The sequence below is a fragment of the Mycobacterium colombiense genome (assembly GCF_003284935.1).
Lineage (GTDB): Bacteria > Actinomycetota > Actinomycetes > Mycobacteriales > Mycobacteriaceae > Mycobacterium > Mycobacterium arosiense_A.
Genome location: NZ_QMEV01000027.1, coordinates 1 through 54,555 on the forward strand (window position 1 = coordinate 1; position 54,555 = coordinate 54,555).

Here is a 54,555-nt window from a genome sequence, read left to right on the forward strand (position 1 = left end):
CGCGACGGTGGCAGTGAGCCTTGCATGCAACACTCCTACGGGAAAGGTGTTGCATCCATCCCTTGGACTCAAGCGGCGTGTCGTCGCAGACGTTTACGTGTCGCGCAAACCGCGGCGGTTAGATCTTCTCGGCGTAGGCCGACCACTCCAGTTGCGAGGCCTTGAGTTTGCGGCCGGTGGGCTCGACGTAGCGCTGCACGAGCTCGTCGGGACCGGCCTGTTCCACCAGCCGCCAGCCGTACTCGCCCAGGAACGCGGCCACCTCGTCGGGCTCCAGCCCGAAATGCCACAGCTGGCGCCGCTCGCGCACGGTGCGGTACAGCGTGCGGGTGCCGTAGCGATTGGTGCCGTCGATGAAATCCCTACGCACGTAGGTGAACACCAATCGGCTGCCGGGCGCGGTCGCGCGCAAGCCGTCCAGGGTGCGCCGCACGGTCGCCTCGGTGAGGTACTGCGTGACGCCCTCGCAGATGAAGAACACCCGGTAGTCGGTGCGATAACCGTGCTCGGCCAGCGAGGTGAGCAGGTCGTCATGCTCGAGGTTCAACGCCACCAACCGGACCGACAGCGGCAATTCGCCGAGTACGCGGCGGACCGTCTTGAACTTGCGCGCGACGTTCACCGGCAGATCGACCTCGAACACCGGGATGCGGACCCGCCGCGTCAACAGGTAGGCGCGGGTGTCGAGGCCCGCCCCGAGGATGACGACGGCGTCGATGTCGTCGAGCGACTCCTTGAGCTTGTCGGCGATAAAACGCTTGCGGCAGGCCAGGTTTGCCCATAAACCCGGACCGGTGAACTCCGAGCCGCGGATCAGCAGCCGACGCACCGGTGCGAAGCGGGTGGCGCCGACGAGCCACCGCAGCGGGGCGGGCAGGAAGAGCTCGGCGAAGTCGTCGTCGACCAGGCGGCGTCCTGGCGCCTCGTTCTGCTCGACGGCGGCCAGCACCATCGGGCCAAATGCCGTCTGCGCAACCGGGTTTCGTGCCATGGCGACTACTTGTTCAGGAAACCCGCGTCGACGGGCAGGGTCACGCCGGTGATGTAGCGAGCCTGGTCGGACACCAGCCACGCCACCGCGTTGGCGATGTCCTCGACGTCGAGCACCTCGACCGGCATGGCGTTGCCCATCGCCCCCGGCGTGTCGGTCGCGGCCGCCATCTTGGCCAGCCATTCGCGGGTGAACTCGTTGTTGATCATCGGCGTCTCGACCCCGGAGGGATGGATCGAATTGACCCGAATCATCTGTCCGGCAAGAAGATTCGCGTAGACCCGCATCAGCCCGACCACCCCGTGCTTGGCGGCGGCATAGCCGACGGAGCCGGCGTCCGGGCTGCCGACCCCGGCCAGCCCCGCGCTCGAACTGATCAACACGATCGACCCGCCGGTGCCCTGCTTGACCATCGTGGGTATCGCGACCTTGATGGTGTGGTAGACGCCGGTCAGGTTGACGTTGATGACGTCGTGCCAACCGTCGTCACCGGATTGCATGGGGGCGATCCCGGCGTTGGCCACCACGATGTCCAGCCGGCCGAATTCGTCCAGGCCGGCCTGCAGCGCCGCCGACAGCGATTCGCGGACGCGGACGTCGCCCTGCCGCGCCACGATGCGTGCGCCGGTGTCTTCCACCAGCTTCACGGTGGCCGCCAGGTCCTCCGGCGTGGCCAGCGCGTAGGGGACGCTGGCGATCTGGTCGCACAGGTCGACGGCGATGATGTCCGCGCCGTCGGCGGCCAGCCGCACCGCGTGCGCGCGGCCCTGCCCGCGCGCCGCGCCGGTGATGAAGGCGACCTTGCCCTTCAGGGGCCCTTCCGACGACCGGGCCATCAGGGCCGCAACTGCCCTTTGGCCGCATCGCCCGCCAGGACCGGCTGCAGCATCTTGATGTCGGGCGCCCCGTCCAGGTGCTCGCCGGCCGCGGTGAACATCTTGGTGACCGCCGGTGCGGTGCTGTGCGCCTTGAGCGCCTCGGCGTCGGCCCACTGCTCGACGAACACGAACGTCTCACCCGACTGGTGCAACGAATACACCTGGCAGCCCGGCTCGTCGTGCACCTCTTCGACGGCCCGCGTGAGGATGTCGCGAACGGTGTCGACCGACTCGGGTTTGACAGTCAAGGTGGCGACGACGACAACGGGCATTGATGGCCTCCTGGGCGCTGCGGGGGTGGGTGACGAGCACGACTTTTTGCAACCGGATGTCACCCTACTCACGCGATTTGGGGGCCGATCCGGGCCATGCCCGACAAGCCGGGCGGTTACCAGTGTGGCGGGTGGTGTAGATGATGCCGTTGCGACTACGCTTGCCGGCATGCCCAGTAAGACCGCCGCCCGCTCCGGAAGCCGAACGAGCAGGTCAAAGGCCACATCGCGCCCCAGCGGGTCGCGGGGAGCGCGCCCGGCGGCGCCCCGCAAGAAGGCCGGTAAGCCCGCCAGGCGGCGTCAGCAGGCGCCGCTGGTTTCCGCCGGGCTGACCTGCGGTCGCGCCATGCGCGCCGTCTGGATGATGGCCGCGCGGGGGACCGGCGGCGCGGCCCGGTCGATCGGGCGGGCCCACGACATCGACCCCGGGCATCGCCGCGACGGCATCGCGCTGCTGCTGCTGGGCTTTTCCGTGGTGGTCGCGGCGAGCTCGTGGTTCCACGCCGCCGGGCCGGTCGGGACGTGGATCGACATGGCGTTGCGGACCTTCATCGGCGCGGGCGTGCTGGCGCTGCCGGTCGCCACCGCGGCGGTGGCGGTGACGCTGATGCGCACCGAACCGAACCCCGATGTGCGGCCCCGGCTGATCCTGGGCGCCAGCCTGATCACCCTCTCGGTGCTCGGGCTGCGCCACCTGTGGTCCGGGTCGCCGGGCGACCCCGACGCCCGCCGCCGCGCGGCCGGTTTCATCGGCTTCGCCATCGGCGGCCCGCTCTCGGACGGGCTCACGCCGTGGATCGCGGCGCCGCTGCTGTTCATCGGCTTCATGTTCGGCCTGCTGCTGCTGACCGGCACCACCATCCGCGAGGTGCCGGTGGTGATGCGCAACCTGTTCCACACCCGGTTCGTCGACGAGGACTACGACGACGAGCCCTACGACTATGCCGACGAGTTCGACGACGACGGGGCCGACCGCGACGGCCACCACGACGAGGCGCCGCCCATCCCGGACGAGCCGCCCGCGCCGGCGTGGTCCCCGGACGACGACGCCCAGGCCGCGCTGCAGGACGACATCCCGACGATGCCCGAGCCCGCCATCCAGCCCTCTGCGCGGGGCCGCAAGCGCGGCCGGTCCGCGGACAAGCACGACACCGTGGAACTGGACCGGGTCGTCGAGGGCCCCTACACGCTGCCGTCGCTGAACCTGCTGGTTGCGGGGGACCCGCCGAAGAAGCGCAGCGCCGCCAACAACGTCATGGCCGACGCCATCACCGAGGTGCTCACCCAGTTCAAGGTGGACGCCGCCGTCACCGGCTGCACCCGCGGGCCGACCGTCACCCGCTACGAGGTCGAGCTGGGGCCGGGCGTGAAGGTCGAGAAGATCACTGCGCTGCAGAAGAACATCGCGTACGCGGTGGCCACCGAGAGCGTGCGCATGCTGGCGCCGATCCCGGGCAAGTCGGCCGTGGGCATCGAGGTGCCCAACACCGACCGGGAAATGGTGCGGCTGGCCGACGTCCTCACCGCCCCGTCGACCCGGCGCGACCACCACCCGCTGGTGATCGGGCTCGGCAAGGACATCGAGGGCGACTTCATCTCGGCCAACCTGGCCAAGATGCCGCACCTGCTGGTGGCCGGCTCCACGGGATCCGGTAAGTCCAGCTTCGTCAACTCGATGCTGATCTCGCTGCTGGCGCGCGCCACCCCCGAAGAGGTCAGGATGATCCTGATCGACCCGAAGATGGTGGAACTCACCCCGTACGAAGGCATTCCGCACCTGATCACCCCGATCATCACCCAGCCCAAGAAGGCGGCGGCCGCGCTGGCGTGGCTGGTCGAGGAGATGGAGCAGCGCTACCAGGACATGCAGGCCTCCCGGGTGCGCCACATCGACGACTTCAACGAGAAGGTGCGCTCGGGCGCGATCACCGCGCCGCTGGGCAGCCAGCGCGAGTACCGGCCCTACCCGTATGTGGTGGCGATCGTCGACGAGCTGGCCGACCTGATGATGACCGCGCCCCGCGACGTCGAGGACGCCATCGTGCGGATCACCCAGAAGGCCCGCGCCGCCGGCATTCACCTGGTGCTGGCCACCCAGCGGCCGTCGGTGGACGTGGTCACCGGCCTGATCAAGACGAACGTCCCGTCCCGGCTGGCGTTCGCGACGTCGTCGCTCACCGACAGCCGCGTCATCCTCGACCAGGCCGGCGCGGAGAAGCTGATCGGCATGGGCGACGGCCTGTTCCTGCCGATGGGCGCGGGCAAGCCGATCCGGCTGCAGGGCGCGTACATCACCGACGAGGAGATCCACGCCGTCGTCACGGCCTGCAAGGACCAGGCCGAGCCCGAGTACACCGAGGGCGTCACCGCCGCCAAGCCCACCGGCGAACGCACCGACGTCGACCCCGACATCGGTGACGACATGGACGTGTTCCTGCAGGCCGTCGAGCTGGTGGTGTCCAGCCAGTTCGGCTCCACGTCGATGCTGCAGCGCAAGCTGCGCGTCGGCTTCGCCAAGGCCGGCCGGCTGATGGACCTGATGGAGACCCGCGGCATCGTCGGGCCCTCGGAGGGTTCCAAGGCGCGCGAGGTGCTGATCAAGCCCGACGAGCTGGCCGGAACGCTGGCGCTGATCCGCGGCGGCAGCGACGCCGACGGCGGCGACCCCGACGTCGACTAGTCCGCTTAAAGCACCAGCAGCATCCGCGAGTTGCCGAGAATGTTCGGCTTGACGTAGCTGAGGTCCAGGAACTCGGCGACGCCGATGTCGTAGGAGCGGCACATCTCCTCGAACACCTCGGCGGTCACCGGCGTGCCCTCGATCTCGGTGAAGCCATGCCGGGCGAAGAACTCGGTCTCGAACGTCAACACGAACAGCCGCTTCAGCGCGAGCTCGCGGGCGACCTCGAGCAGCCGGTCGACGATCGCGTGGCCGATCCCGTGGCCGGTCATCTCCGGATCGACCGCGACGGTGCGGACCTCGCCGAGGTCGGACCACAACACGTGCAGCGCCCCGCACCCGACCACCCGGCCTGGAAAATCCGGGTGTTCGGCCACCCAGAACTCCTGCACGGCCTCGTACAGCGTCACGAGATTCTTCTCGAGCAGGATCTTCCCGGCGTAGGTGTCGACCAGGCGCTTGATGGCCGGAACATCGGAGGTTCGCGCGCGCCGAACCAGCGGCCGATATCGCTGCGGACTTCTGCTCACGGCTAACAGTATCGACATCTCGGACGGCGGTGCTGGTCAACCGCTATTCTGTTGCCGTGTCGGGGCAGCCGCAGACGGGTCCGCTAACTGGACCGCCGGGCCGCGCAAACATCGCCAACCTGGCCAATACCCTGACCCTGTTGCGGCTGGTGCTGGTGCCGGTCTTCCTGCTGGGCCTGTTTGCCGGTGACGGCCGCGAAACCGGTTTCCGCGTCGTCGCTTTCGTCATTTTCGCGGTCGCCTGCATCACCGATCGGCTGGACGGGCTGCTGGCCCGCAACTACGGCATGGCGACCGAATTCGGCGCCTTCGTCGATCCGATCGCCGACAAGACGCTGGTGGGGTCGGCGCTGATCGGGCTCTCGATGCTGGGGGAGCTGCCGTGGTGGGTGACGGTGCTGATCCTGACGCGCGAATTCGGGGTGACCGTGCTGCGGCTGGCCGTCATCCGCCGCGGCGTCATCCCGGCCAGCTGGGGCGGCAAACTGAAGACCGTGGTGCAGGTGCTGGCCATCGGATTGTTCGTGCTGCCCTGGACGGGATCGCCGGGGCCGTTCCGGGTGGTCGCGGCGGTGGTGATGGGCGCGGCGATCGTCCTGACGGTGATCACCGGCATCGACTACGTCGTGTCGACCGTCCGGGAAGTGCGCCGCACACCCGGCTGATTCTCCGGCGCCGACCGGGAACCAGATCACCGCTCTCGGCGTTCACCTAGTGAGCGCCCGCCGCGGCAGTACGTGCCGCGCAGGGACGACGGACGAAGGAGGGCGGGATGGCGCCATTGGTGCGCGAGGTCATCGGCGACGTGTTGCGCGAGGCCCGCACGACACAGGGCCGCACGCTGCGCGAGGTCTCCGATTCGGCGCGGGTGAGCCTCGGCTACCTGTCCGAGGTGGAGCGCGGCCGCAAGGAGCCCTCGAGCGAGCTGCTGAACGCCATCTGTGACGCACTGGACGTCCCGTTGTCGTCGGTTCTGATCCACGCCGGCGAGCGGATGGCCAGCGAGGAGCGCACGGCCGTCGGCGCGCCCACGGACGGGGCGGGCGGCACCAGCATCAAGGTCGTCATCCCCCCGGTGGCGTCGCTGGCGCTGGCCTGAGCGCCGGGGCCCGATCCCGCGTAAGGGGTGGGGCGATCGGCGCCGACCCATTAAATTGAGCGACAGGCGCAGAGCCGTTCAGGCCCATCCGGGGACCCTCCGGATCCCAAGAAGCGAAGGTGGAGCTAACTCATGGCCAATCCGTTCGTCAAGGCGTGGAAGTACCTCACGGCGCTGTTCAACGCCAAGATCGACGAGCACGCCGACCCGAAAGTGCAGATCCAGCAGGCCATCGAGGAAGCGCAGCGCACGCATCAGGCGCTGACCCAGCAGGCCGCGCAGGTCATCGGCAACCAGCGGCAGCTGGAGATGCGGCTCAACCGTCAGCTGGCGGACGTGGAGAAGCTGCAGGTCAACGTGCGTCAGGCGTTGACGCTGGCCGACCAGGCCACCGCGGCCGGCGACACCGCCAAGGCGACCGAATACAACAACGCCGCCGAGGCGTTCGCCGCCCAGCTGGTGACCGCCGAGCAGAGCGTCGAAGACCTCAAGACGCTGCACGACCAGGCGCTGGGGGCCGCCGCGCAGGCCAAGAAGGCCGTCGAGCAGAACGCCATGATGCTGCAGCAGAAGATCGCCGAGCGCACCAAGCTGCTCAGCCAGCTCGAGCAGGCCAAGATGCAGGAACAGGTGAGCGCCTCACTGCAGTCCATGAGCGATCTCGCCGCCCCCGGCAACGTCCCCAGCCTCGACGAGGTGCGCGACAAGATCGAGCGCCGCTACGCCAACGCGATCGGGGCGGCCGAGCTCGCCCAGGGTTCGGTGCAGGGCCGGATGCTCGAGGTCGAGCAGGCCGGCGTGCAGATGGCCGGTCATTCCCGGCTGGAACAGATTCGCGCCTCGATGCGCGGTGAGGCCCTGCCGACCGGCGGGACGCCGGCCGCGGGGACCACCCCGGCGACGCCCGCACCCGCGGAGAGCGCCGGCGGCTCGGTCACCGAGAAGCCACTTGGCCAGTAGTCGGAGCGTCATGGCGGTGAAGGCGTCGCAGCCCGGTCCGTGGCGCGCGCTGCTGCACCGGGGACTGGCCACCGCGGCCGACCTTTCCGACGTGGTGGCCCGCAAGCTCAGCGCCGCCGCCGACCCGCGCGCACGCCAGCTGCGCCGCCGCCGGCGCGCCTTGCGCTGGGGCCTGATCTTCAGCGCCGGATGTGTGTTCTGGGCGGCGGTGACGATGCTGCTCGCGGCCTGGGGCTGGTTTGCGCTGCTGCTCGAAATCACCGGCGGCGTCGCGGTTTTCATGGCCATCCCGGCGACGCTGTTGCTGCTTCGCTACCGCTGGCTGCGGTCCGAGCCGCTGCCGGTGCCCCTGACCACCACCGCGCGCCGGCTACCGCCACCGGGTTCGGCGGCGCGCCCGGCGATGTACGCGCTGGGCGCCTCGGAGCGCGGATTTTCGTCTCTGGTGGCGGTGATCGAGCGGGGCGCGATGTTGCCGACCGCCGAGATTCGCGACCTGACCGCCGCCGCCACCAGGACCTCGGCCGCCATGGCGTCCACCGCCGCGCAGGTGGTGTCGATGGAGCGGGCGGCACAGGCCAGCGCGGAATCCCGGACGCATCTGGTGCCCACCATCAACGCGTTCACCGCGCAGCTGTCCGCCGGCGTTCGTCAATACAACGAAATGGTCACCGCGGCAGCGCAATTGGTGTCGTCGGCGAACGGGGACGGGTCGGCCGCGTCGCAGCATTACCGCGCGGAGCTGGCCGGGGCGACGGACCGGCTCCTCGGTTGGGCGCAGGCCTTCGATGAACTCGGCGGACTGCGCGGGACCGGCTAGTCGGCCAAACGCGGTGTCAGAACGTCGCTTTCAGCGACGGGACCACCAGTGCCGCCAGGCCACGCGCGGTGGCCTTGAGCATGTCGAAAAAGTCAAAGTAGTCCCGCCACAGCGTGATTCGCCCGTTGTGGACCTCGAACACGCCGCACACCCAGAACTGCAGACGCAGCGGGCCGAAGATCAGCGCATCGGTGCGTTCGGTGAGCACCGCGCCGCCGTCGGCCGCGATGCGGTGGATCTTCACCTCGAAGGCCGCGCGGCCTTCCATTTGGCGAAACAGCTTGATGGCCCTGGCCCTGCCGTGGATGGTGGGCAGGCCGACGTTTTCGTAGACGAGGTCGTCGGCCAGCGCGGCGTCCGCGGCGTCGTAATCCGCCTCCTGCAGCGCATTCAGAAAGCCTTCGACCGTGCGGGTGTTCGCAACGGTGGTCCCAGTCAGCTCGGTCATCTTGTCAGCGTAGGCGCGTGGCCGCGTCGCGCTGTGGCAGGGTAAGCACGATGCGCGTCGCCGTGGTCGCCGGGCCGGATCCCGGGCATTCGTTCCCGGCGATCGCGCTGTGCCAACGCTTCGCCGAAGCCGGCGACGAGCCCACGATCTTCACCGGAGCCGAATGGCTCGACGCCGCCCGCGGCGCCGGCATCGCCGCCGTCGCGCTGGACGGGCTGGCCGCCACCGACGACGACGTCGACGCCGGGGCCAGGATCCACCGGCGCGCCGCGCGGATGGCCGTGCTCAACGTGCCCGCGCTGCGCGAACTCGCGCCCGATTTGGTGGTGTCCGACGTCATCACCGCCGGCGGCGGCATGGCCGCCGAACTGCTGGGCATCCCGTGGATCGAACTCAACCCGCACCCGCTGTACCTGCCGTCCAAAGGGCTCCCGCCGATCGGCAGTGGCCTGGCGCCGGGCACCGGCATCCGGGGCCGGCTACGCGACGCCGCGATGCGCGCGCTGACGGCGCGATCCTGGCGGGCCGGGCTGCGCCAACGCGGGATGGCGCGCGCGGAGATCGGCCTGCCCGTCCGCGATCCCGGGCCGCTGCGGCGGCTGATCGCGACGCTGCCCGCGCTGGAGGTTCCCCGCCCGGACTGGCCGGCAGAGGCCGTCCTGGTCGGGCCGTTGCACTTCGAGCCGACCGACCGGGTCCTCGAGGTCCCGGCCGGCTCCGGGCCGGTGGTGGTCATCGCGCCGTCGACCGCGCTGATCGGAACCGAAGGCCTGGCCGAGGTCGCGTTGGGGTGCCTGACGCCGGGGGAGACCATGCCGGCGGGCTCGCGCCTGCTGGTGTCACGGCTGGACGGACCGGAACTGACGGTGCCGCCCTGGGCGGCGGTCGGCCTGGGACGCCAGGACGCGCTGCTCGCGCACGCCGACCTGGTGATCTGCGGCGGCGGCCACGGCATGGTGGCCAAGACGCTGCTGGCCGGCGTGCCGCTGGTGGTGGTGCCCGGCGGCGGCGACCAGTGGGAGATCGCCAACCGGGTGCTGCGCCAGGGCAGCGCGCGGCTGATCCGGCCGCTGACCGCCGACGCGTTGGTGGCCGCGGTCAACGAGGTGCTGTCGTCGCCGCGCTACCGGGCGGCGGCCCAGACCGCGGCCGCCGGCATCGCCGACGTCGCCGATCCGGTCCGGGTGTGCCGCGACGCCCTTGCGGTGGCCGGATGATCGGCGGCGCGCCGCCCGGGACGCCTTATGCTTCGGCGGGAGGCACGGGAGGCATTCGATGAGGATCGTCACGACAATCGCCGCCGGCGCCCTGCTGGCCGGCTCGCTGGCCGGTGCGGCCGTCGCGCACGCCGACAGTCCCGAGGAACAGCAGGCATGCCAGTTGATGGACGACCCTGCCGCCGCCCAACAGGGACTGGCCCCGGCCGAATACACCTTCATGCAGCTGCGGGCCACCATGTCGGCCCAACGCGCGCGCGACATCATGTCGATCGCGGTCCACGAGGACTGCCCGAACCACATCATCGATCTGCCGGCCAGCTGGAGGTAGGTGCCTGCGCGCTCAGGTGTCCGTTCCAGGCGGGCTGGGTATGTTGGCTGGCGTGCGGCTAACGGAGTTTCACGAGCGGGTGGTGCTGCGCTTCGGCACCACCTACGGGTCCTCGGTGCTGGTGGATCACGTGCTGAGCGGCTTCGGCGGACGCACGGCCGCCCAGGCCATCGAGGCGGGCATCGAGCCCCGCGACGTGTGGCGGGCGTTGTGCGTCGACTTCGACGTACCGCGGGAGCAGTGGTGACCGCCGCCCGTCATTCGTAGGCCGGGTAGCCGTTCTGCCGCAGCACGGTGGCCAGGTGCACGGCGTTGCGCGCCGCATTCCCGGTGGCCGACGCGACCGCCTCCGGCACGTCGTCGAGGTCGGTGTAGTCCGTGCCCTGCATGGCCTCGCCGTTCCAGTAGGTGCAGCCCTGCGCGGCGATCGAGAACCCGATGTCGTTGAGCGCCTGGAAGAGATCGGCCACGATCTTGTGCGCCCCGTCCTCGTTGCCCACGACCGCGGCCAGCGCCACCTTGCCCACCATCGCCGGCCGTCCCGCGTCGTCGGTGTCGGACAGCTCGGCGTCGAGGCGCTCCAGGACGCGCTGGGCGACGCTGGACATGTGGCCGACCCAGGTCGGCGTCGAGACGATGACGATGTCCGCCGATTTGACCTTGTCCAGCAGCGCCGGCCACTCGTCGCCCGGGCCCATGTCGGCCTCGACGCCCGGCAGCAGGTTCAGGTCGACGCAGCGCACCTTTTCACCCTCGACGCCCGCGCCGCGCAGCTGATCGAGCACTTGGTCGGCGAGCAGCTCGCTGCTGGACGGCGCCGGGCTCTTCTTCAACGAGCAGATCAACGCGATGGCGCGCAGGGACGGTGTTGCGGCTGAGGACATGGTGGCCAGATACCCCGGCGGGACAGCGGCAAACGACCTCCGCGCCCGATCGGCCCTATCGCGGCACCCGGTGCAGCACGCAGTCACCGCACAGCGAGCCCCCGGGCAGCCGATAGAACAGGCAGCAGCTGCGGCGCCGGAAACCCAGCTGCGGGCCGGTGATGACGCCGGAACCGGCCAGCACGCCGGTGTCCAGCAGCGACTCGGTCATACCGACGGTCGCGGTGCGCAGGTCGGGCCGGGCCGCCATCAGGGCCCGCGCGGCGCCCACCAGCGCCGAGGCGATGTTGCCCGCGAGCAGGGCGGGCGCCAGGTTGACCCGCAGGCCGGCGGCGAGCGGTTGCAGGTGCTCGTCGACCACGGCCCGGTACAGCGCGTCGGGCGAATCGACGGCCGTGCCGTCGGGTCTGGGCAGTCGGAGCCGGGCATCGTCGTCGGCGCGGTGCAGGTCATCGAGGTCGGGGACGACGCCGTGGCCGATCGCGCAGGCGAGCACCGGTGACCACAGCCGGGCGGCGTGGGCGAGGTGAACCAGCGACGCGCCGATCCGCAGGTCCGTGGTGTGGTAGCGGCGGGCGGTGGCCTCGACCAGGTCGGCGCAACCGTCGGCGTAGGACCGGGCGACCGGATGCCATCCCGCCGCGTCCCCGCCCACGGTCAGAGCGAAAAAGCCTCCGTATGAAGCCGTTTCGGCCAGCTGGGCGGAGATGTCCATGGGTTCGCGACCGCCTCCCGGGCAGATCGGCCCCGAGAAGGCCCGTCGGCGCCTTTCGGGAGCCGATGTTGCCACACGTGCCGGGGGCACAACGGCGTGTCGAACTTGAATCGAACACCTGTTCGGCTAGTGTGGTGAGCGTTCGGCCAGTCAACTTGTCGGTGGCCTTCTCTAGTGTCACCGCCAACCGACCGATACCGGTCAGACGAACACCGACTATAGGAGAGGCACCATGGCGCAAGCCCCCGATCGCGAGAAGGCTCTCGAACTGGCGATGGCCCAGATCGAAAAGAGCTACGGCAAAGGCTCGGTGATGCGTCTCGGCGACGAGACGCGTCAGCCGATTTCGATCATCCCCACCGGATCCATCGCACTGGACGTGGCCCTGGGCATCGGCGGGCTGCCCCGCGGCCGGGTCGTGGAGATCTACGGCCCGGAATCCTCGGGTAAGACCACCGTCGCCCTGCACGCGGTGGCCAACGCCCAGGCCGCCGGCGGCGTCGCCGCCTTCATCGACGCCGAGCACGCCCTGGACCCGGAGTACGCCAAGAAGCTCGGCGTGGACACCGATTCCCTGCTGGTCAGCCAGCCCGACACGGGGGAGCAGGCCCTCGAGATCGCCGACATGCTGATCCGCTCCGGCGCGCTGGACATCCTGGTCATCGACTCGGTGGCCGCGCTGGTGCCACGCGCCGAGCTCGAAGGCGAGATGGGTGACAGCCACGTCGGGCTGCAGGCCCGGCTGATGAGCCAGGCGCTGCGGAAAATGACTGGCGCGCTGAACAATTCGGGCACCACCGCGATCTTCATCAACCAGCTGCGCGAGAAGATCGGGGTGATGTTCGGCAGCCCCGAAACCACCACGGGTGGAAAGGCTTTGAAGTTCTACGCGTCGGTGCGCATGGACGTACGCCGGATCGAGACGCTCAAGGACGGCACCAACGCGGTCGGTAACCGCACCCGGGTCAAGATCGTCAAGAACAAGGTGGCGCCACCCTTCAAGCAGGCCGAGTTCGACATCCTCTACGGCCAGGGCATCAGCCGGGAAGGCTCGCTGATCGACATGGGTGTGGAGCAGGGCTTCATCCGCAAGTCCGGTTCCTGGTTCACCTATGAGGGCGAGCAGCTCGGCCAGGGCAAGGAGAACGCCCGCACCTTCTTGAAGGAAAACGACGAAGTCGCCAACGAGATCGAGAAGATGATCAAGGAAAAGCTCGGCATTGGCGCGGTCGTGACCGATGACGACGTCCTGCCCGCCCCCGTCGACTTCTGAGCCCTCCCGCGAGGAGCAGGCGCGGGCGCTGTGCCTGCGCCTGCTCACCGCGAGAGCGCGCACCCGCGCGGAGCTGCGCGGCCGGCTGGCCCAACGCGGCTATCCCGACGACGTCAGCGAGCGGGTCCTCGACCGGTTGGCCTCCGTCGGCCTGATCGACGACGCCGACTTCGCCCAGCAGTGGGTGCAGTCCCGCCGCATCCACGCCGGGAAAAGCAAGCGCGCCCTGGCCGCCGAACTGCACACCAAGGGTGTCGACAACGACGTGATCACCTCGGTGCTCGCCGGGATCGACGCCGGCGCCGAGCGGGACCGGGCGGAGCAGTTGGTCCGGTCCAAGCTGCGCCGGGAAACGCTCAACGACGACGATGCGCGGGTGACCCGCAGGCTGGTGGGGATGCTGGCGCGCCGTGGCTACAGCCAGAACATGGCGTGCGAGGTCGTCTTCGCCGAGCTGGCGGCCGAACGGGAGCGGCGCCGGGTCTAAGCCCTGACGTGCGGTTTCTCGCGCGCCGACCGGCCGCCGTACCATGGCCCCGTGACTTCGATGGTGGCGAGCGACGCCGGGGCCGCGGACGCGGCCGCCGCTGCCGCGCCCACGCGCACCTACCAAGTCCGCACCTATGGCTGCCAGATGAACGTCCACGACTCGGAACGCTTGGCGGGACTGCTGGAAGCGGCCGGATACCGGCGGGCGGCCGAGGGTGCCGACGCCGACGTGGTCGTGTTCAACACCTGCGCGGTCCGGGAGAACGCCGACAACAAGCTGTACGGCAACCTCAGCCACCTGGCGCCGCGCAAGCGTGGCAATCCCGAGATGCAGATCGCCGTCGGTGGCTGCCTGGCCCAAAAGGACCGCGACGCGTTGCTGCGCAAGGCGCCCTGGGTCGACGTCATCTTCGGCACCCACAACATCGGATCGCTGCCCACCCTGCTGGAGCGGGCCAGGCACAACAAGGTCGCCCAGGTCGAAATCGCCGAGGCGCTGCAGGAGTTCCCGTCGTCACTGCCCAGCGCACGCGAATCCGCCTATGCCGCTTGGGTTTCCGTTTCGGTCGGGTGCAACAACAGTTGCACGTTCTGCATCGTCCCGTCACTGCGGGGCAAAGAGGTCGACCGCAGCCCGGACGACGTCCTGGCCGAGGTGAGGTCGCTGGTGGCCGACGGCGTGCTCGAGGTCACGCTGCTGGGCCAAAACGTCAACGCCTACGGGGTGTCCTTCGCCGACCCGGAGCTGCCCCGCGACCGTGGCGCGTTCGCCCGTCTGCTGCGGGCCTGCGGCGACATCGACGGGCTGGAGCGGGTGCGGTTCACCTCGCCGCATCCCGCCGAATTCACCGACGACGTCATCGAGGCCATGGCTCAGACGCCCAACGTCTGCCCCGCCCTGCACATGCCGCTGCAGTCCGGATCCGACCGGGTGCTGCGCGCGATGCGGCGCTCGTACCGCGCCGAGCGCTACCTCGGCATCATCGACCGGGTCCGGGCCGCCATGCCGCACGCCGCCATCACCACCGACCTGATCGTCGGGTTCCCCGGCGAGACCGAAGCGGACTTCGCCGCCACGCTGGACGTGGTGCGTGCGGCCCGGTTCTCGGCCGCGTTCACCTTCCAGTACTCCAAGCGGCCCGGCACCCCGGCGGCTGAACTCGACGGGCAGATCCCGAAAGCCGTTGTGCAGGAACGCTATGAGCGGCTGATCGAGCTGCAGGAGGCGATCTCGCTGGAGGGCAACCAGGCGTTGATCGGCCAGACCGTCGAATTGCTGGTCGCCACCGGTGAAGGCCGCAAGGACAGCCGCACCGCCCGCATGAGCGGGCGGGCCCGCGACGGCCGGCTGGTGCACTTCGCCGTCGACACACCAGGCGAGGTCAGGCCCGGTGACATCGTCACCACGGTGATCACCGGGGCCGCACCCCACCACCTCATCGCCGACGCGGGCGTCGTCGCGCATCGCCGCACCCGGGCGGGCGATGCCCACGCCACCGGGCAGCGCCCGCGCGGCACCGGCCTCGGCATGCCCGCAGTCGGGCCGCCCGCCGGCCCGGCCGAACCCCTTGGATGTGCACGATGAACAACGAGATGAACCACGACGACGCACAGCTCGGCGCCCTGCGCACCGAGATCGAGGCTGCCGAACGCCGGGTGGCCCGCGGAATCGACCCCGGCCCGCGGGCCTTCTTCGTGTCGATCCTGGTGTTCGTGCTGCTGGCGTCGTTCGTCTTGCCGCACACCGGCGACGTGCGCGGCTGGGACGTGCTGTTCGGTAGCCACCACGCCGGCGCGGCCGCCGTCGCCTTGCCGTCGCGGGTGTTCGCCTGGCTGGCGCTGGTATTCGGTGTGGGCTTCTCGATGCTGGCGTTGGTGACGCGGCGCTGGGCGCTGGCCTGGGTCGCGTTGGCGGGCACGGCCATCGCGGGCGCCGCGGGCATGCTGGCGATCTGGTCGCGTCAGACGGTCTCCGCGGGCCACCCGGGGCCGGGCTGGGGCCTGATCGTCGCCTGGCTGACCGTGCTCGTGCTGACCTACCACTGGGCCCGGGTGGTCTGGTCGCGCACCATCGTGCAACTGGCCGCCGAGGAACAGCGGCGCCGCGTCGCGGCGCAGCAGTCGACCTCGCTGCTCGACGGTCTGGACAAGCCCGCCGCGATCGAGAACGGCGACGACCCCGGAACGCCCAAGGGCGCCTGACCGCCTCTAGGGCTTGCGGGTCAGGGCCTCGACGGCCGCCTGCGCCCACTGCCGCCACTGCTCGGCGTTGGCTCGAGCCTCGTCGGCTTCCTTGGTCCGGCCCGCCGCCGCGGCCTTATGGGCCTGCTGTTCGTATTGCTCGGCGCGGGCCTGGAACTGCTCGGCGCGGGCCTGGGCCTGCGGGTCGGACCAACCCGGGTCGCCGGCGTCGCGCACCTTCTTCTCGACGGCGCGCAGCCGGCGCTCCAGCTCGGCGGACCGCTCGCGCGGGACCTTGCCGATCGCATCCCACTTCTCGGTGATCGCGCGCAGCGCCGCCCGGGCGGCGTCGTGGTTGCTGGTGTCCAGCTTCTCCGCCTCGGCCAGCAGCGCCTCTTTGGCGGTCGCGTTGGCGCGGAACTCCGCGTCCTTTTCCGCGGTCACGGCGTTGCGGGCGGCGAAGAACACGTCCTGGGCGGCCTTGAACCGCCGCCACAGGGCGTCGTCGACCTCCCGGGTCGCCCGCCCGGCCGCCTTCCACTCGGTCAGCAGCTTGCGGAATTCCGCGCTGGTCGCGGTCCAATCGGTCGAATCGGACAGCTCCTCGGCCCGCTCGCACAGGCGTTCCTTGGCCTGGCGGATCACCGAGCGTTCCCGGTCGAGCTCGGCGAAATGCGATCCCCGCCGCCGATTGAAGGCTTCCCGGGCCGCGGAGTAGCGCTTCCACAAGGCGTCGTCGACCTTGCGGTCGACGCCGCTGATCGTCTTCCACTCGTCGAGGATCGCGCGGAACCGGTCGCCGGCGGCCTTCCACTGCGTCGAGTTGGCGGCCAGCTCCTCGGCCTCGGCGGCCAGCGCCTCCTTGCGGGCGGTCTGGGTGGCCCGATGCTCCTCGCGCCGGGAGCGCTCCGCGGCGACCGTCGCCTCGGCGTGCTCGGCGATGGTGGTCAACCGGCCCGCCAGGGCATCGATGTCGCCCAGCACGGCCGCCGTCGGCAGCGTCTCGGCCAGCTCGGCCGCGTGCGCCTTGATCTTGCGGGCGTCGCCGCTTCCGGAGGCCAGGCGCTCCTCCATCAGGGTGACCTCGGTGGCCAGGTCGTCGAAGCGCCGGCCGAAGTGGGCGAAGGCCGCCTCACGGTCGCCGGCCTGCCAGGAGCCGATGATGCGCTCGCCGGCGGAGCTGACCAGCCACACGGTGCCGTCGTCGTCCACCCGCCCGAACTGATGCGGATTGCTCGGCGGCGGCATCACCAGCGGATGCGCGGTGGTGGGTCGCGGTGTCGGCCGGGGGCCGGGACGCGGTCCCGGGCGCGGCACTGGCCGAGCTGATTCGTCGCGAGGCTCGTCAGACGTCATGCGCTCGTCACTACCTTTCGCAACCTTCCGCGCGGTCCGTGTCCCGCGCACCTGCCGCGCGTAGCGGCACCGTCTCCTGCAGCTGCCGAAGGCCCGAGGTGGGGTTCCCTCCCAACAGCCGCTTAACGATATTCAAGCAGCTTGCTCTGCCCCACGCCGCCACCTTGGCATTCCTGACCGGGCCGGCACCAGCGGTGTGCCGACGCCCCGTGGATGCTCGGGTGGCGGCGGTCGATCGGGCGAACGGCCGCCCAGGCCGCGCGCCTAGCCGCGGCGAGGGGCGCGGCCGACGGCTCGCCCGGGCGCGCGCGGCGATGGTGTGACACTCATCCCATCCGGCGCGCGGCCCCGGTCCCGAAAAACGCTGGCAGCGAAGGGCCTTAGCCGTCACTCACAGAGGCCTGTGTACTTCTCTTAGAGTTATCCCACGCAATGCATAGATTGCTGAAGTAATAGTTGAACGGTTACCTACGGGGCAGTGAGCAACGTGCGGAACGTCATAAATTTGTAGTTGAACTGAACGCAAATTGTGCGTGTATTTGCCTGCGCCCCGGGGAAAGCTGGGTCGAACGGTCTAGGGGCGAAGGGGTCGAGAATGTCGAAGGTCGATGTCGCGGCGTTGCTTGCTTTGTGCGCGGCGCTGGCATCCGCGGTCGGCGACGTGATCCGTCAGCGCTCCGCGCACGAGATCACCGACAAGCCGGTCGGGCACCTGGAACTGTTCCGCATGTCGCTCAAGGACAGCCGGTGGTGGCTGGGCGGCCTGGCCGCGATCACCAATTACAGTCTGCAGGCCGCCGCCCTGGCCTGGGGCTCGGTGGTGCTGGTGACCGCGCTGCAGGTGGCCGCGCTGCTGTTCGCGCTGCCCATCTACGCGCGGCTGGCCCATCACCGGGTGAAGCCCCGCGAGTGGATGTGGGCCCTCATCCTGGCCGCCGGGCTTGCGGTGGTCATCATCGTCGGCGACCCGGCATCCGGCCAGCAGCGCGGGCTGATGCGCACCTGGATCATCGTCGCCCTGGTCATGGTCCCGCTGCTGGTGGCCTGCGTGGTGGCGGCGCGGCGCTGGTCCGGAAGCCCGTTCGCGGCCGTGCTGCTCGCGGTGGTGGCCGGCTCCTCGTTGGCGCTGTTCGCGGTGCTGACCAAGGGCATCGTCGAGATGTCCGAGCGCGGCCCGATGGCCGTGCTGACCTCGCCGGAGTTCGTGCCGTGGCTGCTGGTGGCGCTGACCGGGATGATCTTCCAGCAATCGGCCTTCCGCGCCGGGACGCTCACCGCGTCACTGCCGACGATGACGGTCGCCAAGCCGGTGGTCGCCGGGGTGCTCGGTGTGCTGGTGCTGGACGAGACGCTGGGCGCCCACGGACCCATGGCGTTCGTGCTGGTGGGCGCGGTCGCGGTGGTCATCGGCGCCACGATCGCCCTGGCCCGCGGCGAGGCCGCCAGCATCGATCAGTCCGATTCCCGCGGGGACGGTGCCTCGCGAAAAGTGCCGCCCCGCGAGGCCAACGCCGAAGACGACTTCGGCCCCTTCAGTGATCGTCTGGTGGTGGCCGACACCTCCGGGTGGTGACCTCCGGCGCCTGGGCGTGCCGAACTAGTGCGGGGTCGTCGGCGCCGCCACGTTAGTTTGGTGGCGTGCTGAGCGCGATCGCGATCGTCCCGTCGGCGCCGGTCCTGGTCCCCGAGCTGGCCGGAGCGGCCGCGGCCGAGGTGGCCGACCTGGTCGCCGCGACGCTCGCCGCGGCGGCGCTGCTGCCCGACCGCTGGGTGGCGATCGGGACGGCCCCCAACGACGACGAATTCGGTCCCGACACCGTGGGCACGTTCGCCGGTTTCGGCGTCGACGTGCCCGTGCAACTGTCTCCGCGACCCGACGGCGCCGCGGCGCCCGTGCCCCTGCCGGTGTGCGCGCTGCTGGCCGCCTGGGTGCGTGGGCAGGCGCAGCCGCAGGCCAGCGCGCAGGTCCGGGTCTACCGCGCCGACCAGGACGGCGCCACCGCGCGGCGCCTCGGCGAGCACCTGCGCGCCGAGATCGACCGGTCGCCCGAGCCGGTCGGGGTGCTGGTGGTGGCCGACGGCGCGAACACGCTGACCCCGGCGGCCCCCGGCGGATACGACCCCGCCAACGCCGCGGCGCAAGAGGCGCTGGACGACGCGCTGGGCAGCGGCGACGTCGCCGCGCTGGGCCGGCTGCCGGACCAGATCGTGGGACGGGCCGCATTTCAGGTGCTGGCCGGGCTGGCCGGGCCGGGCCCCCGATCGGCCAAGGAGCTGTACCGCGGAGCGCCCTACGGGGTGGGCTACTTCGCCGGCGTCTGGCAGGTGTGACGGCCGCCGTGCGCCCCCTGGCGATCATCGGCCCCACGGGCACCGGCAAGTCGCAGCTGGCGCTCGACTTCGCCGACCGGGTCGATCGGCTCGGTGTCCGGGCCGAGATCGTCAACGCCGACGCCATGCAGCTCTATCGCGGCATGGACATCGGCACCGCGAAGCTGCCCGTCGAGCAACGCCGCGGCATCCCACATCACCAGCTCGACGTCCTCGACGTCACCGAGACCGCGACCGTCGCCCGCTACCAGAACGCCGCCGCGGCCGACGTCGAAGCCATCGCGGCCCGCGGTGCGGTGCCCGTCATCGTGGGCGGCTCGATGCTCTACATCCAGTCGCTGCTCGACGACTGGTCGTTTCCCGCCACCGACCCCGCGGTGCGCGCCCGCTGGGAGCGGCGGCTGGCCGAGGTCGGGGTGGGCGAGTTGCACGCCGAGCTGGCCCGACGCGATCCCGCCGCGGCGGCGTCGATCCTGCCCACCGATGCCCGGCGCACCGTGCGCGCCCTGGAGGTGGTCGAGCTGACCGGTCAGCCGTTCGCCGCGTCGGCGCCCCAGATCGGCGCGCCGCGCTGGGACACCGCCATCGTCGGGCTGGACTGCGAGACAACGATTCTCGACGACCGGCTGGCGCGGCGCACCGACGCGATGTTCGATCAGGGTCTGGTCGGCGAGGTGATCGGGCTGCTGGAGCGGGGCTTGCGCGACGGGGTGACCGCCTCGCGCGCGCTGGGCTACGCGCAGGTGCTCGCCGCCCTGGATGCGGGCGGGGGCGACGAGCAAATGCGCGCCGCGCGCGAGCAGACCTTCGTCGGCACCCGGCGCTACGTCCGCCGCCAGCGGTCCTGGTTCCGGCGGGACCACCGGGTGCGGTGGCTCGATGTCGGCGCGGCGACGCCGGAGCAGCGCGCCGACGTCCTCGACGCCGCCGTGCGGGCCTGGCGCCACGTATCCTGAGCAGGTGAAATTCACCAAGGGTCACGGCACCCAGAACGACTTCGTCGTGCTGCCGGACCCGCAGGCCCAGCTGAGCCTGACCGGACCGCGGGTTGCCGCGCTCTGCGACCGGCGCCGTGGGCTGGGCGCCGACGGGGTGTTGCGGGTCACCACGGCCGGTGCGGCGGTGTCGGCCGGCGTGCTCGACCGGGTGCCCGACGGTGTGGATCCCGGCGACTGGTACATGGACTACCGCAACGCCGACGGGTCCGTCGCCCAGATGTGCGGCAACGGCGTGCGGGTCTTCGCGCACTACCTGCGCGCCAGCGGCATGGAATCCCGCGACGAGTTCGTGGTCGGATCGCTGGCCGGGCCGCGGCCGGTCGTCGTGCACCGCGCGGATGCGACCACCGCCGACGTCAGCGTCGACATGGGCAAGGCCAACACGCTGGGCGGCGGCGAGGCGGTCGTGGGCGGGCGGAGGTTCTCCGGCCTGGCGGTCGACGTCGGCAATCCCCACCTGGCCTGTGTGGACCCGGATCTGACGCCCGAGGCGCTGGCGGTACTGGACGTGGCCGCGCCGGTGAGCTTCGACGCGACCCAGTTCCCCGACGGGGTGAACGTCGAGATCGTCACCGCACCCGCCGACGGGGCGGTGCACATGCGGGTGCACGAGCGGGGAGTCGGCGAGACGCGCTCCTGCGGCACCGGAACCGTTGCGGCCGCCGTCGCCGCGCTCGCCGGTGCCGGTGCGGCCACCGGCGCCCTGACCGTGCGCGTGCCCGGCGGCGAGGTCGTCGTCACCATCACCGACGCCACCAGCTTCCTGCGCGGACCGTCCGTGCTGGTGGCCCAAGGAGAACTCAGCGAGGAATGGTGGCGACAGCAGCAGCGTTAAATCGAGTGCACAAAACCCTTTTCGCGTGCATCATCGTGTATTGCCTATGACACATCCCGAATTTCGCGATCACTCTCCGGCCGCGCCGGAGCCCAGCACCGGCGAACTCGCCCTCGAAGATCGGTCGGCGCTGCGCCGCGTCGCCGGCCTGTCGACCGAACTCACCGACATCTCCGAGGTCGAGTACCGCCAGCTTCGGCTCGAGCGGGTCGTTCTGGTGGGCGTCTGGACCGACGGCAGCGCCGCCGACGGCGAGGCCAGCATGGCCGAGCTCGCCGCCCTGGCCGAGACCGCCGGCTCGCAGGTGCTCGAAGGGCTGATCCAGCGCCGCGACAAGCCCGACCCGTCGACCTATATCGGCTCCGGCAAGGCGCAGGAACTGCGGGAGGTGGTGCTGGCGACCGGCGCCGACACCGTCATCTGCGACGGCGAGCTGTCCCCGGCTCAGCTGACGGCCCTGGAGAAGGCCGTGAAGGTCAAGGTCATCGACCGCACCGCGCTGATCCTCGACATCTTCGCCCAGCACGCCACCAGCCGGGAGGGCAAGGCGCAGGTGACGCTGGCCCAGATGGAATACATGCTGCCGCGGCTGCGCGGCTGGGGTGAGTCGATGTCGCGGCAGGCCGGTGGCCGCGCCGGCGGCAGCGGGGGAGGCGTGGGCCTGCGCGGTCCCGGTGAAACCAAGATCGAGACCGACCGGCGGCGCATCCGCGAGCGGATGGCCAAGCTGCGCCGCGAGATCAAGGACATGAAACAGGTCCGCGACACCCAGCGCAGCCGTCGGGTGCACAGCGAACTGCCCGCGATCGCCATCGTCGGCTACACCAACGCCGGCAAGTCGAGCCTGCTCAACGCGCTGACCGGGGCCGGGGTGCTGGTCCAGGACGCGTTGTTCGCCACCCTGGAGCCCACCACCCGGCGCTCCGAATTCGACGACGGCCGGCCGTTCGTGCTCACCGATACCGTCGGGTTCGTCCGCCACCTGCCCACCCAACTGGTCGAGGCGTTCCGCTCCACGCTGGAAGAGGTGGTCGACGCCGACCTGCTGGTGCATGTCGTCGACGGGTCCGACGCCAGCCCCCTGGCGCAGATCAACGCGGTCCGCCAGGTGGTCTCCGACGTCGTCGCCGACTACGGGGCCGACCACGACCGTGCGGCGCCGCAGGAGCTGGTGGTGGTGAACAAGGTCGACGCCGCAAGCGATTTGGCGCTGGCCAAACTGCGTCACGCGCTGCCCGACGCCATGTTCGTCTCCGCGCGCACCGGCGACGGGATCGGCGCCTTGCGCCGGCGGATCGCCGAGCTCGCCGTTCCCGCCGACACCGCCGTGGACGTGGTGATCCCGTACCACCGCGGCGACCTGGTCGCCCGGCTGCACGCCGATGGGCGCGTCCAGCACGAGGAGCACAGCGCCGAGGGCACCCGGATCAGGGCCCGGGTCCCGGTGGCGCTGGCCGGCCGGCTGCGCGAGTTCTCGACCGACTGAGCGGGCGTTGCGCCCGATGACCGGGCGCTCCGCGCCCCGCAGCCGCACCCGAGGCCCCGGCGGCGTCCGTAGGCGACCCCGCCAGCTGCCGACCAACCGTCCGGTTGGTATATGTTGGGCTGCAGCATCCCAGTCGCCGGAGGTCTTTCCATGAGCAGCGCCATCAAATACCAGCGCACTCTTTTCGAGTCAGAGCACGACCTGTTCCGTGAGTCCTACCGGGGCTTCCTCGAGCGCCATGTCGCGCCCTACCACGACGAGTGGGAGAAGGCGAAGATCGTCGACCGTGGCGTCTGGCTCGAGGCCGGCAAGCAGGGCTTCCTCGGCATGGCGGTGCCCGAGGAGTACGGCGGTGGCGGCAACCCCGACTTCCGGTACAACACGATCATCACCGAGGAGACCACCGCGGGCCGCTACAGCGGCATCGGGTTCGGCCTGCACAACGACATCGTGGCGCCGTACCTGTTGGCCCTGGCCACCGAGGAGCAGAAGCAGCGCTGGCTGCCGAAATTCTGTACCGGAGAGCTGATTACGGCGATTGCGATGACCGAGCCGGGCACCGGCAGCGACCTGCAGGGCATCAAGACCCGCGCGGTCAAGCAGGGCGACCACTACGTGCTCAACGGATCAAAGACGTTCATCACCAACGGAATCAACTCCGACCTGGTGATCGTGGTCGCGCAGACCGACCCGGACAAGGGCGCGCAGGGCTTCTCGCTGCTGGCCGTCGAGCGCGGCATGGAGGGCTTCGAGCGCGGCCGGCACCTGGACAAGATCGGGCTGGACGCCCAGGACACGGCCGAGCTGTCGTTCACCGACGTGCACGTGCCGGCCGAAAACCTGCTGGGCCAGGAGGGCATGGGGTTCATCTACCTGATGCAGAACCTGCCGCAGGAACGCATCTCGATCGCCATCATGGCGGCCGCGGCCATGGAGCAGGTGCTGGAGCAGACCCTGCAATACACCAAGGAGCGCAAGGCATTTGGCAAGCCGATCGGCAGCTTCCAGAACAGCCGCTTCGTGCTCGCCGAACTGGCGACGGAGGCGACCGTGGTCCGCATGATGGTCGACGAGTTCGTCCGCCTGCACCTGGACCACAAGCTGACCGCCGAACAGGCCGCGATGGCCAAGTGGTACTGCACCGAAAAGCAGGTGCACCTGATCGACCGCTGCCTGCAGCTGCACGGCGGCTACGGCTACATGCGCGAATACCCCGTTGCCCGTGCCTATCTGGACGCACGGGTGCAAACCATCTACGGCGGCACGACCGAGATCATGAAGGAAATCATCGGCCGCAGCCTCGGCGTATAGCGTTTCGTTTGCTGGATAGCGGCAAAGAATCATCGCGGCGAAGATTCGTTGGTTAACGGCCCCGGCGCTATTGGCGGCGGGCGACAAACTGGCCGCGGCGCGTGGGTTGGCGCGGGTGAGAGCGTGACTTCGCCGCGGGGTCACGGCCCATCGGCGCAGGTCTTCCGGGCGTGCCGTCGCGCCTAATCAGGCCCGCGATCGGGCCGGTGGCGACCGTTCGTGCCCGGTGCGCGGACACGTCCGGCGCAATTGCGCTGTGCGAGTCGGCAGTCCGGCGCTGCTGCTCGATCCGCGGTCCGGCCGTTTTCTGTGCGATATCCGCAACGCCGAACGACGGGCGGGGCGGGCGGTCGCGATTGGGCCATGGGCACGCATCATTTCGACATCGGTGTGGTATCCGTTTTTGTAAAATTTGTGATTCGACTTCGCATTTCTTGTTGGCTGGAGCAAAGTAATGCGAGCCCGGCGGTAAGGCTGATCGTGCGCGGGTCCATTCCGCGCAGCACGGCCCGTTCGCCGGTTATGCAGGTAAGGGCATAGCCGCAGATAGATCCCTATCCGCCGGCTGGGAGGCTTGGTGAAGGTGCAGAGAGGTCACATGCGCAAGCTGATCGGAAGCGCGCTGGTCAGCTTGACGACCACCGCACTGGCCGCCGTGCTGTTGGCCCCCACCGCGGTAGCGAGTCCGATCGGCGACGCCGAAGCCGCGATCATGGCCGCCTGGGACAAGGCCGGCGGCGACACCTCACCACTGGGCGCCCGCAAGGGCGACGTGTACCCCGTCGGGGACGGCTTCGCCCTGGACTTCGACGGCGGCAAGATGTTCTTCACCCCGGCCACCGGAGCCAAGTTCGCGTACGGGCCCGTCCTGGACAAATACGAGCAGCTCGGCGGGCCGGCCGGCAGCGATCTGGGCTTTCCGACCATCAACGAAGTGCCGGGCCTGTCCGGTCCCGACAGCCGGGTGATCACCTTCTCGGCCAGCGACAAGCCGGTGATCTTCTGGACCCCCGAGCACGGCCCGTTCGTGGTGCGCGGCGCCCTCAACACCGCCTGGGACAAGCTGGGCAGCTCGGGCGGGGTTCTCGGTGTACCGGTCGGCGACGAGACCTACAGCGGCGAGGTGTCCTCGCAGAAATTCAGCGGCGGCCAGGTGTCCTGGAATCGGCAGACGAAGCAGTTCACCACCGAACCGCCGGCGCTGGCCGACCAGTTGAAGGGCCTGCAGGTGGCGATCGATCCCACCGCGGCGATCAACACGGCGTGGCGCGCTGCCGGCGGAGCCACCGGGCCGTTGGGCGCCAAGCAGGGCGGCCAGTATCCCGTCGGCGGTGACGGCATCGCCCAGAACTTCGCCCGCGGCAAGGTGTTCTTCACCCCGGCCACCGGCGCGAACGCCGTCGAGAGCGACATTCTGGCCAAATACGAGTCGCTGGGCGGCCCGGTCGGCAGCGACCTCGGATTTCCCACCACCAACGAAACCGACGGCGGCATAGGATCTTCCAGCAAGATCTGCACCTTCTCCGCCGCCGACAAGCCGGTCATCTTCTGGACGTCGGACCACGGCGCGTTCGTCATCCGCGGGGCGATGAAGGCGGCGTGGGACAAGCTGCGCGCCCCCGCCGGCAAGCTGGGCGCGCCGGTGGGCGACCAGGCCGTGAACGGCGACGTGGTTTCGCAGCAGTTCACCGGCGGCAAGATCTCGTGGAACCGGGCCAAGAACACGTTCAGCACGGAGCCGTCCAACCTGGCGCCGCTCCTGTCCGGCCTGCAAGTGTCGGGTCAGAACCAGCCGAGCAACTCGGCCATGCCGGCGCACGCCAAGAAGTTCACCTGGCACTGGTGGTGGCTGATGGCCGCCATCCCGGTACTGGTGCTGCTCGTGTTGCTGGTCTGGGTGCTGTTCGTCTGGCGCCGGCGCCGGCCCGAACAGGCCGACGCCGTGGGTTATGCGCCCGACCAGGGCCGGGACTTCGGCTACGACGCCGGCGACCCCTGGGGGCACGACGATTCCGACCACGACGCCGAGGCGTTCGCGCTCAGCGCGCCGGCCGAACCGGCGCCGGATGCCGGGCGGGTCAGCTGGCAGCGCCAGGCTCCCGCCGAGAGTGAATACGGGTTCGAGGAGGAAGACCCCGACGCCGTCGACACCGACTCCATCCCCGTCGTCTCCGGCGAGATGCTGTCGGAGGCCGACTATCCCGCCGCCCAGGTCGACTACGCCGACTACGCCGACGAGGTTCCCGAGCTCGCCGAGCCCGACACCGCGGACGACGCCGCCTACGCCGACGCCGACGACCTCGACGCCGGGTACGCGCAGGAGGCCTACCCGGACGACGAATACCTTGACCTCGCGGTGCCCCGCACCCCGCCCGACACCGACGCCGTGACCGGCGCCCTGGACACGGCCGAGCCCGAGGACGACTACCTCGACCTCGCCACGCCCGAGCCCGAGGCCGAGGCCGAGCCGGCGGAGGACCGGGGAGCCGACGTGGCAGACGCGGTGGTCGCCGGAGCGGTCGCGGCCGGGGCGCCGGCGCGAAGCGGACGGCACGCCGCCGCCGACGACGCCGAGGACGGCTCGGACAATGGTCTGGCGGGCCCGGACGGCCGGCCCACGATCCACCTGCCGCTCGACGACCCGTACCAGGCGCCCGAGGGATATCCGATCAAGGCCAGCGCCCGGTACGGGCTGTACTACACGCCGGGCAGCGACCTGTATCAGGACACGCTCGCCGAACTCTGGCTGTCGAGCGAAGAAGTCGCGCTGGCCAACGGTTTCACCCGCGCCGACTGACGCGGCGAGGCGTCAGACCTTACGGATGACGGTGACGACCTTGCCGAGCACGCTGGCGTCGTTGCCGGGGATGGGGTCGAACGCCGGGTTGTGCGGCATCAGCCAGACCTGACCGCCGGCGCGCTTGAACGTCTTGACGGTGGCTTCGCAGTCGAGCATCGCCGCGACGATGTCGCCGTTGTCGGCGACGTTCTGCTGACGCACCACCACCCAGTCGCCGTCACAGATCGCGGCGTCGACCATCGAATCACCGACCACCTTGAGCAGGAAAAGCGTTCCCTCGCCGACCAATTCGCGTGGCAGGGGAAAGACATCCTCGACGGCCTCCTCGGCCAGGATCGGTCCACCGGCCGCGATGCGCCCGAGCACCGGGACAAACGTGGGTTCGGGCAGGGCATCCGAGCCGGCCACCTCGGTGGCGGGCGCCGTCACGTCGTCGTCGATCCCGCGGACATCGACCGCCCGGGGGCGGTTGGGGTCGCGCCGCAGGTACCCCTTGCGCTCCAGGGTGCGCAGCTGGTGCGCCACCGATGACGTCGACGTCAGGCCGACGGCGTCGCCGATCTCGCGGATGCTCGGCGGGTAGCCGCGGCTGGTGACCGAGGCGCGGATGACATTCAGAATGGTGCGCTGACGCTCGGTCAGCGAGGGATCCACGGAGTGCAACCGGCCTTCGGGGCCGGCCGAGGAAATGTCGTTGCTGTCGCCCATGGCAATGAATGTAGCCGCCACTCGAACAAGAATCAAACATGTGTTCGAGTGGCGTGTCGCGCCGTCGCGGGCGGCGACGGAAAAGGCGCAAAGTCGGGTGAATCACAAATGTGTAACTCTTCGGGTTATCGGGTATTTGGGCCTCGTGACAGTGGTAGAGGCCGACGAACTTGTCGGTGGAGTGATCTAGCGTTTGCTCGTGCGACACGCTTCGCTCAAATGTTCGGGTTTCGAACACACAAGCGATTAGAGTCGAACACACGAGCGAGAGCTAGTTGACCGGAGGAACGAAGATGACAGTCATCCACACGCCTGCGCCGCGTATCAGCAGTCTTCGGCGCCCGATCAACGGACCCGTGCAGGGTGCTCGGTATGGACGCGACGGTCTGACCCGATCCCGCAGGCCGGCGCCGGCGCGCCCGGCGGGCGCGGCGACGCGCTATTACGGCACCGGGGTGGCAATGTCGGTCGCCCCGCACCGCCGGCGCGCGACCACCTGGGCGTCGACCATCGGGCTGGCGTTGGCCGCCGGGGCGATCACGCTGTGGCTGGGGCTCGTCGCGAACGTCGGCCAGGTGCTCAACGGCGACTCCACCAACAACGCGGCCCACATTCCCGACCGGCTGGCCGTCGTCCGCGTCGACGCGGGGGAGTCGCTGCAGGACTTCGCGCACCGGGTCGCGCCCGAGGCGCCGACCACTCAGGTCGCCGACCGCATCCGCGAACTCAACGATCTGCACTCGCCCAACCTGATGGCGGGTCAGACCCTCATCGCTCCGGTCGGCTGACAACCGTTGTGCGAAAACGGCTCTGTTAGCCGTGCAGATCGGCGCGCGGGTACGCTCAAAGTCCTGCGGTTGTTCGTCGGCACGGTGAAGGAGCGGTCATGCACTGTCCGTTCTGCCGTCATCCCGACTCCCGGGTGATCGACTCGCGCGAAACCGATGAAGGCCAGGCCATCCGGCGGCGCCGATCCTGTCCCGAGTGTGGACGGCGTTTCAGCACCGTGGAGACCGCCGTCCTGGCGGTGGTCAAGCGCAGTGGCGTCACCGAACCGTTCAGCAGGGAAAAGGTCATCAGCGGCGTCCGCCGCGCCTGCCAGGGTCGACAGGTCGACGACGACGCCCTGAACCTGCTGGCCCAGCAGGTCGAAGACACCGTGCGCGCCGCCGGTTCGCCGGAAATCCCCAGCCACGAGGTGGGATTGGCCATCCTCGGGCCGCTGCGCGACCTCGACGAGGTGGCCTACCTGCGGTTCGCGTCCGTGTATCGCTCGTTTGAGTCCGCGGACGATTTCGAACGCGAGATCCAGGCGCTGCGCGATCACCGCGGCGTGACGGCGCCGGGCTGACCGGGCCGTCCCGGCCCGCATCGTCACCCCGCTAGGCTCGCTTTCATGCCTACTGACTTGCATCCCGACCTTGCGGCGCTGGCCCCGCTCCTTGGGACCTGGTCCGGCAAGGGCGCGGGAAAGTACCCGACGATCCCGCCGTTCGACTACCTCGAGGAAGTCGTGTTCGCCCACGTCGGTAAACCGTTTCTGGCCTACGGGCAGAAAACCAAGGCGGTGGCCGACGGCAAGCCGCTGCACGCCGAAACCGGGTATCTCCGGGTGCCCCAGCCGGGCCACGTCGAGCTGGTTTTGGCGCATCCCAGCGGCATCACCGAAATCGAGGTCGGCACCTACTCGGTCACCGGTGACGTCATCGAAATGCAGATGGCCACCACGACCGTCGGGCTGACTCCCAGCGCCAAAGAGGTGACGGCGCTTGGCCGTTCCTTCCGCATCGACGGCGACGAGCTGTCCTACACCGTGCAGATGGGTGCGGTCGGGCAACCCCTGCAGGACCACCTCGCCGCGGTGCTGCACCGGCAAAGCTAGCCCACCCGCCCCCGCGTTGGCCGTCAGTCCAGGTGTCGCACACCGTCATTGACGACCCGCCCGGCCACCCCGACCCAGCCTTCGGCGCTCCATGTCGTCTCGATGACGGAGCCCCTGCCCTGCGTGATCCGCAGGCTCTGACTGAGGTAATCGGTGATGCGCATCGCCGCCGAGCCGGTGGCCTCGTCCTCGACCACACCGAGGTTGGCGGCGAACATGCGAACCCGCAGCGACCCGGATGCCCGGTCGGTCCAGGCCCACAGGTAATGCGCGGTGTCGTCGGGGAAGTCGGCCGGGTCGGCGGCGAGAACCTCGTCGGCCGAAGCGAATTCGTGCAATGCGAAGTCGGGCGCCCATTCCGCGCGCGCGTCGATGCCGGCGCGGTGTTCGTCGGAGCCCACCTGCACGATGCCCGCCGGTACCCGCAGCGTGTTGACCGGCGAACCGCTCTCGCGCAGCCACCACGTCGCGCCGACGGTGGGGTGGCCGGCGAACGGCAGCTCGGTTCGCGGCGTGTAGATGGTGGCATGCGCGGTTGAGGAGCCCGCGGCCGGGACGTCCACGAAAACCGTCTCGCTGTACCCCAATTGGGTCGCCAACCGTTGCCGCTCGGCGGGGTCGACCCGGCGGGCGTCCACCACGCCCAGCGGATTACCGAAATTGCCGTCCGAATCGGTGAACACCCGCAACACCGTCACGTCGATCCCCATGGCCCGACTGTACGGCGCGGAAGCCGTCGGCATCGATCGACGGGATCAGGTGGCGCTGCGTTCGTCGGACCCCATGGCGTTCAGTACGGCGACGCGGGTTCCAGCGGGGCCCGAGACGGCCCGCTCGCCGCCGCCGGTGCGCAACAGGCTGCGCAGATTGGCCTGGTCGTATTCGGCCGGGGCGGTGGAATCGATGAAACGCTCGACGACGTCGATGAACCGGGCCGGGTCGTCGTGGAACGGGAAGTGGCCCGAGCCTTCGAAGATCTCCAGACGCGAGCCGGGCATCGCGGCGTGCGCCATCCACGCGTGCCGGACCGGGACCACCACATCCTTTGTGCCCCAGACGATCTGCACCGGGATGGCTTCGGTCAAATAACATCGGTCGAGCATGGTGACGATCTGCCCGCGCCAATCCACCACCGCACGCAACGTCCGGCTGAACGCCGCCGACGCCGTCGGCTCGGGCAGGTCGTCGAGGATGCGCAGCACGTTGGGCAGATCGCGGCCCAAGCCGGTGCTGCCCAGCGCGGTCCCCAGGACGCGTCCCACGAGCTGAACCGCCGGCAGCACCAGCGGCAGCCGCAGCAGGGCGATCGCCTCGCTGCCCATCGGCAGCGAGGCCCACCGCAGGACGAAGTTGACGTCCTTGGTCACGCCGCCCGCGCCGACCAGGATCAGCCGTTCCACCAGATGCGGGAATTGGTAGGCGAATTGCATGGCGACGCCACCGCCCAGCGAGTGACCGATGATCGTCACCCGCTCGATGGCGAGCACGCTGAGCAGGTCACGCATCCCGTTGGCGTAGGCCGCGATCGAGTAGTCGGCGCGCGGCTTGTCCGATCGCCCGTGTCCCAGCAGGTCCGGGGCGATCACCGTGAAACGCTGGGCGAGCTTGGCCTGCACCGTATTCCACGTCGTCGAGTTGTCGCCGATGCCGTGAATCAGCAGGATCGCCGGCCCGGAACCGGCGATGCGGTACGCCCGCTTGTAACCGTGGATGGTGCGGAACTCGAGTCTGGGTGCGGTGACTTCACGCACCGGGCGGAGCGTGGGATTGCGCTTCCGCTCGGTCATATCGCCAACCTTGGTGTCGGGCCGGGCTACGCCGGTCTGGCTAGGGGCTCGTGCTGCGGGGGTCAGGCATGGTCGTCGTCGTCGTACTTCTTCTCGGCCTGCTGGGCCAGAAATCGCTCGAACTCTGCGCCTAGCTCATCGCCGCTAGGCAGATCCTCGTCGCGAGCTAGTAACGATCTGTTCTCCTGAGCGTCGATGAAGGCATCGTACTGGCGCTCCAGCGCGGCCACCACTTGAGCGACCTCCGCGCTCGCCTCGACCTGCTCGTCGATCTTGGCCCGAATCACCTCGGCGGCCTCGGTCAACGCGGTCAGCGGCAGCTCCAGTGACGCGGTCTTGGCGACCTGTTCGAGCAGCGCCTGCGCGGCGGCCGGGTAGTCGGTCTGGGTGAGGTAGTGCGGGACGTGCACGGTGTAGCCGATCACCTCGTGGCCGTGCTGGCCCATCCGGTATTCGAGCAGGTTGGACGCGCTGGCGGGGACCTGGATCTCCGAGATCCACGGCTGGAAGTTGGCGATCAACTCCGGGTTGTTCGAGTGGGCGGTCATGGTGGTCGGCCGGGTGTGCGGAACCGCCATCGGCACGGTGCCCAGGCCGATGGTTTGGCGCACGCCGAGGCGCTCGGCCAGCAGCCGCACCGCGGTGATGAAGCGCTCCCACTTGAGATCCGGCTCCATGCCGGCCAGCAACAGGAACGGGGTGCCGATCGTGTCGCGCATCGCGTAGAGGTTCAGCTCGGGCTCTTCGTAATGGGTGAAGTGATCGGTCTTGAACGTCATCAGCGGCCGCCGGGAGCGGTAGTCCAGCAATTCGTCGATCGCGAAGGACGCGACCAGCTCGGTGTCCAGCACCGCCTTCAGATGTGCCGACGCCAGCTTGATGGCATGACCGGCGTCGGAAAAGCCCTCCAGGGCGTGCACCAGCACCGGGCCGCGGCCATCGGACGTCGACAGCTGCGGCGCCGGCAGCTCGAGCTCGTACATGCCGGCCTGCCCCGGCTGGTACCGGTCAGCTGGGTCTTGGTGGTGAGCCATCTGCGATCGCCTCCTCTCGGGGGTCCTTCCAGGGTGCCCTACCAAGTGTCCCCCGAATCAGCCGGCACCCACATCGCTCAGCGAACTTCGCGTCACGCTTGTAGCTGAAACGCGATAATTCTCAGGCGTAATCCGATGGGAACGCGCCCGGGGCGAGCCGCGGGCTCGCCAGCAAACCCCGTGGCGCACCGCGATGTGTAGGAGTCGGCCTGCCGCCCCCCGGTCAGGCATGATGAAGGCGATGCGCATTCGGATCCTGATGCTCTGCTCGGTGGTGGGGGTGGCGATGTCGCTGACGTCGTGTCACCGGCCCGTCGAGCATGTCTCGGGTGCGCCGGTGTCCGCCCCCCGTGTCGGCGGCCCCGTGCAGCGGCTCAGCCAGCCCGAACAGAAGGCCGTCGCCGGTCCGGTCGAGCCGGATCGGCGCATCGGGGCGATATTCATCGACGGCGGCCCGCTGCACGTATGCACCGGTTCCGTCGTGCATTCGACGGGCGGCAACCTGATCATCACCGCCGCGCACTGCCTCGCCGGAGCGTCGCTGATCACATTCGTTCCCGGTTTCGCCGGCGACGCCGCACCCGGCCCCGCCGATGTGTGGAAGGCCGACGCGGTCTACCTCGATCCGCGCTGGACCGCCAGCAAAGACCCGCACGCCGACTATGCGATCGCTCGGGTCAGCAACGAGGCCGGCGCTCCCGTCGAGTCCCGGGTCGGCCTGGCGCTGACGCTGGGCGTCACGCCCCCGCCGGGCAGCCGCGTCACGGTGCTGGGCTATCCGGCCGGCGTGGGGGGTTCACCCATCGGCTGTCAGGCCGCCACGTCGGTCACCGACAGCGGGTTCCCGGCGCTGGCGTGCGAGGGCCTGGTGGACGGCACCAGCGGCGCGCCCTGGGTGAGCGGGACGACGCTCATCGGGGTGATCGGCGGTCTGGAGCGGGGTGGCTGCGCCGCGAACATGTCGTATTCCGCGCCGTTCGACGCGCACACCGCGGAGCTGCTGGCTCGCGCCGAGGCGGGTGGTCCCGGCGATCCGCTCGTGGGCGACCTGCAAGACGCCTGTTAGTGGCGATCGTCAGCGCGGCGGAGCCGGGCGCAACGGGTCGCCACCATCGGGGTTAGTGGCGGAATTGGTTGAGCGCCCGGACCTTGTTCATCACGTCGAGCGCCGCCACCTTGTAGGCCTCGGAGAACGTGGGGTAGTTGAACACCGCGTCCACCAGGTACTCCACGGTGCCGCCGCAGCCCATCACGGCCTGGCCGATGTGCACCATCTCGGTGGCGCTGGTGCCGAAGATGTGCACGCCGAGCACCGTGAGGTCCTGGGTGGACACCAGTAGTTTGAGCATCCCGTAGGAGTCGCCGGCGATCTGGCCGCGGGCCAGCTCGCGGTACCTGGCCACCCCGACCTCGTAGGGGACGGCGTTCTTCGTCAGCTCGACCTCGGTGGCGCCGACGTAGGAGACCTCGGGGATGGAGTAGATGCCGATCGGTTGCAGCTCGGTGATGCCGTCGCTCGCCTCCCCGAACGCGTGGTAGGCCGCCAGGCGGCCCTGCTCCATCGACGTGGCGGCCAAGGCGGGGAAGCCGATCACGTCACCGACGGCATAGATGTGGGGCACCTTGGTCTGGAAGTTGTCGTCGACGAAAATGCGTCCGCGGTTGTCGGCCTCGAGCTCGGCGTTGTGCAGATCAAGGTGATCGGTCTGGCCCTGGCGCCCGGCCGAATACATCACCGTCTCGGCGGGAATCTGCTTGCCACTGGCCAGGGTGGTGACGGTGCCCGCCGAGCCGACGTCGACGGCGGTCACCTCCTCGCCGAACCGGAACGTCACCGCCAGGTCACGCAGGTGGAACTTCAGCGCCTCGACGACCTCGGGATCGCAGAAGTCGAGCATGTCGTCGCGCTTCTCCACGACGGTGACCTTGGTGCCCAGCGCCGCGAACATCGAGGCGTACTCGATGCCGATGACGCCGGCGCCGACCACCACCATCGAGGCGGGCAACGACTTGAGATCCAGGATCCCGTCGGAGTCGAGCACCCGGTGTTCGTCGAACTCGACACCGGAGGGCCGCGCCGGGCGGGTGCCGGTGGCGATGACGACGTATTTGCCTGTGATGGTGATCTTTTCGCGCCGCGACGGGTCCTCGACCTCGATGGTGTGCGGGTCGACGAAACGCCCGTGGCCGATCAGCAGATCGATCCGGTTGCGCATCAGCTGGTTGCGTACCACGTCGACTTCCTTGCCGATCACGTGCTGGGTGCGGGCCAGCAGATCGGCCGGGGTGATCTTCTCCTTCACGCGGTAGCTGGCGCCGTAGAGTTCGCGCTGGCTCATCCCGGTGAGGTAGAGGACCGCCTCGCGCAACGTCTTTGACGGGATGGTGCCGGTCTGCACACACACGCCGCCCAGCATCTGGCCGCGTTCGACGACCGCGACCGACTTACCGAGCTTGGCCGAGGCGATGGCGGCCTTCTGCCCGCCGGGCCCGGACCCGATGACCACCATGTCGTACTCTTGCGCCGAACTCATGGCTTAAACAGTAAGGCAGCACAACGCACAGTGCTGGGTTCATCCACAGCACCGCCGCCGCACCCGCGCACCTGCGCACCGCTTGACGGTGGCCGCCGTCAGCGTGGTGCCCATGACGACGCATCGAGCAGACTTCGAACTGTCCCGCCCCGGCGCACTCATCGCCGCGCTGCCCGCCGTTCTGGGCTTCGTTCCCGAAAATTCATTGATATTGGTGTCTTTGGGCGACGGCGAACTCGGGTCGGTGATGCGCGTCGACCTCTCCGAGGAGGTCATCGACCGGGTGGGGGACCTGGCGGAGGTCGCCGCCGCGGCGGCCCCGGAGGCCGTGATCGCGGTGATCGTCGACGCGGACGGCGCCTACTGCCCAAGCTGCAACGAGGAATACCGGCAGCTTTCGGTAGCGCTCGCAGAAGCGTTGGCGCAGCACGACATTGAGCTCTACGCCACCCACGTGGTGGACCAGGTGGCGCTCGGCGGGCGGTGGCATTGCGCCGAGGGCTGCGGGTCCAGCGGCGTCGTCGAGGATCCCGCGGCCTCCCCGCTGGCCGCCGCCGCGGTGCTGGAAGGCAGGCGGCTCTATGCGCGTCGCGCCGACCTGCAGGCGGTCATCGCGCCCGACGACCCGACACGCAGCGCCGCGCTGGCCGCTGCGGTCGACAAGCAGGCCGCGCGGCGCCGGGCGGCGCACCGGGCACATCCGGTGCGCTGCACCCGCCGCGACGTGGAGGCGGCGATGGCCGCCGCTTCCCGTGTCGCGGGTGGGGAATCACTGACGGACGCGGAGGTGGCGGCGTTGGGCTGTGCGCTGCGCGACGCGCAGGTCCGCGACATGCTGTATGCCCTGGCGGTGGGGGAGGGCGCAGGGGAGGCCGAGTCGCTGTGGGCGCTGCTCGCGCGCCGGCTGCCCCCGCCGTGGCGGGTCGAGGCGCTGGTCCTGATCGCGTTCAGCGCCTACGCCCGCGGCGACGGCCCGCTCGCTGGGGTGTCGCTGCAGGAGGCGCTGCGTTGTGACCCCGACCATCGGATGGCGGGCATGCTGGACACCGCTTTGCAGTCCGGTCTGCGGCCCGACGACATCCGGGACCTGGCGCTGACCGGCTACCGGCTGGCCAAACAGTTCGGGGTGCGGCTACCGCCGCGCCGGCCGTTCGGCCGCAGGGCGGGGTAGGGGTAATCGTGAGCGCGGCGGCGCCGGGCGGGCCGCGCCCGGCTCAGACCTTTTCGACCTTGACGGCGTGCGCCATCTCGTGCGGCAGGGTGACGTTCTCGTGGCCCGGAATGACAATGGTCACCCCGGCGGAACTGGTCTCGACGGTGACGCGCGCGTTGGGGACGACGCCGGCGTCCTTCAGGCGGGAGATCAGGTCGATGTCGCCCTGGACGTGTTCGGTCAACTGCCGCACCACGACCGCCACCGGCGCACCGGCGGGCAACTCGGTCAGCCGGACCAGGGGGCCGTCCTCGGACCAGGACTCGGGGCCCACGCCCAGGTCCAGAAGCCCGGGGATCGGGTTGCCGAAGGGCGAGGTGGTCGGGTTGTTGAGCACCTTCACCAGCCGCCGCTCGACGTCCTCGCTCATCACGTGCTCCCAGCGGCATGCCTCGGCGTGCACCTCTTCCCAGGGCAGCCCGATGACATCGACCAGCAATCGCTCGGCGAGGCGGTGCTTGCGCATGACGGAAATGGCCAGCGCACGGCCCTTGTCGGTGAGCTCGAGGTGGCGGTCGCCGGCCACGTGAAGTAAACCGTCCCGCTCCATGCGCGACACGGTTTGGCTGACAGTCGGCCCGCTCTGATCCAGGCGTTCGGCGATTCGGGCACGCAGCGGCGTCACGCCCTCTTCTTCGAGGTCGTAGATGGTCCGCAGGTACATCTCGGTGGTGTCAACCAGGTCGTTCATTCAGCACCCTCCGTCGACGCTGAGTCTACTTGGCCAGCTGCGCGAATGGTTGTAACGCCTCCCCGGCACGCAGTATGCCCGCCGCTGACGCGGCGGGCATACCGTCTGCTACCTAGTTTGAGTGAGGTGTTAGCTCGCGTATGACCGTAGCCTGTCGGCGCGCTCCCCGTTGCGGAGTTTGGACATTACGTCCCGCTCGATCTGGCGGACCCGCTCACGGGACAGCCCGAACAGCTTGCCGATCTGGTCCAGGGTGCGCGGCTGGCCGTCGTCCAGGCCGAACCGCAACCGGATCACCTGGTGCTCACGCTCGTCCAGGGTGGCCAGCACGCTGCGGATGTCGGTGTGCAGCAGCTCGGCGATCACCGCGTTCTCGGCCGACATAGCTTCGGCGTCCTCGATGAAGTCGCCCAGCGGGGCTTCTTCCTCGGAGCCGACCGGCATGTCCAGGCTTACCGGGTCGCGACTGTGCTCGAGCAGGTCGTTGATCTTTTCCACCGGGATTCCGGACTCGGCGGCCAGTTCCTCGTCGGTGGCCTCGCGTCCCAGGTTCTGGTGCATCTCACGCTTGATCCGCGCCAGCTTGTTGACCTGCTCCACCAGGTGGACCGGCAGCCGGATGGTGCGGCTCTGGTCGGCCATGCCGCGGGTGATGGCCTGACGGATCCACCAGGTCGCGTAGGTCGAGAACTTGAATCCCTTTGTGTAATCGAACTTTTCCATCGCTCGGATCAACCCGAGGTTGCCCTCCTGGATCAGGTCCAGCAGCGGCATGCCGCGACCGGTGTACCGCTTGGCCAGCGACACCACCAGACGCAGGTTGGCTTCCAGCAGGTGACGACGCGCCGCCTGGCCGTCGCGCACCACGGCCTCTAGATCGCGTTTACGGTTCTCCCCGAGGCGCTTACGCGTTGCGAGCAGGTGCTCGGCATAGAGCCCGGCCTCGATGCGCTTGGCGAGTTCGACCTCGCCGGCCGCATTGAGCAGTGCCGTCTTACCGATTCCATTGAGATATACGCGCACTAGATCCGCTGCGGGGCTTTGAGCATCCAGATCGCCGTCAAATCTGCTCGTGCTGGCGTTCGCCATAGCGACCTCCCGTTCGGCTTTGTTCTGTCATCGAGTTCAACGACAGATCAGCTCTGAGAGTTCCCAGCGACTCCCTATCTCACACGTCTTGACGTGCAGAAATGTGCCGCCGACCTGAGAATGTCCTGAGAAGTCCGCGGCGGGGGCACCCTGCGGAGAAACGACGGCTAGTCGGGATCCATTCCGCCCCGCGCGCCGGGAGGCCAGCCCGGTTGCGGTTCTCGCGGAGCCTCGAGCGCGCGACGTTCGGCGCGGGGGAACAGGGGAATGCGCTGGCGGGCGTCGTCGAACCGGCGCGGCTCCTCGGCACTGCGCGGCGGGCGATCGTTGGCGATCAGGACGGCCATCCAGGGCAACGGGATGGAGGCCGCCACGATCGCCAGGGAGATCAGCCCGTTGTGCCACGCGCCGTAGGCGACGGCGGCCAGGATGAGCGCCGGAATCCGGAATGCCATCAACGTCAAGTATTTACGGACCCGCGCGCGGTGCTGCTCCTCATACGAGGTCGCGGCGGCGGTGATGAGCACCGGACGGCTTTTGTTGCCGTCGAAGTCATCGAACCGGCCGTCGAACCCCGGATCGGAGCCGTGCTTCATTTCTCCACTGTCCCACAACTGGCCGATTCCGGCTCGGGCGGTTTCTGGGCCCGCCGGGCAGTGCACAATGACAGGTATGCAGACCCAAACGATCGAACGCACCGAGACCGACGAACGCGTCGACGACGGGACCGGCAGCGACACCCCGAAGTACTTCCATTACGTCAAGAAGGACAAGATCGCCGAGAGCGCGGTGATGGGCAATCACGTCGTGGCGTTGTGCGGCGAGGTATTTCCCGTCACCAAGGCGGCCAAGCCGGGCTCACCGGTCTGCCCCGACTGCAAGCAGATCTACGACCGGATGAAGAAGGGCTGACCTAGCCCGGCGGCTCCGCCGGCGCGACCTCGCGTTGCGCGGTGATGGGATTCGTGGTCACGGGATTCGACAGCGTGTCCGCCGCCTTCGCCAGCGCGGGCGAGCGCGACAGCAGCCACCGGCGCAGCCGGTGCGCATGCGTCCTGCCCGCGGGGAATTCCTCCTGGATGGCGGCATTGAGCTCGGCGCCGATCATGATCGCGAAGCCCCCGAAGAACGAGAACAGCAGGAATGCGATCGGCGTGGAGAGCGCGCCGTAGGTGTAGCCCGTACTGGTGATCCATTGCAGGTAGATCCGCAGGCCCAGGGTGGCGACCACGAACACCGCGGTGGCCAGCGCGGCGCCGACGATCAGGCGATGCGTCGGCAGCGGCTCCGGCAACGACACCCGGTACAGGATCACCACCCCGACCATCAGGACGAGGATCAGGGCCGGGTAGTAGCCGTAGCGCAGCACGTTGGCCAGGCTGACCGGAATGTGCTCGCCCACCTTGCGCGGCCCCAAGACCACCAACGGCGCAGTCGCCACCACGAACACCAGCCCCGCCACGTACAGGAACAACGCGAACAGGCGCTGCCGCACCGGGTGGCGCAGCGGCGTCTGGTCGTGCGCCTCGACCACGGAGTCGACGAACGACGAGATGGCCGACGACCCCGCCCACAACGAGATGATGAAACCCAGCGACACCACTTCGCCGCGAGCGTGGTTGGCGATGTCGCGCACGGTCGGCTCGATGATCTCGTTGACCACGCTGCGGGAGAACACGCTGTGCGCGGTCGAGATCAGCTGGCGCAGGATGCTGGGCAGCATGTCCGGGCCGAACAGCGGAGCCACGTAGGCCAGGGTGCCCAGCAGCCCGAGCAGCAGCGGCGGCAGTGACAGCGCCGACCAAAAACCAGCCTGAGCCGACTCCGAGAAAATCGAGTCGTCCCAACTCTTGGACAGAGTCCTGCGGGTGATTCGCCAAATGTGGTGGCGCGACGGTTTTGCGACCTGCTCGCTCATACCCGTCCAGCATTACCGAAGATCACGCCCACCGCCCACATTGGCGATGGGCGAGTTCGTCCGCGGGCTAGCTTTCGCTGAACTCCAACACGGCGTCCAGCTCGGTCAGCTTCGCCTCGTGCTCGTTGGCATGGTGCTGGCAGAAGAGAAGCTCCAGTCCGGAAGGCAGCTTGGCGCGCACGCGGGCCGCGGCACCGCAGCGGTCGCAGCGGTCGGCCCGGGTCAGTTCGGGACTCGTCAGAGTTGCATTCATGGCTTCTCCGTTCTCGTACATTCACTTTCTCAGACGTATGGCGTTTTCGCCTTGTTCCCCGATCGTTATCGGGTGTGTCGTTTCTCACGGCCTGGTCAGGTTTGGTTTAGGCGGTCTCTAGGGTGCCGGATTGTGACCTTCGTCCCCGACGTCCTGGTGCACCTGTGTGGAACCGAGCAGTGGGCGCGGGCCCGCCGGCTGGGCGGGATCCTGCCCGAGGACGCCGGCGGCGACTTCATCCATCTGTCGACGCCAGACCAAGTGCACCTGCCGGCCAACCGGCTCTACCGCGGTCGCGACGACCTCGTCCTGTTGCACATCGACCCGACCCGGCTCGCCGCTCCGGTGCGGTGGGAGCTGGGTGTACCAACCGATCCCGAGTCGATGTTGTTCCCGCACCTGTACGGCCCGCTGCCCCTGGCCGCCGTGGTCCGGGTCACCGCCTATCCGCCGGGCGACGACGGAACCTTCGGTCCGGCGTCGACGTAGGCGTCGGCTTCGATCTCCACCAGCAACTCGGGGGCGATCAGCGCCGATACCTCGACCATGGTTGCCGCCGGCCGGATCGCACCGAAGACCTGCTCGTGCACCGCTCCCACCTCGCGCCAGCGCGAGATGTCGGTGACGTAGATGCGGGTGCGCACCACGTCGTTGAGCGCGGCACCCGCTTGATCCAACGCAATCTCGATGCGGCGCAAAGCATCTCGGGTTTGGGCGGCGATGTCACCGGCGGGCCCGGCGCCGGTCGTTCCGGCCACCCACACGTGCGGACCGACCCGCACCGCGCGCGAGTAGCCGACCGCCGATTCGAAGGCGGATCCGGACGAGACGCGGGCGCGATTGGTGGCCATGCGCCTTACGGTACGACGGCCCAGGCCGCCGCCGCAGCCGAATTTCGCGGCGGCAGCGCTCGTTTGGCCTCCGGATTACACCGGCATCGAGATGGGTTGCGCGGCAACCGGTTCGGGTGACCGACTAGTCGAGGTAGTCGCGCAGCACCTGGGAGCGGCTGGGGTGACGCAGCTTCGACATCGTCTTGGACTCGATCTGGCGGATGCGCTCGCGGGTCACGCCGTACACCTGCCCGATCTCGTCGAGCGTGCGGGGCTGGCCGTCGGTGAGCCCGAAACGCAGCCGCACCACACCCGCCTCGCGCTCCGAGAGCGTCTCCAGGACCGACTGCAGCTGGTCTTGCAGCAGCGTGAACGACACCGCGTCCACGGCCACCACGGCCTCGCTGTCCTCGATGAAATCGCCGAGCTGGCTGTCGCCCTCGTCGCCGATGGTCTGGTCCAGCGAGATCGGTTCGCGGGCGTATTGCTGGATCTCCAGCACCTTTTCGGGCGTGATGTCCATTTCCTTGGCCAGCTCCTCGGGCGTGGGCTCGCGGCCCAGGTCCTGCAGCAGCTCGCGCTGGATACGGCCCAGCTTGTTGATGACCTCGACCATGTGCACCGGGATGCGGATGGTGCGGGCCTGGTCGGCCATGGCGCGGGTGATGGCCTGGCGGATCCACCACGTCGCGTACGTGGAGAACTTGTAACCCTTGGTGTAGTCGAACTTCTCGACCGCGCGGATCAGACCCAGGTTGCCCTCCTGGATGAGGTCCAGAAAGGCCATGCCGCGGCCCGTGTAGCGCTTGGCCAGCGACACCACCAGTCGCAGGTTGGCTTCCAGCAGGTGGTTCTTCGCGCGGTCGCCGTCGCGGCAGATCCACATCATGTCGCGGCGCTGGGCGGCGGGCAGTTTGTCGCCCCGCTCGGCCAGCTCGCTCATCAGCTGCGTGGCGTAGAGGCCGGCCTCGATCCGCTTGGCCAGCTCAACCTCTTCCTCGGCGTTGAGCAGCGCGACCTTACCGATCTGCTTGAGGTAGGCGCGCACCGAGTCGGCGGAGGCGGTCAGCTCGGCGTCCTTGCGGGCCTGCCGCAACGCCTCGGACTCGTCTTCGTCCCACACGAAATCGCCGGAGGCCTTGTCCTTTTCGGACGGCTCGGCGATCTCCTCGTCCTCCTCGGCCGCGGCCTCGCCGGCCTTGGCGGGCTTGGCTGCGGCCTCCCCTTCCTCGGCCTCTTCCTCGCCTTCGCCTTCGTCGGCGTCGCCCTCCTCGGCGTCTTCGCCGTCGGACGCTACGTCTTCCTCGAGGTCGTCGAGGGACAGGTCGGTGTCGATGTCGAGGTCTTCGCCGGGCTCAGCCTCGAGGTCGGGTTCGTTGTCGAGATCCTCGACGGCGCCGTCGGAATCGAGGGCGTCGGGATCCGCGGGCCCACCCTTGGCCGCCTTGGTTCCGCGGGCGGAGGGCGCCTTGGCGCCGGCGCCCTTGGCCGCGGCGCGCGTCTTGGCGTCGGCGGCCCCGTCGGCCTCGGACTTGGTGGACGGTGAGGCCGTCTTGGCGGCCCGCTTCGCGGGCGCCGAGCCGTTGGCAGCCTTGGCCGCGGGTCGCTTGGCGGGGGAGGACGGAGACTTCGTGGCGGTGCGTTTCACCGGCCCATCCGTTGCCGGGCTTGCTTTCGTCGCTGCCACTTACACCCCTTCGTTTGGGCTCACTCTCGGTGGGTAGTGGGCATGGTTAACCGAAAGTGTCTGCTATGTCGATGTCGGCGTTGGTATCAGCATGAGTAGCCGCACGCTGTCGGTTGGGCATTCGCCGAGCACCATTGTAACGACAGTGCGGGGTACTACGGCTCTGCCGGGCGAAATCAGTGGGTCACGTCAGAGGTGGCGGCCATCGCCGCGCCGACGATCCCGGCGGTGTTGAGCAGGGCCGCGGCCACCACCGGGGTGCGGTTGGTCAGCAGCGGCACCCATTTGTCGGCCTTGCGGCTGATGCCGCCGCCCGCGATGAACAGATCCGGCCACACCGCGTTCTCGATGCTCACCAGCACCTTGGTCACCTGCTTGCTCCACTTTTCGTAGGACCAGCCGTTGCGCTCCTTCACCGAGGACGCCGCCCGCTGCTCGGCCTCCTTGCCGCCGACCTCGAGATGGCCGAACTCGGTGTTGGGAATCAGCGTCCCGTTGTGAATCACCGCCGAACCGATCCCGGTGCCGAAGGTCAGCAGCACCACCAGTCCCGACTTCCCTTTGCCCGCGCCGTAGTGCTCCTCGGCCAGGCCCGCCGCGTCGGCGTCATTGAGCACCACGACGTCCTGATCGTCCAGTTCGGCGCTGATGATGTCGCGCGCGTTGGTGCCGATCCACGACTTGTCCACGTTGGCCGCCGTCTGCACGACGCCGTGGGTGACGACCCCGGGATAGGTCACTCCCAGCGGGCCGGTCCACCCGAAAGCGTCGACCACCTCGGCGATGGTCTTGGCGACGGCCGAGGGCGTCGCGGGCTGCGGCGTCAGCAGCTTCACCCGCTCGCCGATCAGCTGCCCAGTGTCCATGTCGACGATGCCGCCCTTGATGCCGCTGCCGCCGACGTCGATGCCGAACCCGCGGCGCGCTGGCCGGCCGTCGCCGGCGGCGACACCGGGCGTCTCCGTGGTCGAGTCGGTGCTGGTCATCGAATCTCCTCGGCGTGACGGGGCTGTCCGCTCACCTTAGCGCCGCGGCGGTGCCGTCCGTGGCGTCTGCGCGAGCCCGGCGACTGTGATCCGATAGACCGGTGACCCCTTCCGATGACGAGCTCGTAGGGCTGCGCTCGGTCGCCGAAACCTTGGCCGCGGAGGCCGCCGCATTCGTGAGGCGACGGCGGGCAGAGGTTTTCGGCCCCGAGGCGGGCGGCTTGCACACCCCCGACAGTGGCGCGGTGCGATCGAAGAGCACCCCGACCGACCCGGTGACCGTGGTCGACACCGAAACCGAACGGCTGCTGCGCGACCGGCTGGCCGAATTACGGCCTGGGGACCCGATTCTCGGCGAGGAAGGCGGCGGGCCCGACGACCCGGCGGGCACGCCCGCCGGGACGGTCACCTGGGTGCTCGATCCCATCGACGGCACAGTGAATTTCGTCTACGGCATCCCCGCCTACGCCGTGTCGGTCGGCGCCCAGATCAACGGCGAGTCGGTGGCCGGGGCGGTCGCCGACGTCGTCGGGAACCGCGTCTATTCGGCGGCGCTGGGCCTGGGGGCGCATGTCACCGACGACGAGGGGACGCAGCTGTTGCAGAGCGCCGCCGTCGACGATTTGTCGATGGCGTTGCTGGGCACCGGTTTCGGCTATTCGCGGCAGCGCCGCGCGGCGCAAGCGGCGCTGTTGGCGCGCATGCTGCCGGTGGTGCGCGATGTCCGCCGGATCGGCTCGGCCGCACTGGATCTGTGCATGGTCGCCTCGGGCCGGCTCGACGCCTTCTACGAGCACGGCCTGCAGGTGTGGGATCGCGCCGCGGGTGCGCTGATCGCGTCCGAGGCGGGGGCCCGGGTGGTCCTGCCCGCGCCCGGGGAGGCCGGGGCAGGCCTGGCGCTGGCCGCCGCGCCCGGAATCGCCGACGAGCTGCTGGCCGTCCTGGAGCGCTTCCACGGCCTGGATCCGATTCTGGATTGACCGCCCGCGGTCAGCAGCTGCTGGCGTGAATCTTGGCCAGCAGCGTGGGATCTGAGGGTTCGGTGGCGCCGGGACGCAGGGTGGCGAGCACGGCATCGATGTCGTCGTTGTGCGCCAGCGCGCTGAAGTCGGTGCCCAGCGACAGGTCGACGGAGTCGTCGGCGCGGTTGTCGTTGAACAGTTCGGTGCACGGCGCGACCAGCCACACGGCGGCCGCGGTGGCCTGTCCGGCGGTGCCGAAACGGATTTGGCCCTGACAGGTGAGCCTGGTGCCCGCATACAGCGGGTCGTTGGCGGCGGTCGGTTGGGCGAAGCCGAGGTCTTTCATGGCGCCCGCGACGTCGCCGGCCTGGCCGCCGCGGCCGCTGGCGTTGAGGACGCGAACCTTGGTGTCGGCGAGTTTGGCGGGCGTGACGTCCATCATGGCGCTGCGAGGCACCTGCTCGCCGAGCTGGGCCGGCGTCGAACCGCCCGTCTGCGGCGGGGGATTGCACACCGCGGCCTCGTGCACCTTGGCGGGCCGCGTCAGGGCGACCGTCCAGATGACGCCGGTGGCCACTGCGAGAAGAATCACCACGATGATGGCGGGCCGGGGGTTGCGCCGCCGAAAAGGCCGACCATGCTTGTCAAACGCTGTACCCTCGGTGATTTGCGTGACCACAGGTGCACTCTAGCGGCACGCTAAACCCACTGTTCAGAGACGAGCGCAAGGGTAAAACCAGGGGTGTGACGCAAATCACACCTTAATGGGCCGCGATACGGGCACGAATCATTTGGTGGATGCGTTCGACGCTGGTACAAAGCGATGCCTGGATATCGCGGGCATGCAGAGGCAATAGGGCAGGGGAAGAGATATGCCTACCGACTACGACGCTCCACGGCGCACCGAGACGGACGACGTTTCGGAGGATTCGCTGGAGGAGCTCAAAGCGCGACGGAACGAGGCGGCCTCGGCCGTCGTCGACGTCGACGAATCCGAATCCGCTGAGAACTTTGAACTGCCGGGTGCCGACCTGTCCGGGGAAGAACTGTCGGTGCGCGTGATTCCGAAGCAGGCCGACGAGTTCACCTGCTCGAGCTGTTTCCTGGTGCAACACCGCAGTCGGCTGGCCAGTGAGAAAAACGGCGTGATGATCTGTACCGACTGCGCGGCCTGATAGCCGCTCTTACCGTGTCAGGGCCGACAGCACCCGCTCGGGGTGACGGCAGCTCACCAGCCAGTACGGCGTCGGATCGTCCGGGTCGTCCAGTACGGCCAGGAGCATCGGCCCCACCCATGCCCTGTGGAGGACGTAGGCGGCCGGGTCGAGCTGGCGGCCCAGCGCCGCGGACTTCGCCGAGGGCACTATCTGCGCGGACCGGGCGATCACCGTGACCGGCAGGTGCGCCTGGCCGGCCCACAGCTGCACTTCGCCGGGCGCGGCCGGGTCGGCGGTGACCCGGATTTCGATGCGGCCCAGCCACAACAGCGCTACGGCCGCCACCGCGAAGAGCGCCGCGTACGGCCACCAGGCCGACTGGCGGGTGACGCCCATGTTGAACTCGAACGCGATGATGCCCGCCAGCGCGAAGGCCGGTGGCCACCACCACCACGGGACCCACAATCGTTCGCGATACCGCACGTTGTGCGGCGCGACGCGCGTATCGGACACGCAGTCAAGGGTAGTCTGTGCCCCCGTGTCGACCAGTCTGGCCATCGTCCGCCTTGACCCCGAGCTTCCGCTGCCCAGCCGCGCCCACGAGGGCGACGCCGGGATCGATCTCTACAGCGCCGAAGACGTCAAACTCGAGCCGGGCCGCCGCGCCCTCGTGCGAACGGGGGTCGCGGTCGCCATCCCGTTCGGCATGGTCGGCTTGGTGCATCCGAGGTCGGGATTGGCTGCGCGAGTGGGACTTTCGATCGTCAACAGCCCGGGTACGATCGACGCGGGCTATCGCGGCGAGATCAAGGTTGCGCTGATCAACCTGGATCCGACCGAGCCGATCGTGGTGCACCGCGGCGATCGCATCGCCCAGTTGTTGGTGCAGCGAGTCGAATTAATGGAGTTGGTCGAGGTGTCGTCGTTCGACGAGGCCGGGCTGGCCGAAACATCCCGTGGCGATGGTGGTCACGGTTCCTCCGGCGGACATGCGAGTTTGTGATGGCATTCGGTAAGCGCACACCCAAAGACGACGACGCCTCGAGCGCCGACATCCCGGCGGCCGACGCGGTCGCGGCCGACGAGCCGGGCCCCGAGGAGCTCGAGGGACCGTTCGACATCGAGGACTTCGACGACCCGGCGGTCGCGGAGCTGGCCCGCCTCGACCTGGGCTCGGTGCTGATTCCTATGCCCGAGGCCGGGCAGCTGCAGGTCGAGCTGACCGAAACCGGTGTGCCGAGCGCGGTCTGGGTCGTCACGCCCAACGGCCGGTTCACCATCGCCGCCTACGCCGCGCCCAAGACCGCCGGCCTGTGGCGCGAGGTGGCCAGCGAGCTCGCCGAATCGCTGCGCAACGACTCGGCCCAGGTGAGCATCAAGGATGGTCCGTGGGGTCGCGAGGTGGTGGGCACCGCCACCGGCGTCGTGCGTTTCATCGGCGTCGACGGCTATCGCTGGATGATCCGCTGCGTCATCAACGGCCCGCACGAGACGATGGAAGCCCTAGAGCAGGAGGCGCGAGCGGCCTTGGCGGACACCGTGGTTCGGCGCGGTGACACCCCGCTTCCGGTGCGCACGCCGCTGGCCGTGCAGCTGCCCGAGCCGATGGCCCAGCAGCTGCGCGAAGCCGCCGCCGCGCAGCAGGCCGCCCAGCAGGCCGAGGGGCAGCAGCAGACACCGGCCAACGAGCCGGCCGCGCGCCGCAGCGTCGACGGGTCGGCCATGCAACAGCTGCGCACCACCACCGGCGGTTGAGCTACAGGTCGGCCAGCGCCCTCAGGCAGGCCGCTCCCAGGGCGGCGGGATCCGCCCCGATCTGATCGAGGGTCACCGTCCGCAGGGCGGCGCGGGGCGCCGCGTCGACCCAGTCGATCCCGGCCTGCAACGGATGAATCGGGTCGTCGACCGCGGACGCCACCCCCAGCGGCGCGGCCAGCACGGCCAGCTCGTCGCAGCTCGGCGCGACGTAGGCGGCCGCCTCTTCCATGGCGTCGGGCAGGTGCGGCCACTGCGCGCCCCACGACCGGGTCAGCTCCGCGGCGAGCCACGGCGGGCTGGACGCTCGCATCTGGGTGGTGGTCGCCGCCAACCCGTCGGCGCGCAACTGGGACGCCGAATACCGCGCCGCAAGGGCCGCGGGCGCTGACCCGGGCGCGCCCGCCCAGGCCGGCAGTGCGGCCAGCACCGCGACCGTGCGGTCGGGGTGGGCCAGCGCCCAGGCGGCCGCCACCGCGGCGCCGATCGACACCCCGCCCACGGCGATCGGCCCGCGCCGAGCCGCGCCGTCCAACGCCGCCAGATAGCCCTCGATCAAGCGGTCGGGCCGCGGCGGCGGGGTCACCAGCACCGCCCCGACCTCGGATAACGGGCCCGAAAATGCCCGGTGGACGTAGTCGTCGTCGGAGCCGGTTCCGGGCAACAACACCGTCGTGACACCGCGCAGATCGACCACCACCTCTAGATAGTGCCCCGCCGTTCCCGCGCCCTCCAACACGAGGTTTGAGTCGGTTGGCGCTGGGGAACCAAGAGGTCTACGGTGTCCGTTGGCATAAATGGAAGCGTCGAGGCTTATCAGCATTGTCAGGAGTGGCCATGGGGGCCCAAGGGTATCTGCGCCGGCTCACCCGTCGGTTGACGGAGGATCCGGAGCAACTCGATTCGGAGGAACTCTCCGACGAGGTCGCAAGCACCGGCGCGCAACGCGCGATTGATTGCCAGCGGGGCCAGGAGGTCACGATGGTGGGGACGCTGCGAAGCGTCGAGTGCAATGGCAGGGCCTGCTCCGGCGGGGTGCGCGCCGAATTGTTCGACGGCAGCGACACCGTCACGCTCGTGTGGCTGGGTCAGCGCCGCATCCCGGGCATCGACTCGGGCCGCACCCTGCGGGTGCGTGGACGCCTCGGCAAGCTGGAGAACGGTGGCAAGGCGATCTACAACCCGCACTACGAAATTCAGCGGTGACTGACCCCGAAGATCCGGGGGCAACCCCGCCGGAGTCGGGCGCGTCGGAACACATGAGCACCAACCGCATCAGCCCGGAACGCCTGCTGGCACAGGCAGGCGGTGTCAGCGGTGTCATCTATTCGTCTCTTCCGGTGGTGGTCTTCGTCATCGCCTCGAGCGTGTCGGGATTGGTTCCCGCGATCGTGGCCGCGCTGGCGGTGGCCGCGCTGATCCTGGTGTGGCGGCTCATCCGTCGCGACTCCCCGCAGCCGGCCTTCTCGGGCTTCTTCGGCGTCGCGCTGTGCGCGCTGATCGCCTACGTGTTGGGCGAGTCCAAGGGCTACTTCTTGCTGGGCATCTGGATGTCGCTGGTGTGGGCGGTGGTCGTCGCGGCGTCTGTGCTGATCCGCCGGCCCCTGGTGGGTTACGGGTGGAGCTGGGCCACCGGGCGCGGCGACCGCTGGCGCGAGGTGCCGCGGGCCGTCTACGCCTTCGACATAGCGTCGCTGGGTTGGGTGCTGGTGTTCGCCGCCCGGTTCGTGGTGCAGGGCCTGCTGTACGATGCCGACCGGACCGGTTGGCTCGCGGCGGCCCGGATCGGGATGGGCTGGCCGCTGACCGCCCTGGCCGCGCTGGCCACCTACGCGGCGATCAAGTCGGCGCAGCGCGCCATCGCCGCCGCCGACGCCCCCGCGGTCGAACTGGAGCCCGGCGCCGTCACCGACTGATCAGTCGCCGCCCGGGCTGTAGCTGCCCAGCAGCATCTTCTGCAGGTCCTTTTCCGCCTCGGCGACGGCGACGAACAGGAGTTCGTCGCCGCCCTCCAGTGGCTCGTCCTCCTCGGGCACGATCACGCGCGGGCCGCGCAGGATCGTCACCAGCGAGGTGTTGCGCGGCAGCTGCAGCTTGCGCACCGGCTTGCCGCCCCACGGGGTGTCATCGGGCAGGGTGATCTCCACGAGGTTGGCCTGGCCCTTGCGGAATTCCATCAGCCGCACCAGATCTCCGACGGCGACCGCCTCTTCAATGAGCGACGCCAGCATGCGCGGCGTCGATACCGCCACGTCGACTCCCCAGGCGTCGGTGAACAGCCATTCGTTGCGGGGATCGTTGACCCGGGCCACCACCCGCGGGACCGCGAACTCCGTTTTGGCCAGCAGGCTCAGCACGACGTTGGCCTTGTCATCGCCGGTCGCGGCTACCACCACGTCGAACTCCTGCAGGTGCACCGACTCCAGCAGGCTCAGTTCGCATGCGTCGCCCAGCCGCCAGTGCGCGGCCGGGATGGCGTCGACGTCGACGTGATCGGGGTTGCGTTCGATCAACGTCACGTCGTGGCCGTTGCCGATGAGTTCCCGGGTGACCGAGCGCCCCACCGCGCCGGCGCCGGCGACAGCTACTTTCATCGGCGCCGCTCCTCAATCAGGTAGTCGCTCGAATTCATCACAGGTCTTCGCTCGGGGGTAGCGCGGCGATGGCCACCGCCTCGGCGGCGCGGCCGGAGATCGCGGCCACATACACCTGGTCGCCGGCCTGGATCACCGATTTGGGCTCCGGCAGCACGCCCGCCCCGAAGCGGATGAGGAACGCGACCCGGGCGCCGGTGGCCTGCTCCAGGTCGGTGACCCGATGCCCGATCCAGTCCTCGTGCAAGACGACCTCGGACACCGCGACCGTCCCGGTCGGGTCGCGCCACTTGGCCGTCTCCGATTCGCGCAGCAACGCGTTGAGCAGGCGGTCGGTGGTCCAGGGCACGGTCGCGATGGTGGGAATGCCCAGCCGCTCGTACACCTCGGCGCGCTTGGCGTCGTAGATGCGGGCCACGACTCGCTTCACGCCGAAGGTCTCCCGCGCGAGCCGGGCCGAGATGATGTTGGAGTTGTCGCCGGACGAGACCGCGGCGAACGCGTCGGCCTCGTCGATGCGGGCCCTCAGCAGCACGTCTCGGTCGAATCCCTGTCCCAGCACCCGCTCGCCGGCGTATTCGGGGCTGAGTCGGTTGAAGGCGGTGCTGTCCCGGTCGATGACCGCGACGTCGTGACCGATGCGGGAGAGCCCGTCGGCGACCGAGGAACCGACCCGGCCGCAGCCCATCACCACTACTCGCAACTTGAGGTCCTCTCGGCCCGCGTCAACTGGCAACCCACGTCGGCCAGCCGTTTCGGTCGGCGAACATTCTCCTACGAACGCTACCGCCAAACCCGTCTGGGCTTACTCTTGGCTCTCGTGTCCAAACTTTCAACCGCCACCCGTCGGTTGCTTATCGGTCGGCCGTTTCGCAGCGACCGGCTGAGTCACACCCTGCTGCCCAAGCGGATCGCCTTGCCGGTGTTCGCCTCCGACGCGCTGTCCTCGGTGGCGTACGCGCCCGAGGAGGTCTTCCTGATGCTCTCGGTGGCCGGGGTGACGGCGTACGCGCTGACACCGTGGATCGGGCTTGCGGTGGCCGCCGTGATGCTGGTGGTGGTGGCCAGCTACCGCCAGAACGTCCACGCCTACCCGTCCGGCGGCGGCGACTACGAGGTGGTCACCACCAACCTCGGCGACACCGCCGGCCTCGTCGTCGCCAGCGCGCTGATGGTGGATTACGTTCTCACCGTTGCGGTCTCGACGGCGTCGGCGATGGCGAACATCGGCTCGGCGATCCCGATCGTGGCCCAGCACAAGGTGTTCTTCTGCGTGGTGGCCATCCTGCTCGTGATGGCGCTGAACCTGCGCGGCGTGCGCGAGTCCGGGTTGGCGTTCGCCATCCCGACGTACGCGTTCATCGTCGGTGTCCTGGTGATGATCGGCTGGGGGCTGTTCCGGATCTTCGTGCTGGGCAATCCGCTGCGGGCCGAATCCGCCGGTTTCCAGATGCATGCCGAGCACGGCCAGGTCGTGGGTTTCGCGTTGGCGTTTTTAGTGGCGCGGTCGTTTTCGTCGGGTTGTGCGGCGCTGACCGGCGTCGAGGCGATCAGCAACGGGGTGCCGGCGTTTCAGAAACCCAAGTCGCGCAACGCCGCGACGACGCTGCTGATGCTCGGCGGCATCGCGGTCACCCTGCTGATGGGCATCATCGTGCTGGCCGAGAAGATCGGGGTCAAGCTCGTCGAGGATCCCGCGCGGCAGCTCACCGGCGCGCCCCCGAACTACTACCAGAAGACCTTGGTCACCCAGCTGGCGCAGGCGGTGTTCGGCAGCTTCCACATCGGGTTCCTGCTGATCGCCACGGTGACCGCCCTCATCCTGGTGCTGGCCGCCAACACCGCCTTCAACGGATTCCCGGTGCTCGGCTCGATCCTGGCGCAGCACAGTTACCTGCCGCGCCAATTGCACACCCGCGGAGACCGATTGGCGTTCTCCAACGGCATCCTGTTTCTGTCCGGGGCGGCGCTGCTGGCGATCATCGCGTTCCGCGGTGAGGTCACCGCGCTGATCCAGCTGTACATCGTCGGCGTGTTCATCTCGTTCACGCTGAGCCAGATCGGCATGGTCCGGCACTGGAGCCGGTTGCTGCGCACCGAGACCGATCCGCGGGCGCGGCGCAAGATGATGCGCTCGCGGGTGGTCAACACGGTCGGGTTGCTGTCCACCGGGGCGGTGCTGCTGGTGGTGCTGGTGACCAAGTTCGCCGCCGGCGCGTGGATCGCCCTGTTCGCGATGAGCCTGCTGTTCGGCATCATGAAAATGATTCACCGGCACTACAACACCGTGAACCGCGAATTGGCCGAGCAGGCCGCCGCCCAGGACGACGTGGTGTTGCCGAGCCGCAATCACGCCGTGGTGCTGGTGTCCAAATTGCACCTGCCGACTTTGCGTGCGCTGGCCTACGCCAGGGCCACCCGCCCCGACGTTCTCGAGGCGGTGACGGTCAGCGTCGACGATGCGGAGACCCGCGAGCTGGTGCACAAGTGGGAAGAAAGCGATATCAGCGTGCCGCTCAAGGTCATCGCCTCGCCGTATCGCGAAGTCACCCGTCCCGTCCTGGAATACGTCAAGCGGGCCCGGGAAGAGTCGCCGCGCACCGTGGTGACGGTGTTCATCCCGGAGTACGTGGTGGGTCACTGGTGGGAGCAGGTGTTGCATAACCAGAGCGCTCTTCGGCTCAAGGGGCGGCTGCTGTTCATGCCGGGCGTCATGGTGACTTCGGTTCCGTGGCAATTGAGTTCGTCCGAACGGCGCAAGACCTTGCAGCCGCACGTGGCGCCGGGTGACGCACGTCGGGGAATCTTCGATTGACCCGCGAATCGACACGCGCGCCCCGCGCGTCGGCGCCCCCGGTGGGGGAGCTGACGCTGACCACCGGTGCGCCGGCCAACGGGGGCAGCTGCGTCGCGCACCACGAAGGCCGCGTGGTGTTCGTCCGGTACGCACTGCCCGGCGAGCGGGTCCGCGTCCGGGTTACCGCGGATCGCGGATCCTATTGGCACGCAGAGGTTCTCGAGGTCATCGAGCCGGCGTCCGGGCGCACCGCGTCGCTGTGCCCGATCGCGGGGGTGGGCGGCGCCGGTTGTTGCGACCTGGCCTTCGCCGGCCCGGAGGTGGCCCGCGCGCTCAAGGCCGAAGTGGTGGCCAATCAGCTCGAGCGCCTAGGGGGGCATCGCTGGAGCGGTGAGGCCGAGCCGCTGGCGGACTCCGCGCCGACGGGGTGGCGCACCCGCGTCCGGCTCGATGTCGGCCCCGACCGCCGGCCGGGCTTTCACCGCTATCACAGCGAGGACTTGGTGACCGACTTGCGCTGTGCGCAGCTGCCGCCCGGCATGCTCGACGGGATCGACGACATCGAGTGGCCCCCGACGGCCCAACTGCACGTGGCCGTCGACGACGACGGCGTGCGTCACGTCGTGCGCACGCTGCGGCAGGGCAGGCACACGGAGACCAAGGTGGTCCAGGGACGCTACGAGGCGGTGCAGCGGGTGGCGGGGCGTAGCTGGCAGGTGCCGGTGACCGCGTTCTGGCAGGCGCACCGCGACGCCGCGGGCGTCTACAGCGATCTGGTCGCCGACTGGGCGCAGCCCGGCGCCGGGATGCGCGCGTGGGATTTGTACGGCGGCGCAGGCGTTTTCGCCGCGGTGCTCGGCGAGGCGGTCGGGCGCTCCGGACGGGTGCTCAGCGTCGACACCTCCCGCGGGTCGACCCGCGCCGCGCGGGCCGCCCTGACCGACCTGCCCCAGGTGCACATCGTCACCGACTCGGTGCGTCGCGCGCTGGCCGCGCAGCGCGGGCGCGCCTCGAGAGCGGATGTGGCGGTACTGGATCCGCCGCGGGCGGGAGCCGGGCGCGAGGTCATCGATCTGCTCGCGGCCGCGGCCGTCCCTCGCATCGTGCACATCGGTTGCGAGGCAGCATCTTTCGCGCGCGACATCGGGATCTACCGCAAGCACGGGTACACCGTCGAGAAGATCAGGGTGTTCGACGCCTTCCCGCTGACCCATCACAGCGAATGCGTGGCGCTGCTGACGCGGTAGGAACTGTTCGGCGACAACGGCCCATGCCCTCTGTCAATGCAGTTCCGCGCCGGTGAATCTCACGACCGGCTAGACTGCGTCGCGGTGTGCCGGGAAGTCTGGTCGGCGATGTCGTTGTCGACCGATCGAAAGGTGCGCGTGCTAGTTATCAACGAACGGGCCGGGACGGTCGAGGCATGTCGACCGCGTGCGCCGCGCGTGGTCGCCGGCATCCGATTGCTGCCATCGTGAACGAGAGCCTCCGTTATGCGCTGATGGTCCTGTTCTCCAGCGCCGTCGGTTTGGTTGCGGTGCTGGCGAACCGCCTCACCGAGCGATTCAAAATCCCAGTGCCGCTGCTGGTGCTGGTCGGAACGGCGGTGGCGGTGCACGCCGTGCCCGTGGTGCAGCCGCCGTCCGAGCGGGTGGTGGAGCGGGTCATCACCATCGCGCTAGTGCTGGTGTTGTTCGACGGCGGAATGCACATCGGGCCCCGCCGTTTCCGCGCGGCGATCGCCCCGATTCTGTCGGTCGGCGTCGCGGGCACCGCCCTCACCGCCGCCG

General features: G+C 69.4%; 60 protein-coding genes and 1 pseudogene (1 of these 61 only partly in view). 35 read left to right on the forward strand and 26 right to left on the reverse strand.

The features are described 5' to 3' along the window. Positions 1–118: 118 nt before the first annotated feature. Genes DQP57_RS14020 through DQP57_RS14030 form a run of 3 tightly spaced genes read right to left on the reverse strand, consistent with a single transcriptional unit; the run spans position 119 to position 2,141 of the window. Entirely contained in the window at positions 119–991 is an 873-nt protein-coding gene (locus DQP57_RS14020) for an SAM-dependent methyltransferase (protein ID WP_112633521.1), read from the reverse strand. Positions 992–996: 5 nt separating this feature from the next. After that, positions 997–1,827, reverse strand: a complete 831-nt coding sequence (locus DQP57_RS14025; protein ID WP_112633522.1) for a mycofactocin-coupled SDR family oxidoreductase — start codon at positions 1,825–1,827, stop codon at positions 997–999. Next, on the reverse strand, positions 1,827–2,141 hold the full coding sequence (locus tag DQP57_RS14030) for a putative quinol monooxygenase (RefSeq protein ID WP_112633523.1): 315 nt from the start codon (positions 2,139–2,141) through the stop codon (positions 1,827–1,829). The genes DQP57_RS14025 and DQP57_RS14030 overlap by 1 nt, the downstream gene beginning before the upstream one ends. Positions 2,142–2,310: 169 nt before the next feature. On the opposite strand from DQP57_RS14030, the gene DQP57_RS14035 reads away from it, so the two are divergent. Next, on the forward strand, positions 2,311–4,821 hold the full coding sequence (locus DQP57_RS14035) for an FtsK/SpoIIIE family DNA translocase (protein ID WP_205869126.1): 2,511 nt from the start codon (positions 2,311–2,313) through the stop codon (positions 4,819–4,821). A 5-nt stretch (positions 4,822–4,826) separates the two neighbouring features. On the opposite strand, the gene DQP57_RS14040 is transcribed toward DQP57_RS14035, so the two are convergent. Then, entirely contained in the window at positions 4,827–5,369 is a 543-nt protein-coding gene (locus DQP57_RS14040; RefSeq protein WP_112633524.1) for an amino-acid N-acetyltransferase, read from the reverse strand. Positions 5,370–5,407: 38 nt separating this feature from the next. Here DQP57_RS14040 and pgsA point away from each other — a divergent pair, with 38 nt between their 5' ends. From pgsA to pspM, 4 genes are all read left to right on the forward strand, one after another. Further along, entirely contained in the window at positions 5,408–6,016 is a 609-nt protein-coding gene (gene pgsA / locus DQP57_RS14045) for a CDP-diacylglycerol--glycerol-3-phosphate 3-phosphatidyltransferase (RefSeq protein ID WP_205869128.1), read from the forward strand. A 107-nt stretch (positions 6,017–6,123) separates the two neighbouring features. Further along, on the forward strand, positions 6,124–6,450 hold the full coding sequence (gene clgR, locus DQP57_RS14050; RefSeq protein ID WP_112633526.1) for a transcriptional regulator ClgR: 327 nt from the start codon (positions 6,124–6,126) through the stop codon (positions 6,448–6,450). A gap of 132 nt (positions 6,451–6,582) precedes the next feature. Beyond that, positions 6,583–7,410 (forward strand): phage shock protein PspA, encoded by an 828-nt coding sequence (pspA, locus tag DQP57_RS14055; protein ID WP_112633527.1) that lies wholly within the window; start codon positions 6,583–6,585, stop codon positions 7,408–7,410. 10 nt (positions 7,411–7,420) lie between these two features. Next, positions 7,421–8,230 carry a phage shock envelope stress response protein PspM gene (pspM, locus tag DQP57_RS14060; RefSeq protein ID WP_112633528.1) on the forward strand — a complete coding sequence of 270 codons (810 nt, stop codon included), beginning with the start codon at positions 7,421–7,423 and terminating at the stop codon, positions 8,228–8,230. Positions 8,231–8,246: 16 nt separating this feature from the next. Here the strand turns inward: pspM and DQP57_RS14065 are convergent, their stop codons facing one another. Beyond that, entirely contained in the window at positions 8,247–8,678 is a 432-nt protein-coding gene (locus DQP57_RS14065; protein WP_112633529.1) for a limonene-1,2-epoxide hydrolase family protein, read from the reverse strand. 50 nt (positions 8,679–8,728) lie between these two features. Here DQP57_RS14065 and DQP57_RS14070 point away from each other — a divergent pair, with 50 nt between their 5' ends. The 3 genes from DQP57_RS14070 to DQP57_RS14080 are packed head-to-tail and all read left to right on the forward strand — an operon-like array spanning position 8,729 to position 10,473. Next, entirely contained in the window at positions 8,729–9,895 is a 1,167-nt protein-coding gene (locus DQP57_RS14070) for a glycosyltransferase (RefSeq protein WP_112633530.1), read from the forward strand. A gap of 58 nt (positions 9,896–9,953) precedes the next feature. After that, positions 9,954–10,226 carry a hypothetical protein gene (locus DQP57_RS14075; protein WP_112633531.1) on the forward strand — a complete coding sequence of 91 codons (273 nt, stop codon included), beginning with the start codon at positions 9,954–9,956 and terminating at the stop codon, positions 10,224–10,226. Between the two features lie 52 nt (positions 10,227–10,278). Beyond that, a complete protein-coding gene (locus DQP57_RS14080) occupies positions 10,279–10,473 on the forward strand; it encodes a DUF3046 domain-containing protein (protein WP_066860781.1) in 195 nt (64 codons plus the stop codon). A 10-nt stretch (positions 10,474–10,483) separates the two neighbouring features. Here DQP57_RS14080 and DQP57_RS14085 read toward each other — a convergent pair whose 3' ends face one another. Together DQP57_RS14085 and DQP57_RS14090 are read right to left on the reverse strand one after the other, a co-directional pair. Further along, a complete protein-coding gene (locus tag DQP57_RS14085) occupies positions 10,484–11,110 on the reverse strand; it encodes a flavodoxin family protein (protein ID WP_112633532.1) in 627 nt (208 codons plus the stop codon). A 55-nt stretch (positions 11,111–11,165) separates the two neighbouring features. Beyond that, positions 11,166–11,943: pseudogene (locus DQP57_RS14090) on the reverse strand ((2Fe-2S)-binding protein). A gap of 114 nt (positions 11,944–12,057) precedes the next feature. Here DQP57_RS14090 and recA point away from each other — a divergent pair. The 4 genes from recA to DQP57_RS14115 are packed head-to-tail and all read left to right on the forward strand — an operon-like array spanning position 12,058 to position 15,789. Continuing rightward, entirely contained in the window at positions 12,058–13,098 is a 1,041-nt protein-coding gene (gene recA / locus DQP57_RS14100) for a recombinase RecA (RefSeq protein ID WP_007774959.1), read from the forward strand. Next, the gene (gene recX, locus DQP57_RS14105) at positions 13,064–13,585 is read left to right on the forward strand and encodes a recombination regulator RecX (protein ID WP_112633534.1); all 522 of its coding nucleotides are present in this window, start codon (positions 13,064–13,066) and stop codon (positions 13,583–13,585) included. The genes recA and recX overlap by 35 nt, the downstream gene beginning before the upstream one ends. Before the next feature lie 60 nt (positions 13,586–13,645). Continuing rightward, entirely contained in the window at positions 13,646–15,172 is a 1,527-nt protein-coding gene (miaB, locus tag DQP57_RS14110) for a tRNA (N6-isopentenyl adenosine(37)-C2)-methylthiotransferase MiaB (RefSeq protein WP_240631759.1), read from the forward strand. Next, complete coding sequence (locus tag DQP57_RS14115; RefSeq protein ID WP_112633536.1) at positions 15,169–15,789, forward strand: Rv2732c family membrane protein; 621 nt, start codon at positions 15,169–15,171, stop codon at positions 15,787–15,789. Before miaB ends, DQP57_RS14115 begins: the two co-directional genes overlap by 4 nt. 6 nt (positions 15,790–15,795) lie before the next feature. Here DQP57_RS14115 and DQP57_RS14120 read toward each other — a convergent pair whose 3' ends face one another. Beyond that, positions 15,796–17,124, reverse strand: a complete 1,329-nt coding sequence (locus DQP57_RS14120) for a DUF349 domain-containing protein (protein WP_112633537.1) — start codon at positions 17,122–17,124, stop codon at positions 15,796–15,798. A 595-nt stretch (positions 17,125–17,719) separates the two neighbouring features. Here DQP57_RS14120 and DQP57_RS14125 point away from each other — a divergent pair. The 7 genes from DQP57_RS14125 (at position 17,720) to DQP57_RS14155 (ending at position 26,882) form a co-directional block, all read left to right on the forward strand. Beyond that, positions 17,720–18,697: a DMT family transporter gene (locus tag DQP57_RS14125; RefSeq protein ID WP_112633538.1), complete on the forward strand. Its 978-nt coding sequence runs from the start codon at positions 17,720–17,722 to the stop codon at positions 18,695–18,697. Between the two features lie 65 nt (positions 18,698–18,762). Then, positions 18,763–19,455, forward strand: coding sequence for a hypothetical protein (locus DQP57_RS14130; protein ID WP_112633539.1), 693 nt, complete (start codon positions 18,763–18,765; stop codon positions 19,453–19,455). Between the two features lie 8 nt (positions 19,456–19,463). Continuing rightward, complete coding sequence (gene miaA / locus DQP57_RS14135) at positions 19,464–20,411, forward strand: tRNA (adenosine(37)-N6)-dimethylallyltransferase MiaA (RefSeq protein WP_112633575.1); 948 nt, start codon at positions 19,464–19,466, stop codon at positions 20,409–20,411. A 4-nt stretch (positions 20,412–20,415) separates the two neighbouring features. Next, entirely contained in the window at positions 20,416–21,288 is an 873-nt protein-coding gene (gene dapF / locus DQP57_RS14140) for a diaminopimelate epimerase (RefSeq protein WP_112633540.1), read from the forward strand. A 46-nt stretch (positions 21,289–21,334) separates the two neighbouring features. Further along, a complete protein-coding gene (hflX, locus tag DQP57_RS14145) occupies positions 21,335–22,774 on the forward strand; it encodes a GTPase HflX (RefSeq protein ID WP_112633541.1) in 1,440 nt (479 codons plus the stop codon). Positions 22,775–22,924: 150 nt separating this feature from the next. Continuing rightward, a complete protein-coding gene (locus tag DQP57_RS14150) occupies positions 22,925–24,085 on the forward strand; it encodes an acyl-CoA dehydrogenase family protein (RefSeq protein WP_112633542.1) in 1,161 nt (386 codons plus the stop codon). Positions 24,086–24,683: 598 nt separating this feature from the next. After that, positions 24,684–26,882: an LGFP repeat-containing protein gene (locus DQP57_RS14155; protein ID WP_112633543.1), complete on the forward strand. Its 2,199-nt coding sequence runs from the start codon at positions 24,684–24,686 to the stop codon at positions 26,880–26,882. A 12-nt stretch (positions 26,883–26,894) separates the two neighbouring features. Here the strand turns inward: DQP57_RS14155 and lexA are convergent, their stop codons facing one another. Continuing rightward, a complete protein-coding gene (gene lexA, locus DQP57_RS14160; RefSeq protein WP_112633544.1) occupies positions 26,895–27,593 on the reverse strand; it encodes a transcriptional repressor LexA in 699 nt (232 codons plus the stop codon). A gap of 293 nt (positions 27,594–27,886) precedes the next feature. Between lexA and DQP57_RS14165 the strand changes: the two genes are divergently transcribed. The 3 genes from DQP57_RS14165 to DQP57_RS14175 all read left to right on the forward strand — a co-directional run bounded on the left by DQP57_RS14165 (position 27,887) and on the right by DQP57_RS14175 (position 29,475). Then, the gene (locus DQP57_RS14165; protein WP_112633545.1) at positions 27,887–28,381 is read left to right on the forward strand and encodes a LysM peptidoglycan-binding domain-containing protein; all 495 of its coding nucleotides are present in this window, start codon (positions 27,887–27,889) and stop codon (positions 28,379–28,381) included. Positions 28,382–28,479: 98 nt separating this feature from the next. After that, complete coding sequence (gene nrdR / locus DQP57_RS14170; protein WP_112633546.1) at positions 28,480–28,944, forward strand: transcriptional regulator NrdR; 465 nt, start codon at positions 28,480–28,482, stop codon at positions 28,942–28,944. Between the two features lie 45 nt (positions 28,945–28,989). Beyond that, positions 28,990–29,475, forward strand: coding sequence for a peroxynitrite isomerase (locus tag DQP57_RS14175; protein ID WP_112633547.1), 486 nt, complete (start codon positions 28,990–28,992; stop codon positions 29,473–29,475). Between the two features lie 23 nt (positions 29,476–29,498). Here DQP57_RS14175 and DQP57_RS14180 read toward each other — a convergent pair whose 3' ends face one another. From DQP57_RS14180 to DQP57_RS14190, 3 genes are all read right to left on the reverse strand, one after another. Next, entirely contained in the window at positions 29,499–30,185 is a 687-nt protein-coding gene (locus tag DQP57_RS14180; protein ID WP_112633548.1) for a PhzF family phenazine biosynthesis protein, read from the reverse strand. A gap of 45 nt (positions 30,186–30,230) precedes the next feature. Further along, entirely contained in the window at positions 30,231–31,262 is a 1,032-nt protein-coding gene (locus DQP57_RS14185; RefSeq protein WP_112633549.1) for an alpha/beta fold hydrolase, read from the reverse strand. A 62-nt stretch (positions 31,263–31,324) separates the two neighbouring features. Further along, positions 31,325–32,296 carry a proteasome assembly chaperone family protein gene (locus DQP57_RS14190; protein WP_112633550.1) on the reverse strand — a complete coding sequence of 324 codons (972 nt, stop codon included), beginning with the start codon at positions 32,294–32,296 and terminating at the stop codon, positions 31,325–31,327. A gap of 229 nt (positions 32,297–32,525) precedes the next feature. Between DQP57_RS14190 and DQP57_RS14195 the strand changes: the two genes are divergently transcribed. After that, positions 32,526–33,362 (forward strand): trypsin-like serine peptidase, encoded by an 837-nt coding sequence (locus DQP57_RS14195; RefSeq protein ID WP_112633551.1) that lies wholly within the window; start codon positions 32,526–32,528, stop codon positions 33,360–33,362. A 52-nt stretch (positions 33,363–33,414) separates the two neighbouring features. On the opposite strand, the gene sthA is transcribed toward DQP57_RS14195, so the two are convergent. Then, on the reverse strand, positions 33,415–34,830 hold the full coding sequence (gene sthA / locus DQP57_RS14200; protein ID WP_112633552.1) for a Si-specific NAD(P)(+) transhydrogenase: 1,416 nt from the start codon (positions 34,828–34,830) through the stop codon (positions 33,415–33,417). Between the two features lie 112 nt (positions 34,831–34,942). Here sthA and DQP57_RS14205 point away from each other — a divergent pair, with 112 nt between their 5' ends. Next, positions 34,943–36,001 (forward strand): DUF4192 domain-containing protein, encoded by a 1,059-nt coding sequence (locus tag DQP57_RS14205; RefSeq protein WP_112633576.1) that lies wholly within the window; start codon positions 34,943–34,945, stop codon positions 35,999–36,001. Positions 36,002–36,044: 43 nt separating this feature from the next. Here the strand turns inward: DQP57_RS14205 and DQP57_RS14210 are convergent, their stop codons facing one another. From DQP57_RS14210 to DQP57_RS14220, 3 genes are all read right to left on the reverse strand, one after another. Further along, positions 36,045–36,734, reverse strand: a complete 690-nt coding sequence (locus DQP57_RS14210) for a metal-dependent transcriptional regulator (RefSeq protein WP_067839871.1) — start codon at positions 36,732–36,734, stop codon at positions 36,045–36,047. Positions 36,735–36,863: 129 nt separating this feature from the next. Beyond that, positions 36,864–37,823, reverse strand: coding sequence for a sigma-70 family RNA polymerase sigma factor SigB (gene sigB / locus DQP57_RS14215; RefSeq protein ID WP_007774892.1), 960 nt, complete (start codon positions 37,821–37,823; stop codon positions 36,864–36,866). 167 nt (positions 37,824–37,990) lie between these two features. Next, on the reverse strand, positions 37,991–38,437 hold the full coding sequence (locus DQP57_RS14220) for a DUF3099 domain-containing protein (protein ID WP_112633577.1): 447 nt from the start codon (positions 38,435–38,437) through the stop codon (positions 37,991–37,993). A 58-nt stretch (positions 38,438–38,495) separates the two neighbouring features. On the opposite strand from DQP57_RS14220, the gene DQP57_RS14225 reads away from it, so the two are divergent. Further along, positions 38,496–38,735 carry a DUF3039 domain-containing protein gene (locus DQP57_RS14225; protein WP_064879665.1) on the forward strand — a complete coding sequence of 80 codons (240 nt, stop codon included), beginning with the start codon at positions 38,496–38,498 and terminating at the stop codon, positions 38,733–38,735. Between the two features lies 1 nt (position 38,736). On the opposite strand, the gene DQP57_RS14230 is transcribed toward DQP57_RS14225, so the two are convergent. Together DQP57_RS14230 and DQP57_RS14235 are read right to left on the reverse strand one after the other, a co-directional pair. Beyond that, positions 38,737–39,741: a YihY/virulence factor BrkB family protein gene (locus DQP57_RS14230; RefSeq protein ID WP_112633554.1), complete on the reverse strand. Its 1,005-nt coding sequence runs from the start codon at positions 39,739–39,741 to the stop codon at positions 38,737–38,739. A gap of 67 nt (positions 39,742–39,808) precedes the next feature. After that, positions 39,809–39,994, reverse strand: a complete 186-nt coding sequence (locus tag DQP57_RS14235; RefSeq protein ID WP_007774888.1) for a DUF7455 domain-containing protein — start codon at positions 39,992–39,994, stop codon at positions 39,809–39,811. A 129-nt stretch (positions 39,995–40,123) separates the two neighbouring features. Here DQP57_RS14235 and DQP57_RS14240 point away from each other — a divergent pair, with 129 nt between their 5' ends. Continuing rightward, a complete protein-coding gene (locus DQP57_RS14240; RefSeq protein WP_430919223.1) occupies positions 40,124–40,483 on the forward strand; it encodes a DUF952 domain-containing protein in 360 nt (119 codons plus the stop codon). On the opposite strand, the gene DQP57_RS14245 is transcribed toward DQP57_RS14240, so the two are convergent. From DQP57_RS14245 to ppgK, 3 genes are all read right to left on the reverse strand, one after another. Next, entirely contained in the window at positions 40,438–40,845 is a 408-nt protein-coding gene (locus DQP57_RS14245; RefSeq protein WP_112633556.1) for a RidA family protein, read from the reverse strand. The genes DQP57_RS14240 and DQP57_RS14245 overlap by 46 nt on opposite strands. A gap of 124 nt (positions 40,846–40,969) precedes the next feature. Further along, the gene (locus DQP57_RS14250; protein ID WP_112633557.1) at positions 40,970–42,514 is read right to left on the reverse strand and encodes an RNA polymerase sigma factor; all 1,545 of its coding nucleotides are present in this window, start codon (positions 42,512–42,514) and stop codon (positions 40,970–40,972) included. 176 nt (positions 42,515–42,690) lie between these two features. Continuing rightward, positions 42,691–43,500, reverse strand: a complete 810-nt coding sequence (gene ppgK, locus DQP57_RS14255; protein WP_112633558.1) for a polyphosphate--glucose phosphotransferase — start codon at positions 43,498–43,500, stop codon at positions 42,691–42,693. A gap of 101 nt (positions 43,501–43,601) precedes the next feature. Between ppgK and DQP57_RS14260 the strand changes: the two genes are divergently transcribed. After that, positions 43,602–44,480, forward strand: a complete 879-nt coding sequence (locus DQP57_RS14260; RefSeq protein WP_112633559.1) for an inositol monophosphatase family protein — start codon at positions 43,602–43,604, stop codon at positions 44,478–44,480. 10 nt (positions 44,481–44,490) lie between these two features. Here the strand turns inward: DQP57_RS14260 and cei are convergent, their stop codons facing one another. Continuing rightward, a complete protein-coding gene (cei, locus tag DQP57_RS14265) occupies positions 44,491–45,141 on the reverse strand; it encodes an envelope integrity protein Cei (RefSeq protein WP_112633560.1) in 651 nt (216 codons plus the stop codon). 193 nt (positions 45,142–45,334) lie between these two features. On the opposite strand from cei, the gene DQP57_RS14270 reads away from it, so the two are divergent. Beyond that, entirely contained in the window at positions 45,335–45,637 is a 303-nt protein-coding gene (locus DQP57_RS14270; RefSeq protein WP_036468275.1) for a DUF4193 domain-containing protein, read from the forward strand. Between the two features lie 9 nt (positions 45,638–45,646). On the opposite strand, the gene DQP57_RS14275 is transcribed toward DQP57_RS14270, so the two are convergent. Beyond that, a complete protein-coding gene (locus tag DQP57_RS14275) occupies positions 45,647–46,132 on the reverse strand; it encodes a DUF3093 domain-containing protein (protein ID WP_112633561.1) in 486 nt (161 codons plus the stop codon). Positions 46,133–46,157: 25 nt separating this feature from the next. Here DQP57_RS14275 and dut point away from each other — a divergent pair, with 25 nt between their 5' ends. After that, positions 46,158–46,622 carry a dUTP diphosphatase gene (dut, locus tag DQP57_RS14280; RefSeq protein WP_112633562.1) on the forward strand — a complete coding sequence of 155 codons (465 nt, stop codon included), beginning with the start codon at positions 46,158–46,160 and terminating at the stop codon, positions 46,620–46,622. Next, a complete protein-coding gene (locus DQP57_RS14285) occupies positions 46,619–47,374 on the forward strand; it encodes a DUF3710 domain-containing protein (protein ID WP_112633563.1) in 756 nt (251 codons plus the stop codon). The genes dut and DQP57_RS14285 overlap by 4 nt, the downstream gene beginning before the upstream one ends. Before the next feature lies 1 nt (position 47,375). On the opposite strand, the gene DQP57_RS14290 is transcribed toward DQP57_RS14285, so the two are convergent. After that, positions 47,376–48,074: an alpha/beta hydrolase gene (locus tag DQP57_RS14290; protein WP_112633578.1), complete on the reverse strand. Its 699-nt coding sequence runs from the start codon at positions 48,072–48,074 to the stop codon at positions 47,376–47,378. Positions 48,075–48,211: 137 nt separating this feature from the next. Here DQP57_RS14290 and DQP57_RS14295 point away from each other — a divergent pair, with 137 nt between their 5' ends. Both DQP57_RS14295 and DQP57_RS14300 read left to right on the forward strand, forming a co-directional pair. Next, a complete protein-coding gene (locus tag DQP57_RS14295; RefSeq protein WP_112633564.1) occupies positions 48,212–48,580 on the forward strand; it encodes an OB-fold nucleic acid binding domain-containing protein in 369 nt (122 codons plus the stop codon). Between the two features lie 53 nt (positions 48,581–48,633). Continuing rightward, the gene (locus tag DQP57_RS14300) at positions 48,634–49,290 is read left to right on the forward strand and encodes a DUF3159 domain-containing protein (protein WP_112633565.1); all 657 of its coding nucleotides are present in this window, start codon (positions 48,634–48,636) and stop codon (positions 49,288–49,290) included. On the opposite strand, the gene DQP57_RS14305 is transcribed toward DQP57_RS14300, so the two are convergent. Both DQP57_RS14305 and DQP57_RS14310 read right to left on the reverse strand, forming a co-directional pair. Further along, positions 49,291–49,968, reverse strand: a complete 678-nt coding sequence (locus DQP57_RS14305) for a potassium channel family protein (RefSeq protein WP_112633566.1) — start codon at positions 49,966–49,968, stop codon at positions 49,291–49,293. 37 nt (positions 49,969–50,005) lie between these two features. Further along, complete coding sequence (locus DQP57_RS14310) at positions 50,006–50,671, reverse strand: potassium channel family protein (RefSeq protein WP_112633567.1); 666 nt, start codon at positions 50,669–50,671, stop codon at positions 50,006–50,008. Between the two features lie 117 nt (positions 50,672–50,788). Here DQP57_RS14310 and DQP57_RS14315 point away from each other — a divergent pair, with 117 nt between their 5' ends. The 3 genes from DQP57_RS14315 to DQP57_RS14330 form a co-directional block, all read left to right on the forward strand. Beyond that, complete coding sequence (locus tag DQP57_RS14315; protein WP_112633579.1) at positions 50,789–52,783, forward strand: APC family permease; 1,995 nt, start codon at positions 50,789–50,791, stop codon at positions 52,781–52,783. A 41-nt stretch (positions 52,784–52,824) separates the two neighbouring features. Next, positions 52,825–54,012, forward strand: a complete 1,188-nt coding sequence (locus tag DQP57_RS14320) for a class I SAM-dependent RNA methyltransferase (protein WP_112633568.1) — start codon at positions 52,825–52,827, stop codon at positions 54,010–54,012. A 227-nt stretch (positions 54,013–54,239) separates the two neighbouring features. Beyond that, on the forward strand, positions 54,240–54,555 hold the 5' end (the start) of the coding sequence (locus tag DQP57_RS14330; protein ID WP_240631758.1) for a cation:proton antiporter. Its footprint extends 1,148 nt past the window's final position; the window shows 316 of its 1,464 coding nt (coding positions 1–316); it begins with the start codon at positions 54,240–54,242; its stop codon lies beyond the right edge, outside the window.

Bases quoted from the DNA above. Each gene is read 5' to 3' on its own strand.
- DQP57_RS14245 (WP_112633556.1), bottom strand. From the start codon at position 40,845: ATGGCCACCAATCGCGCCCGCGTCTCGTCCGGATCCGCCTTCGAATCG.
- DQP57_RS14075 (WP_112633531.1), top strand. From the start codon at position 9,954: ATGAGGATCGTCACGACAATCGCCGCCGGCGCCCTGCTGGCCGGCTCG.
- sthA (WP_112633552.1), bottom strand. From the start codon at position 34,830: ATGAGTTCGGCGCAAGAGTACGACATGGTGGTCATCGGGTCCGGGCCC.
- DQP57_RS14040 (WP_112633524.1), bottom strand. From the start codon at position 5,369: ATGTCGATACTGTTAGCCGTGAGCAGAAGTCCGCAGCGATATCGGCCG.
- DQP57_RS14305 (WP_112633566.1), bottom strand. From the start codon at position 49,968: ATGAAAGTAGCTGTCGCCGGCGCCGGCGCGGTGGGGCGCTCGGTCACC.
- DQP57_RS14070 (WP_112633530.1), top strand. From the start codon at position 8,729: ATGCGCGTCGCCGTGGTCGCCGGGCCGGATCCCGGGCATTCGTTCCCG.
- recX (WP_112633534.1), top strand. From the start codon at position 13,064: ATGACGACGTCCTGCCCGCCCCCGTCGACTTCTGAGCCCTCCCGCGAG.
- DQP57_RS14085 (WP_112633532.1), bottom strand. From the start codon at position 11,110: ATGTCCTCAGCCGCAACACCGTCCCTGCGCGCCATCGCGTTGATCTGC.
- DQP57_RS14125 (WP_112633538.1), top strand. From the start codon at position 17,720: ATGTCGAAGGTCGATGTCGCGGCGTTGCTTGCTTTGTGCGCGGCGCTG.
- pspA (WP_112633527.1), top strand. From the start codon at position 6,583: ATGGCCAATCCGTTCGTCAAGGCGTGGAAGTACCTCACGGCGCTGTTC.
- DQP57_RS14120 (WP_112633537.1), bottom strand. From the start codon at position 17,124: ATGACGTCTGACGAGCCTCGCGACGAATCAGCTCGGCCAGTGCCGCGC.
- DQP57_RS14205 (WP_112633576.1), top strand. From the start codon at position 34,943: ATGACGACGCATCGAGCAGACTTCGAACTGTCCCGCCCCGGCGCACTC.
- DQP57_RS14180 (WP_112633548.1), bottom strand. From the start codon at position 30,185: ATGGGGATCGACGTGACGGTGTTGCGGGTGTTCACCGATTCGGACGGC.
- DQP57_RS14270 (WP_036468275.1), top strand. From the start codon at position 45,335: ATGCCTACCGACTACGACGCTCCACGGCGCACCGAGACGGACGACGTT.
- DQP57_RS14065 (WP_112633529.1), bottom strand. From the start codon at position 8,678: ATGACCGAGCTGACTGGGACCACCGTTGCGAACACCCGCACGGTCGAA.
- DQP57_RS14235 (WP_007774888.1), bottom strand. From the start codon at position 39,994: ATGAATGCAACTCTGACGAGTCCCGAACTGACCCGGGCCGACCGCTGC.
- DQP57_RS14195 (WP_112633551.1), top strand. From the start codon at position 32,526: ATGATGAAGGCGATGCGCATTCGGATCCTGATGCTCTGCTCGGTGGTG.
- DQP57_RS14150 (WP_112633542.1), top strand. From the start codon at position 22,925: ATGAGCAGCGCCATCAAATACCAGCGCACTCTTTTCGAGTCAGAGCAC.
- miaB (WP_240631759.1), top strand. From the start codon at position 13,646: ATGGTGGCGAGCGACGCCGGGGCCGCGGACGCGGCCGCCGCTGCCGCG.
- DQP57_RS14225 (WP_064879665.1), top strand. From the start codon at position 38,496: ATGCAGACCCAAACGATCGAACGCACCGAGACCGACGAACGCGTCGAC.
- clgR (WP_112633526.1), top strand. From the start codon at position 6,124: ATGGCGCCATTGGTGCGCGAGGTCATCGGCGACGTGTTGCGCGAGGCC.
- pspM (WP_112633528.1), top strand. From the start codon at position 7,421: ATGGCGGTGAAGGCGTCGCAGCCCGGTCCGTGGCGCGCGCTGCTGCAC.
- DQP57_RS14210 (WP_067839871.1), bottom strand. From the start codon at position 36,734: ATGAACGACCTGGTTGACACCACCGAGATGTACCTGCGGACCATCTAC.
- DQP57_RS14035 (WP_205869126.1), top strand. From the start codon at position 2,311: ATGCCCAGTAAGACCGCCGCCCGCTCCGGAAGCCGAACGAGCAGGTCA.
- lexA (WP_112633544.1), bottom strand. From the start codon at position 27,593: ATGGGCGACAGCAACGACATTTCCTCGGCCGGCCCCGAAGGCCGGTTG.
- DQP57_RS14020 (WP_112633521.1), bottom strand. From the start codon at position 991: ATGGCACGAAACCCGGTTGCGCAGACGGCATTTGGCCCGATGGTGCTG.
- recA (WP_007774959.1), top strand. From the start codon at position 12,058: ATGGCGCAAGCCCCCGATCGCGAGAAGGCTCTCGAACTGGCGATGGCC.
- DQP57_RS14030 (WP_112633523.1), bottom strand. From the start codon at position 2,141: ATGCCCGTTGTCGTCGTCGCCACCTTGACTGTCAAACCCGAGTCGGTC.
- DQP57_RS14115 (WP_112633536.1), top strand. From the start codon at position 15,169: ATGAACAACGAGATGAACCACGACGACGCACAGCTCGGCGCCCTGCGC.
- DQP57_RS14025 (WP_112633522.1), bottom strand. From the start codon at position 1,827: ATGGCCCGGTCGTCGGAAGGGCCCCTGAAGGGCAAGGTCGCCTTCATC.
- DQP57_RS14185 (WP_112633549.1), bottom strand. From the start codon at position 31,262: ATGACCGAGCGGAAGCGCAATCCCACGCTCCGCCCGGTGCGTGAAGTC.
- sigB (WP_007774892.1), bottom strand. From the start codon at position 37,823: ATGGCGAACGCCAGCACGAGCAGATTTGACGGCGATCTGGATGCTCAA.
- nrdR (WP_112633546.1), top strand. From the start codon at position 28,480: ATGCACTGTCCGTTCTGCCGTCATCCCGACTCCCGGGTGATCGACTCG.
- DQP57_RS14300 (WP_112633565.1), top strand. From the start codon at position 48,634: ATGAGCACCAACCGCATCAGCCCGGAACGCCTGCTGGCACAGGCAGGC.
- DQP57_RS14295 (WP_112633564.1), top strand. From the start codon at position 48,212: ATGGGGGCCCAAGGGTATCTGCGCCGGCTCACCCGTCGGTTGACGGAG.
- DQP57_RS14175 (WP_112633547.1), top strand. From the start codon at position 28,990: ATGCCTACTGACTTGCATCCCGACCTTGCGGCGCTGGCCCCGCTCCTT.
- ppgK (WP_112633558.1), bottom strand. From the start codon at position 43,500: ATGACCAGCACCGACTCGACCACGGAGACGCCCGGTGTCGCCGCCGGC.
- DQP57_RS14155 (WP_112633543.1), top strand. From the start codon at position 24,684: ATGCGCAAGCTGATCGGAAGCGCGCTGGTCAGCTTGACGACCACCGCA.
- DQP57_RS14190 (WP_112633550.1), bottom strand. From the start codon at position 32,296: ATGGCTCACCACCAAGACCCAGCTGACCGGTACCAGCCGGGGCAGGCC.
- DQP57_RS14165 (WP_112633545.1), top strand. From the start codon at position 27,887: ATGACAGTCATCCACACGCCTGCGCCGCGTATCAGCAGTCTTCGGCGC.
- DQP57_RS14230 (WP_112633554.1), bottom strand. From the start codon at position 39,741: ATGAGCGAGCAGGTCGCAAAACCGTCGCGCCACCACATTTGGCGAATC.
- hflX (WP_112633541.1), top strand. From the start codon at position 21,335: ATGACACATCCCGAATTTCGCGATCACTCTCCGGCCGCGCCGGAGCCC.